This window comes from Stenotrophomonas terrae, from assembly GCF_001431465.1.
GTDB lineage: Bacteria > Pseudomonadota > Gammaproteobacteria > Xanthomonadales > Xanthomonadaceae > Stenotrophomonas > Stenotrophomonas terrae.
On sequence record NZ_LDJJ01000007.1, the window covers coordinates 53,261 to 110,931 of the forward strand.

Here is a 57,671-nt window from a genome sequence, read left to right on the forward strand (position 1 = left end):
CTTCCTGGTCATTGACGAAGTAGCGGCCATCGGCATTGACCAGCACGCTCAAGGAACTCTGCGGCGCCGTCGTCTTCTGGTCGCTGGCGGTGGGCAGTTGCACCTGCAGCGTCGAGCGCGCATCGAAGGTGGTGGTCACCACGAAGAAAATGATCAGCACAAGGATCACGTCGATCAGGGGCACCAGATCGATATGCGGTTCATCCTGCGTGCGGTTGCTACCAATACGCATGGGCTCAGGCCTTTTCAGTCGCCGTCGGGCGCGGCGCTGCAGCCTTGTTGGCAGCCATCACCGCCGGCCGCCCATCGAGCGCATCCAGCAGTGCTGCGGCTTCCTGCTCCATCTCGATCACGTAGCCATCAATCAGGCCACGGAAGTAGCGATGGAACATCAACGCCGGGATCGCGACCATCATGCCGGTCGCGGTACACACCAGCGCCTTGCCGATGCCACCGGCCAGCTGGCCCACGTCACCGACGCCGTGATCAAGGATGCCCAGGAACATCTGGATCATGCCGACCACGGTACCCAGCAGACCCAGCAAGGGGCCAGCCGAGGCAATGGTGCCCAGGGCATTGAGGAAGCGCCCCATCCGGTGCACCAGATGGCGACCGGTGTCTTCGATACGCTCGCGGATCTGGTCGCGCGGGCGATTGCGCGCCTCAAGCGCGGCAGCCAACAACGCACCCAACGGTGAGTTGGCACGCAGGGAGTCGATATGGCTGGCATCCAGCTTGCCGCGCGCGGCCCAGTTACGAACCTCCTGACCCAGACCCGGCGGCAATACCTCGTTACGCCGCAGGCTCCAGAAACGCTCCAGAACGATGGCCAACGCCAGCACGCCCAACAGCAGCAACGGCACCATCGGCCATCCGCCGGCTTTGACCAATTCCCACACGTTTCAACCCTCCGGCGCCGTGGCCGCGTTTTTGATGTCCGATAGGATAGCAGCCGCCCGCGCCCGCTCAGCGGCATCCCACAGCCTTGACCGCCAGATTCTGCGCTCCCGTACCTGCAGCCCGCCTTCACCAAGCCACACCTGCAGCGCCCCACTATCGGCTGTCGCCAGGACTTCGGCGCCATTGCGCTGCCAGCGCCTGACCACGTCCGGGCGTGGATGACCGAAGCGGTTGCCATGGCCGTTGGAGATCAGCGCCAGGCGCGCGCCGGTGGCGGCCACAAACGCCCGGCTGGATGAGCCACCGCTGCCATGGTGCGCCACCAGCACCACATCCGCGTGCAGTTTTGCCGGTACCTGTTTGAGCAGACGCTGTTCGATCACCTCACCAATATCCCCGGTCAGCAAGGCCGTCCCGTAACGCCCCTGAACCCGCAGCACGCAACTGGACTCGTTGCCCAGATAGGGAAACCCGGGCGTGGGATGTAGGAATTCAAAGCGCACCCCATCCCATTGCCAAGCCTGACCAGCCCCACAGGTCGGCCCCGCCTCCGACTGCAGCGCCAGCCCGGGCGGTGCCCAAAGACTGTGCGCAGGCAATACGGTCTGCACTGCCGCCACGCCGCCTGCATGATCGTGATCGCCGTGGCTGACCACCAGCGTTTCCAGCTGCTGCACGCCCAAGGCGCGCAGTGCCGGCACCACCACCCGCTCACCCGCATCAAAGCCGTCGGCGACCGCCGGCCCGGCATCGAACAGCAGGCTGTGCTGACCAGTGCGTACCAGCACCGCCAGGCCTTGGCCAACATCCAGCGTGATCAGCTCAAACGCACCGTCTCGGGGCCGGTCACGCCATGGCAGGCACAAGGGCAGCCACAGCAATACCGCCAGGTATTTGCCCGGCGTGCCGGCAGGCAGCAGCATCCATATTGCCGCCAACAAGGCCAGCGGCAGCGCAAACCAAGCCGGTTCCGGCAACCACCATAGCGCGTAGCGGCCGCTACCCAGCGCCTGGAACAGCGGCCAGCTCAGATCGAAACACCATGCCGATGCCCGCCAGGCCAATCCACCGGCACCGTTGCTTACGGCCTCCAGGGCAGTACCCAGCAGCGCCAATGGCACCACCACCAGGCTCCACCACGGAATCGCCAACAGGTTGGCGACCGGCCCGATCGCCGAGGCCTGGCCGAACAGCAGGACCGTCAGCGGCAGCAAGCCCAAGGTCGCCACCCGCTGCGCCGACAGAAAACTGCCCAGCCAATGCCCGCGCTCAGGCAGGCACCACAGCAGCCACGCCACACCGGCGAAGCTGAGCCAGAACCCGGCCGTCAGCACCGACAATGGCGCCAGGCAAAGCACAGCCAAAGCAGCCAACGCCAGTGACGCGGCCACATCCACCGGCCGGCGGCCAAGCCGCGCCAGCACTACCACCGCTACCATCAATACCGTCCGCACCGTCGGCAGTCCGAAGCCGGCGACGGCTGCATACACGGTGGCACCAATCAGCGCACCGATGGCGACCGCCTGCGGCCTTGGGCAGTAGCGACCACACCAGGGCAGCAGGCGCCAGATACCGGCCACCATCCATGCTGCGCACAAAGCGACCATGCCAACGTGAAAACCGGAGATGGCGATCAGATGGGTCAGGCCGGTAGCGCGCAGCACCTGCCAGTCGGCCTCGCCAAGCCCGCGCGTGTCACCCAGTGCCAATGCCTGCACATAGCGCGAGGATCCGGTCGGCACCTGCGCCGTGATCCGCGCCGCCATCTGCTCGCGCCATGCGCCAAGCCCTGCAGGCGCCGACAGTCTCTGCGGTGTCGGCACCTGCCGCACGATAGCGCTGGCGGCGATGCCCTGCGCCAAGGCGTGGCGCTCGGCGTCGAAGCCACCGGGATTGATCAGCCCGCGCGGCGCGCGCAGGCGCAGATTCAACCGCCAACGCTCGCCAGCACGTACGTGGATGCGCGGACCCGGCTCGGTTACACCGAAATCGTCGTACCAGGACACCTGTACTGTGCGCCCTTGCAGACCCGCCGATTGTGCGGTGTCCCCATCTATCTGTAGCTGAAAGCGGGTGCGGCGGATCTCGTGCTGGGGAAGACTGGTCACGACGCCGACCACGGAGACTTCCCTGCCCTCCAAGGCCAGCGGCAGCTGCTGATCCAGACCCCAACCCGCGTGCAACCACGCCCAAGCCATGCCGGTCAGCAATGCACCCAGCCAGCGCCAACGCGGGTTTGCCAGCCATAGCAAAAGGCCCGCCAATAAACCCACCCAGCGCAGGACGCTTGGCGGCAAGCCCGGCGCCAGGATCGCGGTGCAGATACCGGCCAGGAAACAGATGGCGACAGCCTTGCCGGCAATGGCAATGCCCACATGCCCCAGCCCGACACCACCCGCGCCTGAGTGAGCAGCCATCTCCGCCTCCATTTGCCCCATGGGCAATGCTGGCAGGCACCTGCCCGGATTCCATCGACAGAACCGGGTGCTGAAAGATCAGGGATGTCAGGCGTGGGGCGTCGCCGGGTTGCTGCGGTGTTTAAGGGAACCCGCTTCTTCTGGGAGCCACGTCAGCCGCGAAGCTGATGGTCGATCAGGTTGCAGGGATTTCGGGCGCGTTGGATGCTGCTGGCTTCGCGGCTTATGCCGCTCCTACAAACTGCTGCGGGTTTACCGGGACGGCTCCTGCCGAGCATGGCTCGGCACTACCGAGGTGTTGGGCTTTGCGGGGACCGCTTTTTGTGGGAGCGGCGTCAGCCGCGAGGCTGATGGTCGATGAGATTGCAGGGATACCGGGCGCTTTGATGCTGCTGGCTTCGCGGCTTACGCCGCTCCTACAAACGCGGCTGCGGGTTTGCTTGGACAGCCTCTGCCGAGCATGGCTCGGCACTACCTGTGCGCTCTGTGCGCTGCGCCTTGGTTGGCACGCCCTGCCGTTTTCCAGGCAAAAGAAAAGCGGGCACCAGGCCCGCTTTTCTTTTCAGCGATACAACACCGCAGCCTTATTCGGCCGGGGTGCCTTCGCCTTCTTCCACGGCCTTCATCGACAGGCGGATACGGCCCTGCTTATCGACTTCCAGCACCTTGACCTTGACCAAATCGCCTTCCTTCAACACGTCGCCAACCTTCTCGACGCGGTCGCTGGAGATCTGCGACACGTGGACCAGACCGTCCTTGCCCGGCAGGATGGTGACGAACGCACCGAAGTCCATGATCTTGGCGACCTTGCCTTCGTAGATGCGGCCCGGCTCGACGTCCGAGGTGATCTGCTCGATGCGGGCCTTGGCGGCCTGGGCAGCGGCGTTGTTCACCGAAGCGATGGTGATGGTGCCATCGTCCTGGATGTCGATCTGGGTGCCGGTTTCCTTGGTGATGGCCTGGATGGTTGAGCCACCCTTGCCGATCACTTCGCGGATCTTGTCCGGGTGGATCTTGATGGTCAGCAGACGCGGCGCGTAATCCGACAGCTCGGCGCGCGGCGAGGTCAGGCCATGGGCCATTTCGCCCAGGATGTGCAGACGGCCAGCCTTGGCCTGCTGCAGTGCCTGCTTCATGATCTCTTCGGTGATGCCTTCGATCTTGATATCCATCTGCAGGGCGGAGATGCCCTCGGCGGTACCAGCGACCTTGAAGTCCATGTCGCCCAGGTGATCTTCGTCACCCAGGATGTCGGACAGGACGACGAAGCGCTCGCCTTCCTTGACCAGACCCATAGCGATACCTGCGACCGGCGACTTGACCGGCACGCCGGCGTCCATCAGGGCCAGCGAGGAACCGCAGACCGAAGCCATCGACGAGGAGCCGTTGGATTCAGTGATTTCCGACACAACGCGAATCGTGTACGGGAAGGCTTCCAGCGACGGCATCACAGCCAGCACACCGCGCTTGGCCAGACGGCCGTGGCCGATTTCACGACGCTTCGGCGCACCGAAACGACCGCACTCACCGACCGAGTAGGGCGGGAAGTTGTAATGGAACAGGAAGTTTTCCTTGTACTCACCGGCAACGGCGTCAATGATCTGGCCGTCGCGTGCGGTGCCCAGCGTGATGGTCACGATGGCCTGGGTCTCGCCGCGGGTGAACAGGGCCGAGCCGTGGGTACGCGGCAGCACGCTGGTCTTGACCGCGATCGGGCGGACGGTGTCCAGGGCGCGGCCGTCGATGCGGACCTTGGTGTCCAGCACCGAGTTACGCATGGTGCTGTATTCCAGCTCGCCGAATTCCTTCGACACTTCAGCCGGGTTCCAGCCTTCAGCGGCAACGCGGCCAGCCAGGGCTTCAACCACGTCCTTCTTGATCGCCGAGATGGCGTCGCGACGCTGCAGCTTGTCGCGCACCTGGAAGGCTTCGCCGAGCTTGCCGCCGACGGCTTCCTGCAGGGCGCTGATCAGCACGTTGTTCTTGGCCGGGGCAACCCAGTCGCTCGGCTTGGTGCCGGCTTCAACGGTCAGTTCGTTGATCGCGTTGATGACCTTCTGCATTTCGCGGTGACCGAAGGTCACGGCGCCCAGCATCACGTCTTCGGACAACAGCGCGGCTTCCGATTCCACCATCAGCACGGCATTGGCGGTACCCGCAACCACCAGCTCCAGCTGCGATTCCTTCAGCTCCGACACGGTCGGGTTGAGGATGTATTCGCCATCCTTGTAACCCACCTTGGCGGCGGCGATCGGGCCCTTGAACGGGGTACCGGCCAGCGACAGCGCAGCAGAAGCACCGATCAGCGCGGCGATATCACCGTCGACGTCCGGATTCAGCGACATCACCGTGGCGATGATCTGCACTTCGTTCTTGTAGTCTTCCGGGAACAGCGGACGGATCGGGCGATCGATCAGGCGCGAAATCAGCGTCTCTTTTTCGGTCGCACGGCCTTCACGCTTGAAGAAGCCACCCGGGATACGGCCACCGGCGTAGAACTTTTCCTGGTAATCAACAGTCAGCGGGAAGAAGTCCTGCCCTTCGCGCGCGCTCTTGGCGGCGACGGCAGTGACCAGCAACACGGTGTCGTCCATCTTGACGATGACAGCGCCGCCGGCCTGACGGGCGACTTCGCCGGTTTCAAGCGTGACGGTGTGTTTGCCGTACTGGAAGGTTTTGGTGATTTTTGCCACGGGGGATCCTTGAAATGCTTTCTTCGATTGGTCCGTTGCCAACCCATGTCGGCAGCGGCTGGCCGGGCGGTTCCGGCCGGTCTACTACGATTTTGAAGCTCTTAAAACAAAGCCGCGGCGCATCGCTGCGCCGCGGCGGATATCGATTAGCGGCGCAGGCCGAGCTTTTCGATCAATGCTTTGTAGCGTGCGACATCCTTGTTCTTCAGGTAGTCGAGCAGGCTACGGCGGCGGTTGACCATCTGCAGCAGGCCACGGCGGCTGTGGTGATCCTTCTTGTGTTCCTTGAAGTGGCCGGTCAGCAGTTCAATGCGAGCGGTCAGCAGGGCGACCTGGACTTCCGGGGAACCGGTGTCGGCAGCGCCGCGCTTGTTTTCTTCAATGACTTTCTGGGTGTCGATCGACATGAGTTTTCTCTTCAGATGCGGGGCCGGCAGGAACGTCTCTGGACGCACCGCTCAGCTCGCCGATTAATAGGCTGCCCACCGGGGGCGGGCAGTTGCCCTTTATAGGGCCGCAAAATTGTAACGGTCACAACCATCCGGGACAAGGCGAACGTGACCGCGCAGGTACGGTTCGCCCCTGCCCGTTCAGAGATTGAAGCGGCGTTGCGGACCCAGTCGCCCGCCTTCTTCGACCTGGCCCAGGCCCAGCGGCTGGCCATGTTCACCATGAACAACCACCAGGCCGACCGGCCAGGCCGGGTCACGCAAGCGCTGCCCCAGGCAGAACCGCGCCGCCTGTGCCGCATCCAGGTCGACCCGGGCAAACTGGCTCAAACCCTGCTCGATCGGCAGCAGCCACGCCATCAGCGCTGCCTCGTCACCGGATTCGGCCACCACCCGCAGCGCATCCAAGCCGATCATCTTCGGCGCCATGAACGGTTCAACCCACAGCCGGCGCAACGCGGTGACATGTGCGCCGCAGCCCAGCAGCTCACCCAGATCGCGGGCAATGCTGCGGATATAGGTGCCCGAGCCACAGGTCACGCGCAGTGACAGATGCGCGTCTTCACGCCCCAGCACCTCGATCGACTGCACCAGCACCTCGCGCTCGGGCGCCTCGATGGCCTCGCCGCGGCGCGCTTTGGCGTACAGCGGCTCACCGCCCTGCTTCAAGGCCGAATAGATCGGCGCACGCTGCCGGATAGTGCCGGTCAGGCTGGCCAAGGCCGCCTGCAGCTGTTCATCACTGAACGCCGGGACCGGCCGCTCGCGCAGCACGACGCCATCGGCATCGTCGGTATCGGTGGTGTTGCCCAGCCGGATTTCGGCGTCGTAGGCCTTGGCCGAGCCCAATAGCAGGCCGGCGATCTTGGTCGCTTCACCGAAGCACAGCGGCAAAAGGCCGGTGGCCAGCGGATCCAGGCTACCGGTATGCCCGCCCTTCTCGGCGCGGAACAGACGGCGGGCAACCTGCAACGCCGTGTTGGAGCTCATGCCAGCCGGCTTGTCGAGCAGAACGATGCCGTCCAGGCGGCGGAATTGGATTCGAGGACGCATGCAACACCATGGGCAAGCCGGCGCACGCTCGGCGCGGCGGCGGAAAACGGGGAATGCCGGCTGCGCCAACATGCACAGGCCAGACATGACAACAGCCCTTACGGGCTGCTGCGATTACGCTTTGTCGGCGTCCTTGTCGTCGTCGGATTCAGGTTCCGGCGGCGGCACCAGGTCGCGCAGCAGATTGTCGATACGCTCGCCACGGTCGACCGAGTCGTCGTAGTGGAAGTGCAGTTCCGGCACGTGCCGCAGCTTCATCGCCTTGGCCAGTGACATGCGCAGCTCAACGGCCAATTCACGCAAGCCCTTCATCGCCTCGGCCGAACGTTCCGGCATCAGCGCGGTCACGTAGATCTTGGCGTGGGCCATGTCGCGGGTGACTTCCACGTCCGACACGCTGACCGAAGGCAGCCCGAATTCACGCACGGCAGCATGCACCAGCGTGCCCAGATCGCGGCGGATCTGCGCAGAAACACGGTCGGTACGATGGAAAGTCTTAGGCATCAGGCAAGTATCAACATTAAAGAGTGAATTTCAATGAAACCGGAAGGGAACCGTTCGCAGGGATCGAATGCACGATCCCGACTCCCGGTTCCCCGACCCCGCCGGTGGAAGGGGCTGCCCGGAACTCGCTTCAACGAATCCTGGCCTGCCCCGATCCCGGCAGTTACAGCGTGCGCGGCACTTCGATGCGCTCGAAGCACTCGATCTGGTCGCCCGGCTTGACGTCGTTGTAAGCCTTCACGCCGATACCGCACTCGGTACCGTTGCGAACTTCCTCGACGTTTTCCTTGAAGCGACGCAGCGATTCCAGCTCGCCTTCGAACACCACCACGCTGTCGCGCAGCACGCGGATCGGCTTGTTCCGCTTCACCACGCCTTCGATGATCATGCAGCCTGCAACCGCGCCGAACTTGGAGCTGCGGAACACGTCGCGGACCTGGGCGATACCGATGATCTCTTCGCGGATTTCCACGCCGAGCAGACCGGAGGCCACCTGCTTCACCTGATCGATCACGTCATAGATGATCGAGAAGTAACGCAGGTCAACGCCGTTGGATTCAATGATGCGACGGGCCGAAGCATCCGCACGCACGTTGAAGCCGATGACGGTGGCCTTGGAGGCCACAGCCGAGTTGGCGTCGGACTCGGTGATGCCGCCCACGCCGGAGTGGATCACGTTGATGCGGATGTCGTCGTTGGACAGGGCCACCAGCGCCTGGCTCAGTGCCTGCACCGAACCCTGCACATCGGCCTTGATCAGCAGGTTCAATACCTGCTGGCCATCGCCCTTGCCCAGCTGCGACATGATGTCTTCCATGCGGCTGCCGGCAGTCGCGACCAAGCGCGACTCGCGACGCTTGGTTTCGCGGGTCTGCGCGACGTCCTTGGCCAGACGCTCGTCTTCAACCACAACGAAGTCATCACCCGCTTCCGGCACGCCGGACAGACCCAGCACCTGCACCGGAATCGACGGGCCAGCTTCAGCCACCTGGCTGCCGGTTTCGTCGAACAATGCACGCACGCGGCCGTACTGGATACCGCACACCAGGTAGTCGCCCTTCTTCAGCAGACCCTGTTGCACCAGCACCGTCGCGACCGGGCCACGGCCCTTGTCCAGCGAGGATTCGATGACCACGCCGCTGGCGCGGCCTTCGGCCACGGCCTTCAGCTCGAGCACTTCGGCCTGCAGCGAAATCGCATCCAGCAGGTCGTCGATGCCCAGGCCGGTCTTGGCCGAGATTTCCACCATCTGCACGTCACCACCGAAATCTTCGGCCACGACCTGCTCAGCAAGCAGTTCGTTCTTGACGCGCATCGGATCGGCCGAGGCCTTGTCGATCTTGTTGATTGCCACCACGATCGGCGCATTGGCTGCGCGAGCGTGCTGGATGGCTTCCTTGGTCTGCGGCATCACGCCATCGTCGGCGGCGACAACCACCACCACGATATCGGTCAGCTGCGCACCACGGGCACGCATCGAGGTGAACGCGGCGTGGCCCGGGGTATCGAGGAAGCTGATCACGCCCTTCGGCGTGGTCACATGGTAGGCACCAATGTGCTGGGTGATGCCGCCAGCTTCGCCAGTGGCGATCTTGGTGCGACGGATGTAATCCAGCAGCGAGGTCTTGCCGTGATCGACGTGACCCATGATGGTCACCACCGGTGCACGCGGCACGGCTACGCGCTCGTCACCATCACTGATGGCCAGCAGTGCGTCTTCGGCGTCGTTGTCACTGGCGCGCACGACCTTGTGGCCGAGTTCTTCGACAACCAGTGCGGCGGTGTCGTGATCGATGGACTGGGTGATGGTGGCCATCACGCCCATCTTGAACAGCGCCTTGACCACCTCGCCGCCCTTCAGGGCAAGCTTCTGGGCCAGATCGGCCACAGTGATGGTGTCGCCGACGGCGACCTCACGCACCACCGGTGCGGTCGGACGTTCGAAGGCATGGCTGCCGCCACCGCTGCGCGATGCGTCATTGCCACGGCGGCCCTGCGGTGCGCGAGCACCCGGACGACCACGCGAATTATTGTTGTTGCTGTTGCCACGACGGGCACGGTCAGACGCCGACAGATGCAGCTGGCCACCGAAACGGTTGCCATCACCACCTTCGTTGCGCTTGCCGGGCTTGGCGTTGGCATTGGTGTTGTTGTTGCCACGGTCATCGCGGGCAGGTGCACGGGCCGGGGCAGCTGCTGCCGGAGCCTGACGTGCAGCACGTGGTGCCGGCGCTTCAGCTGCCGGCGCGGGCTTTGCTGCAGCGGCCTTGGCGGCTTCTTCAGCGGCGACCTTCTCGGCCTCCAGGCGTGCAGCCTCGGCTACCTCGGCAGCCTTCTTGGCGGCGATGCCTTCGTCGCGGGCGCGATCCTTCTCGGCCAGCATGCGCTGCTCGTCAAGATTGCGCTGACGCGATTCTTCGAGCTTGCGCAGGATATCGGCGCGCTCTTCGTCCGGCGTCATCGCAGGCTTGCCACCTTCCGGCTTGGTGTAGGTGCGCTTCTGGCGCACTTCCACATTGACGGTGGTCTTGCTACGGCCAGCACTGACAGTCACTTCCTGATGCTTGCGGCGATTCAGGGTGATCTTCTTCGATGCGGCATCAGCCTCTTCGACCGGCTGCTCTTCCTTGCCGTGCGAACGGCGGAGGAAGCCAAGCAGCTTCACTTTCTCGGTACTGGTCACAACCTGGTCGGGACCGCTGAACTTCATCCCGGCCTGGGACAGCTGTTCAAGCAGTTTCTCGACCGGCGTGTTGACCAGTTCGGCGAGCTTGCGGATGGTGGTTTGCTGCGACATTCGGATCCTATGATCTTGTTTGCGCCCCCTCGTCACGAACGAAGGCAGCGCGGAGTCTACGCCCTGAGCGGCTCAGGGCACTGTTCATCGCTGGCTCATTCGCCGCGCTCCAGGCGGGCGATCTCCTCGGCGCGGGCTGCCAGGACCAGCGCCGCGGCGCGCTCCAGATCCATGCCCTCGATGCCGAACTCCAGAACCTCGTCGGCAGCCAGGTCCGACAGATCCTCACTTGTGCGCACGCCGTGGCCAGCCAGCGCGTACGCGGTAGCCTCATCCATGCCCTTCAGTGCCAGCAGATCAGCTGCCGGCACACCGCCGTCAGCCCCCTCTTCCACCGCCAGCGCTTCATTGAGCAGCGCATCGCGGGCGCGGGCACGGAGTTCTTCAACGATATCTTCGTCGAAGCCTTCCACTGCCAGCAACTCACCAACCGGTACGTAGGCGATTTCTTCCACCGTACCAAAACCTTCGGACACCAGGATGCCGGCGATTTCTTCGTCCACTTCCAGCTTGTCCATGAACAGCTGACGGGCGACGCCCTGCTCGGCTTCCGACTTGGCGGTCACCTGGTCCTGGGTCATCACATTCAGCTGCCAACCGGTCAGGCGGCTGGCCAGGCGCACGTTCTGGCCGCCCTTGCCGATTGCCTGGGCCAGGCGGTCTTCCGCCACGGCCAGGTCCATCGAATGCTTTTCTTCGTCAACGATGATCGACTGCACTTCAGCTGGGGCCATCGCGTTGATGACGAAATTGGCCGGGTTGTCGTTCCACAACACGATGTCCACGCGCTCGCCATTGAGCTCGTTGGACACCGCCTGCACGCGCGAACCGCGCATGCCGATGCAGGCGCCGATAGGATCGGTGCGGCTGTCATGGGCCAGCACGGCGATCTTGGCGCGGTCGCCCGGGTCACGTGCACAGGCCTTGATCTCGACCAGGCCCTGGCCGACTTCCGGCACTTCCAGCTTGAACAGCTCGATCATGAATTCCGGGGCGGCGCGGCTGATGAACAGCTGCGGGCCACGCGGCTCCGAGCGCACTTCGGCCAGATAGCCGCGCACGCGGTCACCGGCACGCAGCACGTCGCGCGGAATGCCCTTGTCCTTCGGGATGAAGGCTTCGGCATTGCCGCCCAGATCGACATAGATGTTGCCGCGTTCTGCACGCTTGACCACGCCGGTGACCAGTTCGCCAACGCGGTCCTTCCATGCATCCACCACCTGCTGGCGCTCGGCTTCGCGCACACGCTGGACGATGACCTGCTTGGCAGCCTGCGCTGCAATACGGCCGAAATCCGGGTTTTCAATCTGTTCTTCGATGTAATCGCCGATCTCGACGTCGTCGGCTTCATCCACCGCGTCCATCATGCGGATCTGGCGATCCGGCGATTCCATCACCACGTCATCGGCGACCACTTCCCAACGACGGAAGGTTTCGTAGGTACCGTCCTTGTGGTTGATCGACACGCGCGCCAGGACTTCCTGGTCGGGGTAACGCTTCTTCGCTGCCGAGGCCAATGCAGCCTCGATCGCGTCGAAAATAACTTCGCGCGGCACGCCCTTCTCGTTGGCGACTGCGTCAACTACCAGCAAAAGTTCCTTGCTCATCGGCTCACTCCGCGCGCGGCTTTTTGGCCGCCGTTTCGTTATTGGAATTATTCTTGGGCTTGCCCTGCTTGGGGGCCGGACCCGTCGGTTTGGTCGGTGCCAGGCCCAATGCGGCCCAGTCCGGAATGATGCGTGCCTTGTCGATATTGTCGAACGACGCCACGAACGGCTTGTTGTCGACGATGAACGTGACCGTGCCCTGCGCCACATCGACCGCGGCAATCTCGCCCTGCAGGCGACGGCGGTTTTCCTGCGGCAGCTTCAGGCCGACCTTGGCGGATTCGCCAATGGCGAGCTCGAACTGTGCCAGCGTGAACAACGGACGATCGACACCCGGCGAAGACACTTCCAGCGTGTAATTGCCGCTGATCGGATCTTCCACGTCCAGCTGCGCGGAAACCTCGCGGCTCACCCGCTCGCAGTCTTCGACGTTGACCATGCGCGCAGGCTGTTCAACCAGCGGCACGTCGATATACAGGCGCAACGTTGCGCCGCCCGGGGCCGGCAGATATTCGACGCCAAGCAACTCGAGCCCCAACGCCTGCACGGTGGGGCTCAGCAGATTCGCGATTTCAGTAGCCTTGTCGCTCACAGCCAGCCTTGATTCGTAAGTTAGAGAACGGTTGTAACCCAACCAGGTTTTGCGTATTGCAGAAACAGCAAAGGGCCCACGTGGGCCCTTTGTCCGTTTGGATCCGTTGGCCGGATCCCGGTTGCAAGAACGGAAGCAGCCGTTCTTGCGAGCCCAACTTTTGCCTCTATCAACACTGCGTGTTGCCAAAGACCGAAGCTGGTAGCGGGGGCAGGATTTGAACCTGCGACCTTCGGGTTATGAGCCCGACGAGCTGCCAGACTGCTCCACCCCGCATCAGAAGCGGAATTATGAAGTAACCAAGTCGATAATGCAAGACTTATTTACTTCGCGTTTCTCTCTAGCTGCTAGAGAAACCCGGAAAAACCCTTCCGGTTGAACCACTTACTAGGTGGTTCCGACCTTTCCGCTAGGCGGCGAGGTCGTCAACTCAGGAGATGAATAATACACACTTCGCGCAGATTTGTATCGTTTTTTATGACAAATGTGCAAAAGAATTGCGCATCCATTCCAGGATCGGGCCCAGGCCCAGCGGAAGGACCAGCAACAGCACGGAATTCACGCCCAAAACGATACCCAGGATGCGGTCGTTGTTACGCGGCAGCGGCTCGCCTACCGGCTCATCGAAGTACATGACCTTGATGACACGCAGGTAATAGAAGCAACCGATCACCGCACACAGCACGCCGACCATGGCCAGCCACAACAGGCCGCCATTGATCGCAGCGCTCAGCACCGCCAGCTTGCTCCAGAAGCCAAGGAACGGCGGAATACCGGCCAGCGACGCCATGATGCACAGGACCAGGCCTGCCATCCACGGGCTACGGGCATTCAGACCCTTGAAGTCCTCGATGTTCTCGGCTTCAAAGCCGGCGCGCGACAGCGCGATGATCGCGCCGAACGAGGCGGTCGACATGATGGCGTAGGCAATGGCGTAGAACATCGCCGCCGAATAGCCTTCCTTGCCACCACCGGCCACCGCCATCAGCAGGAAGCCGATGTGCGAGACGGTCGAATAGGCCAGCATGCGCTTCAGATTGCTCTGGGCGATCGCCATCAGGTTACCGACGACCAGCGACAGTGCAGCCAGGCCGGCCAACACGTATTGCAGTTCGGTCGACAGCGGGCCAACGCCCATTTCCAGCAGGCGGTAAGCCATGCCGAAGGCAGCCAGCTTCGGTGCCGAGCTGATGAACAGCGCGATCGGTGCCGGGGCACCCTGGTACACGTCCGGCAGCCACATGTGGAACGGCGCAGCGCCCAGCTTGAAGGCAACACCGGCAACCATGAACACCGCACCGGTCAACAGCAGCAGACGCTCGTCCGAATGGGCGATGGATGCATGGATCACGTCCAGGTGCAGCGAACCGGTGGCGCCATAGATCAGCGACATGCCGTACAGCAGCAGGCCCGAGGCCAGCGAACCGAGCACGATGTACTTCATGCCGGCTTCGGCCGCGAGCTTGTTCTCACGGTTGCTGGCAACCAGCGCGTAGGAACATAGTGCCAGCAGTTCAAGGCCCAGGTAGACCATCAGCAGGCTGCCGGCCGAAACCAGGATCATCATGCCGGCGGTGGCGAACAGGATCAGCACCGGGATCTCGCCCTGGTACAGGTTGCGCTCGCGCAGGTAGCTCCAGCCGTAGATCAGGCTCAAACCGCTGACCAGCACGATCACCGTCTTCATGACGTCGGCGGCGTTGTCACGGACAAACATGCCGTGGAACACCTCGCCCTGGCCGCCTGCGCCGCCCAACAGCAAGGCGAAGGCGACAGCGAGGATGGCTACCGACAGAAAGTGGGTCCAAACCTTGTGCTTGGTGCTGATGAACAGATCAAGCATCAACAGGGCAAAGGCACCACCGATCACCACCAGTTCGGGCAGCAACGGCAGAAGGTCGGTCATGGTCAACGGCAGAGGCGTCGGCGTGGTCATCATCAAATCCTGGAATCAATACTCTCGACGGGCCGCTTAGAGCAGCTTGCTCGATGCGATCTGCATCGCCAGCTTGGCGATGGACGGCTCCATCAGCTCGGTCAGCGGCAGCGGGTAGAAGCCAAGCACCAAGGTGCCGACAGCAAATACGCCCATTACCAGCCATTCGCGACCGTTCATATCCTTCAGCTCGGCGACGTGGGCATTGCCCACCTCACCGAAGAACACACGCTTGTACAGCCACAGCGAATACGCAGCGCCGATGATCAAGGTGGAGGCAGCACCCAGCGCAACCAGCGGATTCCACTGGAACGCAGCCAACACGACCATGAACTCGCCGACGAAGCCACTGGTGCCCGGCAGGCCGGAGTTGGCCATGAAGAACAGCAGTGCAAATGCGGAGAACCACGGCATCACATTGACCACGCCGCCGTAATCGGCGATGCGGCGGCTGTGCATGCGGTCATACAGCACGCCCACGCAGGAGAACATCGCGCCGGACACGAAACCGTGCGAGACCATCTGCACCATCGCGCCCTGCAGGCCCAGGCGGGCTGCATCGGGGTTGCCGGCATCACGTACCAGCCACAGTGCGGTGAAGGTACCCAGGGTCACGAAGCCCATGTGTGCGATCGACGAATAAGCAATGAGCTTCTTCATGTCGTCCTGCACCAGGGCCACCAGGCCGACGTAGATCACCGCCACCAGCGACAGCGCGATCACCAGCCATGCCCACTCGTGGCTGGCATCGGGCACGATCGGCAGGTTGAAGCGCAGGAAGCCGTAGCCACCAATCTTCAGTGCGATCGCCGCCAGGATCACCGAACCGGCGGTCGGCGCTTCAACGTGCGCATCCGGCAGCCAGGTATGTACCGGGAACATCGGCACCTTGACCGCGAAGGCGACCAGGAACGCGAAGAATATCCAGGTCTGCTCCTTGGCCGACAGCTGCAACTGATACAGGTCGACCAGCTGGAAGCTGCCGCCCTTCAGGTACAGGTAGATCAGCGCCACCAGCATCAGCACCGAGCCGAGGAAGGTGTACAGGAAGAACTTCATCGCCGCGTAGATACGACGCGGACCGCCCCAGACGCCGATGATCAGGAACATCGGGATCAGCATGGCTTCGAAGAACACGTAGAACAGCATCGCGTCGGTGGCGGCGAAGATGCCGACCGTCACGCCTTCCAGTACCAGGAAAGCGGCCACGTACTGATTGACGCGCTTGTCGACCACGCCCCAGGCGCCGATCAGTGCCAGCACGCCGATCAGCGTGGTCAGCAGGATCAGGGCGATGGCGATACCGTCAACGGCCAGGTTGTAGCCGATGTTGAACGCCGGGATCCATGGATGCTGTTCGACGAACTGCATCACCTCGGCGGCGCCGCGGTCGTAACCGCTGAGCAAGCCGAGGCTGAGCAGGAAGGTGAGCAGTGCCACCGCCAGGGATGCCCAACGGGCAGCCTGGGCGTTGCGCACAGCGAGGATCAACGCACCGCCGATGATCGGCAGCCAGATGAGAATACTAAGTAGAGGCCAGTTCGACACGTCTTCTATTCCGTACAGGTCAACGCCAGAAATGCATCAGTACGCCCAACAGGGCAATCAAACCGATGATCATCGCGAACGCGTAGTGGTAGAGGAAACCGGATTGGGTGCGGCGCAACAGGTTGGCAGCCAGGTCGACCAGACGCGCCGAACCATTGACCATCACCCCATCAACGACCGTGCTATCAACGGCACGGGCGGCCTTGCCGAGCTGCACACCACCGCCGGCAAAGCCGTCGATCCAGAGCTTGTCGAAGCCGTACTTGTTTTCCAGCACCGAAACCACCGGTGCCAGGGTCTTGCGAGCTTGTCCTGCCAGTTCCGGCTTCCAGATGTAGAACACCCAGGCCAGCGCGAAACCTGCAACCGTCAGCCAGAACGCCGGCATCTGCATGCCGTGTACCGCATAGGCCACCGAACCGTGCCAGAACTCCTTGCCAACCGCAGCAATGGTATCGCGTGCCGGGTTGTAGAAATCGACGATGCCGGTGAAGAACGACATGGTCTGGCCCGGAATGCCGGCAGCGGCTTGGTGACCGTCCCAGCCGGTACCGAACAGCATCGGCCCGATGGTGAAGAAGCCGATCAGGATGGACGGGATTGCCAGCAGCACCAGCGGTACCGTCACCACCAGCGGCGACTCATGCGGCACGTGCACGCCATGACCGTGGTGGTCATCGTGGCCGTGGGCGTGATCACCGTGATGGTCATCATGCGTGTCGCGGAAGCGTTCCTTGCCGAAGAAGGTCAGGAACAGCAGGCGGAAGCTGTAGAAGCTGGTGACGATCACGCCACCGAGCACCGCCCAGTAACCGTAAAGGGCAACCCAGCCAGCCTCGGCAGCGTGCGCGTGCATCGCGGCGGCTTCAATGATGGTGTCCTTCGAGTAGAAACCCGAGAAGAACGGCGTACCCACCAGGGCCAGCGTACCGATCCACATGGTGATGTGGGTAACCGGCATGTATTTGCGCAGGCCGCCCATCTTCATCATGTTCTGCTCATGGTGCATGCCCATGATCACCGAACCGGCACCGAGGAACAGCAGCGCCTTGAAGAAGGCGTGGGTCATCAGGTGGAACACGGCGCCCGAGTAGGCCGACACGCCGAGTGCAACCGTCATGTAGCCCAGCTGTGACAAGGTGGAATAGGCAACCACGCGCTTGATGTCGGTCTGCACGATACCGATCAGGCCGGTGAAGAAGGCCGTGGTGGCACCGATGAACAGGATGAAGTCCAGCGCGGTCTGCGACAGCTCGAACAGCGGCGACATGCGGGTGACCATGAAGATACCCGCGGTGACCATGGTCGCGGCGTGGATCAGTGCCGAGATCGGGGTCGGGCCTTCCATCGAGTCCGGCAGCCACACGTGCAGCGGAACCTGCGCCGACTTGCCCATCGCACCGATGAACAGACAGATGCAGATGATGGTGGCAACGCTCCACTGGTGGTCACCGATCAGCTGCACCATCGCGTGGCCAGTGATATCGGTGCCAAGCACGGTGCCCGCATTGGCGAACACGGTTGCGTAGTCCAGCGAGCCGAAGGCCCACAGGATGCCGGCGATGCCGAGCAGGAAGCCGAAATCACCGACGCGGTTGACCAGGAACGCCTTCATGTTGGCGAAGATCGCGGTCGGGCGCTTGAAGTAGAAGCCGATCAGCAGGTACGACACCAGGCCCACCGCTTCCCAGCCGAAGAACAGCTGCAGGAAGTTGTTGCTCATCACCAGGGTGAGCATCGAGAAGGTGAACAGCGAGATGTAGCTGAAGAAACGCTGGTAACCGTCGTCTTCGGACATGTAGCCGATCGAGTAGATGTGGACCAGCAGCGACACGAAGGTCACCACCACCATCATCATCGCGGTCAGGCGATCGACCATGAAGCCGACATGCGCCGCGTACTGGCCTACTTCAAAGAAGGTGTAGATGTTCTGATTGAACGGCTGCGCCCCACCCCACAACAGCTGGGAGAAGATGTAAGCCGACAGGCCAAAGCTGACCGCCACGCCCAGGATGGTGATGTATTGGGCGCCCTTGCGCCCCACCTGACGACCGAACAGGCCGGCGATGATGCTGCCGAACAGCGGTGCCAGCACCACTGCAATCAACAGACTCTTGGAGAGAGTGATTTCCATCTTCGGATCAGCCCTTCAGCGAATCGACTTCGCCCACGTTGATGGTGTGGCGAGTACGGAACAAGGTCACCAGGATCGCGAGGCCGATTGCAGCTTCGGCTGCGGCCACGGTCAGGATGAAGAACACGAACAGCTGACCGGCGGTGTCGCCCAGCTCACGCGAGAAGGCAATGAAGTTGATGTTCACCGACAGCAGCATCAGTTCGATCGACATCAACAGCACGATGATGTTCTTCCGGTTGAGGAAGATGCCGGCAACGGAGATGCAGAACATCACCGCGCCCAACGCGAGCATATGGCCCAGAGAAATCATGGCTTGGCCTCCTCGCCACCGTCATGTTGCGTATCGACCTGCACCACCGGCTTTTCGGCGGCCATCTTGACCATGCGCAGGCGGTCTTTTGCCTTGGTCATGGTCTGCTCGGTCGGGTTCTGCGTCTTCAGGCCTTCACGGCGGCGCAGGGTCAGCATCACTGCTGCCACCACGGCCACGGTCAGGATCACAGCCGCGAACTCGAACGGGAGCAGGTATTCGGTGAACAGGCTGCGTGCCAGCCATGTGATGTTGGACGTGTCCGCGGCAACCGCAGCGGCGTTGTCCACCGGGAACGGTGCGGTGCGCGCCTTGATGCCGATCAGGGTCAGCATCTGCACCAGCATCACCACCGCGACCACCAGGCCGACCGGCAGGTAACGTACCCAGCCTTCACGCAGATTGGTGGTGTCGATGTCCAGCATCATCACCACGAACAGGAACAACACCATCACCGCGCCGACGTAGACCAGCACAAGGGTGACACCGAGGAACTCGGCGCCCACCAGCAGCCACACGCAGGCAATGGAGAAGAACGTCAGGATCAAGCACAACACGGCATACACCGGATTGCGCACGCTGATCACCGCTGCCGCGGAAATGCCGGCAATGATGGAGAAGAACCAGAAAGCAATATTTACCCAATCCATCTCAAGACCTCAGCGGAAGGCGGCGTCGGCGGCGCGGCGCTCGGCGATTTCGGCTTCAAGCCGGTCGCCAAGTGCCAGCAGCTGCGGCTTGGTGATGATGTTCTCGCCACGCTTCTCGAAGTGGTACTCGAGAATGTGGGTCTCGACGATCGAGTCCACCGGGCAGCTTTCTTCGCAGAAGCCGCAGAAGATGCACTTGAACAGATCGATTTCGTAACGCGTGGTACGGCGGGTGCCGTCTTCGCGCTTGGCCGAGTCGATGGTGATGGCCAGTGCCGGGCACACCGCTTCGCACAGCTTGCAGGCGATGCAGCGCTCTTCACCGTTGGGGTAACGGCGCAGGGCGTGCAGGCCACGGAAGCGCGGCGACTGCGGGAACTTCTCCATCGGGTACATCACGGTGTACTTGGGCTTGAACGCGTATTTCAGCGTCAGCCACAGGCCGCCGAGCAACTCGAGGAGCAGCAGGCTTTTGAAATAGTGGGTGATCTTATTCATGAATCAAACGCCCTTCTGGATCACGCCGTAGAACACCATCAGTGCCGTCACCGCGATCCAGAAAATGGTCAGCGGGATGAACACCTTCCAGCCCAGACGCATGATCTGGTCATAACGGAAGCGCGGGAAGCTGGCACGGAACCAGATGTACGCACTGGCGAAGAACAGCACCTTGAGCAGCAGCCACGGCCAACCGCCGGTCCAGATCCAGTTGATCCACGGCGAGATATCGGCCGTGATCCAGCCCTGGAGCGGGCTCAGCCAGCCACCGAGGAAGAAGATCGAGATCAGGAAGCTGACCAGGATCATGTTGGCGTACTCGGCCAGGAAGAACAGTGCGAACGCACCGCCGGAGTACTCCACCATGTGACCGGCAACGATTTCCGACTCGCCTTCAACCACGTCGAACGGCGCGCGGTTGGTTTCGGCAACGCCGGACACCCAATACACGACGAACAGCGGGAACAACGGCAGCAGGAACCAGTCGAACAGACCCGAGTTGCCCTTCTGCGCCAGCACGATGTCGGTCAGGTTCAGGCTGCCGGCGGCGATCATCACGCCGACCAGCGCGAAGCCCATCGCGATTTCGTAGCTAACCACCTGCGCGGCCGAACGCATTGCACCGAGGAAGGCGTACTTGGAGTTGGACGCCCAACCGGCCAGGATCACGCCGTACACGCCCAGCGAGGTCATCGCCAGCAGGTACAGCAGGCCAACGTTGGCGTTGGACAGCACCAGCTTGTAGTCGAACGGAACCACTGCCCACGCCGCGAACGACGGAGCCAGCACGATCAGCGGAGCGATGATGTACATCGCCTTGTGTGCGCTGGCCGGAGCGATGATTTCCTTGAACAACAGCTTGGTGACGTCAGCGAAGGCCTGCAGCAGGCCGCCCAGACCGACATACATCGGCCCGTGGCGCACGTGCATCCAGCCAATCAGCTTGCGCTCCCACAACACGTAGAAGGCAACCGAAATGATCACCGGCATGGCGATCAACAGGATCTTGATCACCGTCCACAGGACGATGCCGATGTCACCCAGGGACATGAACCACTGGAACAAGGGCTCGATCGCGTTTAACAGCAACTCGTTCATGCAGCCACCACCGTTACCCGAGCGGCACCCAGCGGCGCGGTTGCGCCGTGGCCCGATTCAATCCACACCGTGCCGGCTGCGACGCGTGCGTCGACCACCACCGACAGGGTTGCACGACCGGCGTCGGTGCCGACCTTGGCCATCTGGCCTTCGGTCAGCTGCAGACGCGCGGCGTCATCGGCATTGAGCACGATGCGCGGCTCATTGTTGAGCGGATGCGACTGCAGCGCCTGCGCACGACGCACAACGGCGTCGGTGCGGTAGATCGCCGGGGTCGAGGCCACTTCAAAGCCCTCGCCTGCGACCTGCGGCTGTGTCGAAGCGGCAACCTTGACCGACACCGGCTGCAGGCCGGCACGCAGGCCTGCCAGATCGGTGAAGCCGAAACCGGCCAGCTGCATGTCACCACCCAGCGCACGCAGCACGCGCCAGCCCTCACGAGCCTCGCCCTGCAGCTTGCCACCGGCGCGGGCGACCTGATCGCGACCATCCAGGTTGGTCAGCGTGCCGTCGATTTCCGGCAGCGCGCCAATCGGCAGGATCACATCGGCCACATCACGGGTCGAGGTGCAGGCGAACTGGCTGAACGCGACAACCTTGGCACCGGCCAGCGCCTTGCGGGCGGCGGCGGTATCGGCGAAATCCAGGCCCGGCTCGATGCCGTACAGGGCATAGGCCTTGCGCGGCTGCGCCAGCATTGCATTGACGTCCTTGCCGGCCGGCAGTACGCCGGCGCGGGCCAGGCCCAGTGCGTTGGCACCCTGCGGGATACGGCACAGCTTGGCGCCGGTAGCCGCGGCAAATGCGCTGGCAGCCGAACGGATCGCAGCAGCCTGCGGATGATTTTCAGCAATCGCACCGACGATGATGACGGTGTTGTTGCCGCCCTTCACCGCGTCGACCAGCTGCGCGTTGCCCAGGGCTTCAACGAAGCGCGACGGTGCAACGATCTGCTTGCTGGCCAGCTTGAACGCGAAGTCGAAGTCCACCGGGTTGATCGAATGGATCTTGGCACCGTTGGTGGTCTGCGCCTTGCGCAGGCGAGCGTGCAGCAGCGGCAGCTCGTGGCGGATATTGCTACCCAGCACGACGATCTGATCAGCGTGTTCAATCTCGGCCAGCGACATGCCGAAGGCTTCGGCAACCGGAGCATCGGAGAAGTCACGGTTGTTGATGCGGTGGTCGATGTTGTTCGAACCCAGGCCAGCGGCCAGGCGGGCCAGCAATGCACCCTCCTCGTTCGACGTTGCCGGGTGCACCAGCACGCCGAGCTCGTCGCCACGGTTGGCTTCGAAGATTTCGCGGGCAGCGGCCAGACCTTCGGCCCAGCTCACTTCCTTCCACTCACCATTGACCTTCTGCAGCGGCTTGACCGCGCGGTCGGCCGAATACAGGCCCTGGTGCGAATAACGATCGCGGTCGGACAGCCAGCACTCGTTGACCAGCTCGTTGTCACGCGGCACGGCGCGCAGCACTTCGCCGCGGCGCACGTGCAGGAACAGGTTCGAGCCCATCGCGTCGTGGTAACCCAGCGACTCGCGTGCGGTCAGTTCCCACGGGCGTGCCTTGAACTGGAATACCTTGTTGGTCAGCGCGCCAACCGGGCACACGTCGATGACGTTGCCGGACAGCTCGGTGGTCAGCGGCTTGCCGTCGTAGGTACCGATCTGCAGGTTTTCACCGCGCGACATGCCACCCAGTTCATAGGTGCCGGCCACTTCTGCGGTGAAGCGCACGCAACGGGTGCACTGGATGCAGCGGGTCATCTCGGTGGCGACCAGCGGCCCCATGTCCTCGTCAACCACAACGCGCTTGCGCTCGTTGAAGCGGCTGACCGAACGGCCGTAGCCCAGCGATACGTCCTGCAGCTCGCACTCGCCGCCCTGGTCGCAGATCGGGCAGTCCAGCGGGTGGTTGATGAGCAGGAACTCCATCACCGAACGCTGGTACTTGAGCGCCTTCTCGTTGCGGGTCTGGATCTTCATGCCATCCATGACCGGGGTTGCGCAGGCCGGCGACGGCTTGGGCGACTTTTCAACGTCGACCAGGCACATGCGGCAGTTTGCGGCGATCGGCAGCTTCTCGTGGTAGCAGAAGCGCGGAATCGGAATGCCAGCCTTGTCGGCGGCCTGGATGATCATCGAACCCTTGGGTACGACCAGCGTCTGACCATCGATATCGATGGTCACATGATCCGGCGGTACATTGGGATTTACCGGTTGCGCGCTCATGCGGCAGCAGTCTCCACCTTCTTGCCGTCAACCATCGAATGACCGTTGACGATGTAGTACTCGAATTCGTTCCAGAACTGGCGCAGGAAGCCTTGGATCGGCCACGCTGCCGCCTCACCGAACGCACAGATGGTGTGGCCTTCAATCTGACCGGCAACCGTCTTCAATTGGTGCAGATCTTCCATCGTGGCCTGGCCGGCGACGATGCGCTCCAGCACACGGTGCATCCAGCCGGTACCTTCGCGGCACGGGGTGCACTGGCCACAGGATTCCTTGTGGAAGAACTGGCTGATGCGGCAGGCGAACTTGACGCAGCAGACGCTGTCATCCAGCACCACGATCGCACCCGAACCCAGGCCAGAGCCCAGTGCACGGATGGTGTCGTAGTCCATCGGCAGGCCCTTGAGCTCTGCAGCGGTCAGCACCGGCATCGACACGCCGCCCGGGATCGCGCCCTTCAGGGTGCGGCCCGGACGCAGGCCACCGGCCATCTCCAGCAGATCATCAAAGGTGGTGCCCAGCGGCACTTCGAAGTTGCCGCCCTTGGCCACGCAACCGGAGACCGAGAAACACTTCGGGCCACCGTTGTTGGTCAGGCTCAGATTCTTGAACCACTCCGCGCCGTTGCGGATGATCGCCGGCACCGAGGCATAGGTCTCGGTGTTGTTGATCGTGGTCGGCTTGCCGTACAGGCCGAAATTGGCCGGGAACGGCGGCTTGAAGCGCGGCTGGCCCTTCTTGCCTTCCAGCGATTCCATCAGTGCGGTTTCTTCGCCGCAGATGTAGGCGCCGGCGCCGAGCGCACCATAGATATCGATATCGCAACCGCTGCCCAGCACGTTCTTGCCCAGCCAGCCGTGCTTGTAGGCATCGGCCAGGGCCTGCTCGAAATGCTCGAACGGCTCGTGGTGGAACTCACCGCGCAGGTAGTTGTAGGCCGCGGTCGAACCGGTGGCGTAGCAGGCGATGGCCATGCCCTCCACCACCGAGTGCGGGTTGTAACGCAGGATGTCGCGGTCCTTGCAGGTGCCCGGCTCGGATTCATCCGAGTTGCACAGGATGTACTTCTGCACATCGCCCTTGGGCATGAAGGACCACTTCAGGCCGGTCGGGAAGCCCGCGCCGCCGCGGCCGCGCAGGCCGGACTGCTTGACCATTTCGATGACGTCGGCCGGCGGGATCTTCTCTTCGAGGATCTTGCGCAGCGCGGCGTAGCCACCGGTCTTCAGATAGCTTTCGTACGACCACGGAGTGTCGTAATGCAGCGTGGTGTAAACCACGTTATGCGGAAGCGGCGCCGGTCCGACCGGGCCCTTGGATTCGTGGTGTGCCATGCCTTACTCCAGCCCGTCCAGCAGCGCATCGACCTGGTCCAGCGTCAGGCGCTCATGGTAATGACCGTTGATGACCATCATCGGCGCGCCCGCGCAGCCAGCCAGGCATTCTTCCTCTTTCTTGAGGTAGACGCGGCCGTCAGCGGTCGATTCGCCGTGCTTGATGCCCAGCTTCTTCTCGCAATGGCGGACGATGTCGTCGGCGCCGTTGAGCCAGCAGCTGACGTTGGTGCAGATGGCAACGTTGTTGCGGCCTACCTTCTCGGTCTCGAACATCGAGTAGAAGGTTGCAACCTCGTACGCCCACACAAACGGCAGATCCAGGTACTTGGCAACCGCGGCGATCAAGTCGTCGCTCAGCCAACCCTGGTTCTGTTCCTGTGCGGCATGCAGGCCCTGCAGCACCGCCGAACGCTTGCGCTCGGGCGGGAACTTGGACAGCCAGTGATCGATGTGAGCACGCGTCTTGTCGCTCAACACCACCATCGGGTCGACGTTGCGCGCCGCCTCGAAATTACCCGTCGCCTTCATTGGCCGACCTCAACGAATACCAAATGCTGAAAAACCGATGCCTGCGGCGGCAGAACCGCGCAGGCAACGGACGATGTGTGATCCGCCGGCATTACCGGTCAACCTCGCCGAACACGAGATCGTAGGTACCGATCATCGCCACCACGTCAGCCAGCATGTGGCCGCGAACGACCGAGTCGATCGAGGACAGGTGGGCAAAGCCCGGCGCGCGCAGATGGGCGCGGAACGGCTTGTTGGCACCGTCGGACACCAGATAGCAGCCGAACTCGCCCTTGGGCGCTTCAACCGCGGCGTAGGTTTCGCCGGCGGGCACGCAGTAGCCTTCACTGAACAGCTTGAAGTGATGGATCAGCGCTTCCATGTCGTCCTTCATCTCGGCACGAGCCGGCGGAGCGACCTTGAAGTTCTTGACCATCACCGGGCCCGGATTGGCCTTCAGCCACTGCACGCACTGCTTGATGATGCGGTTGGATTCGCGCATCTCGGCAATACGTACCAGGTAACGGTCGTAGCAATCGCCCTTGGTACCCAGCGGCAGATCGAAGTCGACCGCATCGTACTTGGCATACGGCTGCTTCTTGCGCAGATCCCAGGCAATGCCCGAACCACGCAGCATCACGCCAGTCATGCCCCAGGCCAGCGCGTGTTCCGGGGTGATCACGCCGATGCCGACAGTACGCTGCTTCCAGATACGGTTGTCGGTCAGCAGGGTTTCGTATTCGTCCACACGGCCCGGGAACTCATTGGTGAAGTTCTCCAGGAAGTCGAGCAGCGAACCTTCGCGCGAAGCGTTCAGACGCTTCAGCGCATTGCCCTTGTGCCAACGCGATTCCTTGTACTTGGGCATGGTGTCCGGCAGGTCGCGGTAGACGCCGCCCGGACGGTAGTACGCCGCGTGCATGCGCGCGCCGGAGACTGCTTCGTAGCAGTCCATCAGCTCTTCGCGCTCACGGAAGGCATACAACATCACCGCCATCGCACCCAGATCGAGTCCGTTGGAGCCCAGCCACATCAAATGGTTCAGGATGCGGGTGACTTCATCGAACATGGTGCGGATGTACTGGGCACGCTCCGGCACTTCGATACCCACCAGGGTTTCGATGGCACGGACATAGGCGTGCTCGTTGCACATCATCGAGCAGTAATCCAGGCGATCCATATAGCCGATCGACTGGTTGAACGGCTTGGACTCGGCCAGCTTTTCGGTCGCGCGATGCAGCAGACCGATGTGCGGGTCGGCACGCATGATGGTTTCGCCGTCCATTTCCAGGATCAGGCGCAGCACACCGTGCGCGGCCGGATGCTGCGGGCCGAAGTTCATGGTGTAGTTGCGGATCTCCTGCCGTGCTTCGGCCGGATTGCTCGCAAAGGCCTGCGAAGCCTGGTGGAATTCTTTCTTTACGTCCGCACTCACTTGCTTGCCTCCGTCTGCGCGCGCTCGCCTTCAGCGGTCTGGAAACGGGCATCGTCGCGGATAACACGCGGCACGCCTACGCGCGGCTCGACCGAAGTCACCGGCTCGTAGACCACACGCTTCTTTTCTTCGTCGTAACGCACTTCGACGTTGCCGATCAGCGGGAAATCCTTGCGGAACGGATGGCCCACGAAACCGTAGTCGGTCAGGATGCGGCGCAGGTCCGGGTGACCTTCGAAGATCACGCCGTACAGGTCGAACGCTTCACGCTCGAACCAGTTCAGGCCCGGATAGATGTCGGTCAGCGAGGCCACCACCGGCAACGATTCGCTCGGCGCATAGCAACGGATGCGCAGCAGCTGGTTGTGCTGGTAGGAGCGCAGCTGCACAACGACAGCAAAACGCTGCTTGGGCAGTGCGTCCGGCTGGGCGCCGTCGGCGGTTTCGTGGCTGGGGAATTCACCCCAGGCGAAACGACCGGCGCCCTGGCCTTCAACGCCACGGCTGAAGCCGTGCGAAGTGACGTCCGAGGTATCCCACTCGTCGCTGCCGTAACCGAGGTAATCGACACCACACAGGTCAGTGGCGTGTTCGAAGCCAAGCTCGTCACGCAACGCCAGAGCGGTTGCGTGCCAATCGGCAACAGCCACTTCCAGCGTCACTTCGCCGCGCGGTTCGACCACCACGACCTGCGCACCGGCAAAACGGGCGCGAAGTCGATCGATGAGAGAAGGTGCTTGCTGGGCCATGGGGGCTGGCGTGCTCTTGATTTGAAAGGGGGTCAGCGCGCGATGGTCTGGGTACGCCAGATCTTCTTCTGCAGCTGCAAAATGCCGTACACCAGTGCCTCGGCTGTCGGCGGGCAACCCGGGACGTAGACGTCCACCGGCACCACACGGTCACAACCGCGCACCACTGCATAGGAGTAATGGTAATAACCGCCGCCATTGGCGCAGCTGCCCATCGAGATGACCCACTTCGGGTCCGGCATCTGGTCATAGACCTTGCGCAGCGCCGGGGCCATCTTGTTGACCAGGGTACCAGCGACGATCATCACGTCGGACTGACGCGGCGACGGGCGGAACACCACACCGTAGCGATCAAGGTCCAGACGCGCCGCACCGGCGTGCATCATTTCCACTGCGCAGCAGGCCAGACCGAAAGTCATGGGCCACATCGAGCCGGTACGTGCCCAGTTCAGCAGCGCATCGACGCTGGTGGTCACATAGCCCTTCTCGAGCAGGGGGTTATCGCCTTCAGGCCGCAGAATGTCATCAACCCGCCCTTCCGGGACGGGGTTGTTCATCAGGCCGTCGAGAGTTTGGATCACTCCCATTCCAGCGCTCCCTTCTTCCACACGTAGATAAAGCCGAGGAACAGCATGCCCACGAACAGGCCCATGGTGACCAGCGAACGCGCGCCGAGCTCCATGAACACCTGGGTCCAGGGCACAATAAAGATGATTTCCAGGTCAAAGACGATGAACTGGATGGCGATCAGGTAGTAACGCACGTCGAACTTCATGCGCGCGTTTTCGAACGCCTCGAAGCCACACTCATAGGCGGAGAGCTTCTCGGTGTCCGGCGAACGCGGAGCGAGGAACCGACCGATCAACATCAGCGTAACGCCGATGCCGGTGGCGACGATCAGAAACAGCAGAGACGGCAAATATTCGGCCAGCACAGCGATTCTCTCTTGCCTCTGCCCGGGACACCTGCGGGTGCCAAGGCATGGGGGATTGACGGGACTTGCCACGACGGGCTACTGCTGCAACCCGTGTACCCGCATAAAACAATGGTGCCCAAGAGGGGACTCGAACCCCTACGACTCTCGTCGCTACCACCTCAAGGTAGTGCGTCTACCAATTCCGCCACCTGGGCTTACGTCAGCGCTACTGCTTCGCAGTGCGCCGCGTATTGTAACCGTCTTCAGTCTTTCTGTGCGGGTTCAACGGGCTTTTCTTCGCTCTTGGCGGGAATATTTTCCGCCGGAGCCGTCGCCTGCGGCACATCACCCACAGCTGCGGCAGCTGGAGCTGCCGGCAGAGGCTGCAACTCACCGGCCGGTGCTGCCGGAGCCGCGGCCGGAGCCACCGCTTCAACCGCACCCATCAGGCCCACGCCCTGGTCCGCCGGACGCGAACCGTGGCTGGCGTACCACGCCATGAACAAGCTGATGCCAAAAAACACCACGGCCAGCCACTTGGTGCTCTTGGACAGGAAGTTGGACGCACCACGTGCGCCAAACACCGTACCCGACGCACCGGCACCAAAACCCGAACCAGCGGCAGCACCTGAGCCACGCTGCATCAGGATCAGCGCGATCATCGCGAGCGCCACCAGCACATAGACCACATTGAGGATCAACATCAGCATTTGAAATCCGTCCCGGACAATTACCCGTTAGCGACTGGCAGCTGCTCTCGCGATGGCCAGAAAATCAGCCGCCACCAGCGAAGCGCCACCTACCAGCCCGCCATCGACGTCAGGCTGTGAAAACAGCTCTGCAGCGTTGTCGGGCTTGACGCTGCCACCATAAAGGATCGACAACGAATCGGCGATTCTAGCATCGCGCTCGGCCACTACGCCACGAATGAACGCATGTACGGCCTGCGCCTGCGCCGGCGTGGCGGTAAGACCGGTACCAATCGCCCACACCGGCTCATAGGCCACCACGGCTTTGGCAAAGGCCTGCACGCCAGCCAGATCCAGTACCGGACCCAGTTGCGCGGCAATCACCGCCTCGGTCTGGCCGGCTTCGCGCTGCTCCAGCGTCTCACCGACACATAAGACTGGAATCAGGCCAGCATTGATCGCGGCAACAAACTTGCGCGCCACCAGCTCACTGCTTTCCTGATGGTATTGCCGGCGCTCCGAATGCCCGACCAGACCGTGGGTAGCCCCCACATCCACCAGCATGCTGGCCGAAACCTCACCGGTGTAGGCGCCTTTTTCGTTGCTGCTGACATCCTGCGCGCCAAAGGCCAGCACCGTATCCTCGAAATCCTCGACCAGGTCACCCAGATACGGCAGCGGTGGCAGGATCACCACGCTCACGCCTGGCAGCGGCAAGCCGGCAGCCACCTGCCCCACCAGATCGGTGGCGAATTGACGGCTGCCATGCAGCTTCCAGTTACCTGCAACGATTTTTTGGCGCATTCAGGCATAACTCCCCGGTAAAAAGTATCGGCAAAGGATAGCCGATATGCGGACATCGCCAGGACAAACTGCAGACAACGGGAGACAAGATGCAAAAACGCCGCCGGGCCTGGGCCACGGCGGCGTCGTTGCGACAGCCAGCACCTGAACGGTAAAGGCGATTACTTCAGCTTGATCTCACGCAGGCGCTCTTCCAGGAAGCCGTGGGCGGTGATCGCCTCCGGATAGCGGCTGGGGTTTTCAGCACTGACACAGGAAGGCAGCACGTCGATCAGGAAATCCGGGTTCGGGTGCAGGAAGAACGGCACCGAATAACGCGGCTTGCGTGCCAGCTCCCCCGGAGGATTGACCACGCGATGGATGGTGGACGGGTACACATGGTTGGTCAGGCGCTGCAGCATGTCGCCGATATTGACCACGATGGTGTCGGCGTCGGAGGTGAACGGCACCCACTCACCCTCGTGCGACTGCACTTCCAGGCCGGCGGCACTGGCACCGACCAGCAAGGTGATGAAGTTGATGTCGCCATGGGCGCCGGCGCGCACATTGGGGATGTCATCGGTGGTGATCGGCGGGTAATGGATCGGCCGCAGGATCGAGTTGCCGTTGTTGGTCTTGTCGGCGAAATAGTCTTCCGGCAGGCCGATATGCAGCGCCAGCGCCGACAGCACGCGCGAACCCAGCTGGTCCAGCTTCTGGTAAAGGCCGTAGCCGTGTTCCTTGAAGCCCGGCACTTCGCTCGGCCACAGGTTCGGCGGCATCACTTCACGGTACTTGGAGTCGTCGCCGATCTCACGCCCGATATGCCAGAACTCCTTCAGGTCGAAATGCTTGGAGCCCTTGGCCGTTTCCACGCCGAACTGGGTATAGCCGCGTGCACCACCGCCACCGGCGATGTGGTACTGCTTCTTCACATCTTCCGGCAGCGCGAAGAACGCCTTGAACACGTCATACGCGGCGTCGATGTCCGCCTGCGGAATGCCGTGGTTGCGAATACCCGCAAAACCCCACTCGCGATAGGCGGCGCCCAGCTCGGCCACAAAGGCCTCGCGGTCGCTATCGAAACGGGTGATGTCGAGGGTGGGAATACGGGAACTCATACAAAACTCCAAGGAAGGAAACGGGACGCCGGCTATTGGAACCGACACCCCGGCAACACCACTATGATCCAGCTCAAACCTGTGCGGCAGCCGAACGGACCGCATCGGCCAGTGCCTCAAGGGTGGCCGCCATCAGCCCGGCCTCATCGGCCTCGACCGTGACCCGCACCACCGGCTCGGTACCCGAGGGCCGCAGGAACGCCCTGCCCCGCCCGGCCACCGCCGCCTGCGCGGCCGCCAACGCGGCCTGTACCGGCGCACTGGCAACCACCTCGCGCGCACCCGTTTCCAGACGCACATTGATGGTTTTCTGCGGCACCATCACCAGCCCCTGCAGCGCCTGGCGCAGGTTCATGCCGGCACCACCCAGCACCTCCAGCACCTGCAAGGCACTGACGATGGCGTCACCGGTGGTCGCCCGGTCCAGGCACAGGATGTGGCCAGAGGCTTCACCACCGAGCACGCCATTGCCCTCGACCAGTGCCTGGTGCACATAACGGTCACCGACATTGGCGCGGACGAACGGGATGCCCAGGCGCTCCAGCGCCTGTTCCATGCCGTAATTGGTCATCAGCGTACCGACCACCGGACCACGCAGGCGGCCATTGGCCTGCCACGCCTTGGCCAGCACGTACAGCAGACCATCGCCGTCCACCGCAGCGCCAGTGTGATCGACCATCAATACGCGGTCGCCATCGCCATCGAAGGCGATGCCGATATCGGCGCCAACCTCGACCACCTTGCGCGCCAGGTTATCGATATGGGTTGAACCCACACCGTCATTGATGTTGATGCCGTTGGGCTCGGCACCGATCGCCACCACGTCCGCACCCAGCTCGCGGAACAGCAGCGGCGCGACGTGATAGGTAGCCCCGTGTGCGCAATCGAGCACGACCTTGAGCCCGCGCAGATAGAAATCACGCGGCACGCTGGCCTTGCAGAACTCGATATAACGGCCCACCGCATCGCGTGCGCGCACCGCCTTGCCCAGCTGCTCGGATTCCACCGTCGAGAACGGCTCATCCATCGCCGCTTCCAGCGCCAGCTCGGTAGCGTCGTCGAGCTTTTCGCCTTCGCCGGAGAAGAACTTGATGCCGTTGTCGTAATGCGGATTGTGCGAGGCACTGATCACGATGCCGGCATCGGCACCCAGCGTATGCGCCAGGAACGCCACCGCCGGGGTCGGCATCGGCCCGATCAGCTGCACATTGGCACCGGCAGCGACCAGACCCGCCTCCAGCGCCGACTCGAACATATAGCCGGAGATGCGCGTGTCCTTGCCGATCACCACGGTCGGTTGTGCACCATTGCTGCGTGCAACCAGCACGCGGCCCAGCGCATTGCCGATGCGCAGTACGAAATCAGCGGAAATGACGCCCTTGCCGACCCGGCCACGGATGCCGTCGGTACCGAAATACTTGCGCGTACCCATCAGGCAGCCGCGTCCTCGTGCTGCGGCTGACGCCCCAGCATGGCCAGCAGGTCGGCCAGGCGATCACGCATTTCGCGGCGATCACAGATCTGGTCGATGGCGCCGTGCTCGAGCAGGAACTCCGAGCGCTGGAATCCTTCAGGCAGCTTTTCTCGCACGGTCTGCTCGATCACGCGCGGGCCGGCGAAGCCGATCAGCGCCTGCGGCTCGGCGATGTTGATGTCGCCCAGCATCGCGAACGAAGCCGATACACCGCCGGTGGTCGGATGGGTAAGCACCGAGATGTACGGCAGGCCGGCCTCACGCAGCTTGCCGAGCGCGGCCGAGGTCTTGGCCATCTGCATCAGCGAGAACAGGCCTTCCTGCATGCGCGCACCGCCGGAGGCGGAGAAGCAGACGTAGGGCGCGCCTATTTCCAGTGCGGTTTCCGCGGCCAGCGCAAAGCGCTCACCGACCACCGAACCCATCGAGCCGCCCATGAAGGCGAAATCGAACGAGGACGCCACCAGCGGACGGCCCTTCAACAGGCCACGCATGGCCACCAGCGCGTCGTACTCGCCGGTGTTCTTCTGGCTGGCCTTGATGCGCTCGACGTATTTCTTCTGGTCCTTGAACTTGAGCACGTCGGTCGGCCCAAGGCGGGCGGCGATCTCGCTGGTGCTGTCAGCATCAAACAACGAGGCCAGACGCGCGCGCGCGCGGATGGCCATGTGGTGCCCGCACTTCGGGCAGACCTCAAGGTTCTCTTCCAGCTCCGGGCGGTACAGGGCCGCGCCGCAGCTTGAGCATTTTTCCCACAGCCCCTCAGGGACGCTGCGTTTTTTGGAGGGCGTGTTGTCGGTACGGATGCCGGACGGCATCAACTTGCTGAGCCAACTCATGCGGGATGACAATTCCGTTCAGGGCGGCCTTGCGGCCACGACAGGGCTCACAGTCTAGCTCACCACTGCGACCAAGGCGCAGCACCGGATCTGGCGGAATCCCTACTGCCGCGTATGTTTGGCGCCGCAATGACGGACCCTGTAGTGCCGAGCCATGCTCGGCAGAGGCGTTACCGGTAGTGCCCCTTGCCGAGCATGGCTCGGCACTACCGCTTTAGCCCCTCTCCCGCTTGCGGGAGAGGGGCTGGGGTGAGGGCAGCTTTTGGCGCACTACCGGTAATGCCCCCTGCCGAGCATGGCTCGGCACTACCGCTTTAGCCCCTCTCCTTGCGGGAGAGGGGTTGGGGTGAGGGCAGCCTTGGCCGGTAAAGCCTCTGCCGAGCGTGGCTCGGCACTACATTGGAGTCCGTTCAGCGATCCAGGGCTTCGCGCAGCGGCTTGAGGAAGGCCGCTGCCGCAGCCGCAGGATCTGCCGTCTCAGCCATTGCCGAGACCAGCGCACTACCCACCACCACGCCGTCGGCATCTACCGCCATCGCCGCTGCGCTGGCTGCGTCCTTGATGCCGAACCCGGCCACCACCGGCGCAGTGGAACGACTGCGCAGCAGCCGTAGGCGTTCGCCGGCCGCGCTGCTGTCCAGACGCTCGGACGCGCCCGTCACACCGGCAAAGCTGACGTAATACAGATAGCCCTGCGCGGCTTGGCACAGGCTGTCCAGGCGGGCATCGCTGCTGGTCGGCGAGGCCAGCAGGATCAAGGCCAGTCCGGCCGCGGCAAACGCCGCGCGCGGCTCATCGGCCTCTTCCGGTGGCAGATCGACCAGCAGTACCCCGTCCACACCTGCCGCCACGGCCTCTTCGGCAAAGCGTGCGTAGCCACGGATCTCGACCGGATTCAGATAGCCCATCAGCACCACCGGCGTGGTGGCATCGGTCTGGCGGAAGCGCGCAACCGTATCGAGCACGTATTGCCGCCCTGCCCCGCGTGCCAGGGCCCGCTCGGAACTGCGCTGGATGGTCGGGCCATCAGCCATCGGGTCGGAAAACGGCACACCAAGCTCGATCACATCCGCGCCGGCCTGGACCAGTGCATGCATCACCGGCACGGTCGCCTCCAGCGAGGGATCGCCAGCGGTGATGAAAGGAATCAGCGCCTTGCGGCCGGTGGCGCGCAGGCGTGCAAAACATTCGTCAATTCGGGCAACAGCCATCTCAGGCACATCCTTCAATCAGTTCGACTGCATCGGGCTGGCCCCAGTAAATGGAGGTGATCAGGCCGTCGAGTGTTTCCAGACGCAAGGCCAGCTTGGCTGTCTTGTCGGTCCAGGTCAGGTACTCGCCATTGGGCGAGTTATAGGCATGCGGGCTGGTGACCACGCCGGCCGGCAGCCGTTGCTTGGCCTCGGCGACCGTCATGCCCACCCACAGGCCATACGGCAAGGCCGCAGCACCGGCCGGCGGCGCAGTGACGCGAACACCGGGATCGTCAGCGGCATCCACCTCGAAGCGGGCAATACGGTCAGCGATCACCATCATCGCCATGCCATCAGGCAGGCTGCCCTTGTCGTAATACTCGCAATCGCCCTCCATCGCCTCGCGCATGCCGGCCGAGACGAAGGCCTCGTCGCCCGGCGCCTTGCCGAATGGCGCGCCGATGCGCAGCGTGCCGACCTGGCTCAGCTCGGCGCCGGTATTGGCTGCCGCTGCAGGCGTTGCGGCGGGCGCAACAGCCGGCGATGCCGATGCCGCCGGCGAGGCGGCAACGGCGGCTGGGGCCGTAGTTTCCGGTGAGGGCGCAGCCGGCGTACATGCCGACAACGCCGCCACCAGACCCAGCAGAACAGGGGTACGCAGCCTACCGGCCATTACAGCACCAGCCCTTCGCGTGCAGCGATGGTGTGCACGTCCTTGTCACCGCGACCGGACAGATTGCATAGCACCAAGGCGTCCTTGGGCAGCTCGCGCGCAAGCTTGATTGCATGGGCAACCGCGTGGCTGGATTCCAGCGCTGGCAGGATGCCCTCGATGCGGGTCAGCCGATGGAAGGCGGCCAACGCCTCCTCATCGGTGATGCCCACGTACTGGGCGCGGCCGCTATCGGACAGGAAGGAATGCTCCGGGCCGACACCGGGGTAGTCCAGGCCGGCGGAAATCGAATGGGTTTCGGTGATCTGGCCGTCGTCATCGCACAGTACATAGGTGCGGTTTCCATGCAGCACACCCGGGCGACCGGCCGAGATCGAGGCGGCGTGACGTCCGGTGTGGATGCCCTCGCCCGCAGCTTCGGCGCCATAGATCTTGACCTGGCGGTCGTTGAGGAAGGCATGGAACAAGCCGATCGCGTTGGAACCGCCGCCGACACAGGCGGTGATCGCATCCGGCAGCCGGCCGTAGTCCTCCAGCATCTGTGCACGCGCCTCACGGCCGACGATGGCATTGAAGTCACGCACCATGCGCGGATACGGGTCCGGGCCGGCGACCGTGCCGATGATGTAGAAGGTGTCGCGCACATTGGTCACCCAGTCGCGCATCGCCTCGTTGAGCGCGTCCTTGAGCGTGGCCGAACCGCTGGTCACCGGCACCACGGTGGCGCCAAGCAACTTCATCCGGTAGACGTTGATTTTCTGCCGCTCGATGTCGGTGGCGCCCATGTACACCACGCACTCCAGGCCCAAGCGCGCCGCCACCGTGGCCGAGGCTACGCCGTGCTGGCCGGCACCGGTCTCGGCAATGATGCGGGTCTTGCCCATCCGCGCGGCCAGCAAGGCCTGGCCAATGGTGTTGTTCACCTTGTGCGCGCCGGTGTGGTTCAGGTCTTCGCGCTTGAGCAGGATCTGCGCACCGCCCACGTCCTTGCTCAGGCGCTCGGCGTGGTAGATCGGGCTGGGGCGGCCGACGTAGTGTTTCAGGTCCTTGTCATAGGCGGCGATGAAGGACGGATCGATGCGTGCCTGATCGTAGGCAGCTGCCAGTTCCTGCAAGGGCCCGACCAGGGTTTCAGCGACAAAGCTGCCACCAAAGCGTCCAAAGTGGCCCCGCGCATCGGGATAGGCATGGAAATCGGAGATCGACGGGTCAGTCATGGGGGTAACAGCCACAAGGAACAGGCCAACACTGTAGCTCAGGGCTGATGACTTAAAAATGGATAATTCAGCGCCAACATGTTAGAAAAACTCACATGAGCCCCCGTCAGCCCCTGCCCTCGCTCAATGCCCTGCGTGCGTTTGAAGCCGCTGCGCGTCTGCGCAGCGTCAGCCAGGCTGCGGCCGAACTGCATGTCACCCATGGCGCGGTAAGCCGGCAACTGCGTGCGCTGGAGGAGGAACTGGGGCTGAGCCTGTTTGAACGCGATGGGCGTGGCATCCGCCCTACCGCCGCCGGCCACCGCCTGCTGGAAGCAACTTCCGGCGCGTTCTCGCAACTGCGCGATTGCATCGCTTCCCTGCGCCGCCCACAGCGCGAGGACGCCTTCGTGCTGGGCTGCCCGGGCAGCCTGCTGGCCCGCTGGATGATCCCGCGCCTGCAGGATCTGCAGCACGACCTGCCCGGCCTGACCCTGCACCTGGCCGCCCAGGATGGCGATTTTGCCCCCCGCCTGGATGGCATGGATGCCGCGCTGATGCTGGGCCAGGCACCGTGGCCGGCCGGCTGGCAGGTACACACACTGGCTGCAGAGCGGATCGGCCCGGTATTCAGCCCCTCGATGCATGGCGCGCACGTATTGGCCCATCAACCGATCACTGCCGTGCTTGGACATGCACTGCTGCATACCCGCTCACGCCCACAGGCGTGGCCGGCCTGGGCCGCACGCAATGGCATCGATGCCGACAAGCTGAGCTATGGCACCGGCCTGGAACATCTGTATTACATGCTGGAAGCCGCAGTTGCCGGGCTGGGCATTGCGATTGCGCCGGAACCGCTGGTCGCCGATGACCTGGTCAATGGCCGCCTGATAGCGCCCTGGGGTTTTGTCGAAACCGATGGCTGCTGGGCGCTATGCACTGCGGGTGACCAGCAGGATCCGCGCGTGGCGGCATTGGCGGACTGGCTGCGCAAGCAGCTTGCGTAAGCCTTTACAGGCTTTGTTTTGTGGGAGGGGCGTGAGCCGCGAAGCTGGCACGGCTTGAAAGGGCCAAGAGCCTACCCCTCCCCAACCCTCCCCTTGCCTTCGGCAAAGGGAGGGGGCTACAGCGCTGCATCTGCAGCTTCGCGGCTTACGCCGCTCCTACAACTGCGCCGGTCCTATGCTGCGCCGCCCTGCGTCGGCTGCGCCAGACGCTGCTGCACGTCTTCGCGCAGGCGGGCCAGCTCGACCTCGGCCTGCTGGCGCTGCTGCATGCCCTCGCGATGGATGCTGCGCACTTCTTCCACGGTGGCGATCAACTGTTCGTGCACATGCCGCAGCGTGGCCACGTCGATCACCGCACGCTGGTTGGCCTTGGCGGTTTCCACCGAGGTCTGGCGCATCAGGTCGGCGTTGCGGCGCATCAGTTCATTGGTGGCGTCGTCGATGGCGTTGGACAGATCCACCGCGTTCTTCTGCTCACCCAGCGACAGCTGGATGGCGAACTGGCGCTTCCACGACGGGATGGTGATGTCGCGCACCGCATTGAATTTCTCGATCAGCTGGATCGCATTGGCCTGGATCAAGCGGATCATCGGCAGCGACTGGTCGGCTGCGTGCTGCATCACCGTCAGGTCACCCACGCGCTTGTCGAGCAGGCGTATCGCATTGTCGATCTCGCCACGGCGGATACGCGACTGCGGATCTTCCAGGCCGACCAGCGCATGCAGCTCGTTGTTGAGCTCGGCCAGGCGTTGCTTGCCGGCTGCGATGTGCAGGCCCAGGCTCTGGCGCTCGTCACGGACGATGGCATGCATGCGGTCGAACTCGCCCACGCGTTGGCCCATCTGTGCCTGCTGGGCACCGACATCGCGCAGCAACTGCTCGATCTGCTGGTTGGTGTCGCTGAACTTCTGCACCAGCTCGCCCTTGGACGCACGCATGCGATCAATGAGCCCACCGATCACCGGCACCTTGGAGCGCTCGTTCAAGCCATCGAGCTTCAGCGAGCGGGCGATGCGCACCACTTCGCCGAGCTTCTCGCCGGAGGCGTCCAGGTCGCGGTTGCGCACATGATCCAGCAGCTGGCTGGAGAACGCAGCGCTCTTGCCGGCTGCCTCGCGGCCAAACACATGCAGGTTGCCCGGGCTGATGTCGTCCAGCGTACGTACGATCTGTGCGATCTGCGGGCGGTCCGCTTCGCTCAAACCGAGCGCGACCAGGGTGGTGCCATCAACATCGGCAGAGGGGCCGGCCGGCAGCGGCAGCGTGTCCTGGATCATCAGCAGTTCTCCTTGAGCAAGAGGCGCGCCGTGGCGCGCGAGCAATCATGTGCAGGGTGGTTCTCAGCGCAGTCTAGCCTGCATGGCCGTCACCTCGTCGAGGATCCGCGCCTGTGCGTCGGCCGCCTGCGCCAGCGTAGCCGGCATCCGCGCCGCCTGGGTCGCCAGCAACTGCTGCCGCCACAGTGGCAACAGCACGTCACGGATGCGCTGGTAACGTTCGATCAGTTCCACCGCCTGGGCGTGCAACAGGTGCAACTGCGCGGCCTCGGTCTGGCGCAGCCGCGCCAGTCCGCGCAGATGCTGCAGCCGCCGCTGCAGGGCCGCCCGCGCCAACGCATCGGCGGGTGCCGGGACCGCTTCGCCAGCTGCGGCCCAGTCATCGATGGCGGCCACTGCCGCTTCCACGTGCGCAAGTTGCAGCAGGTGTTGGGCAAGCTCCTGCTGCAGCGCCTGCACGCTGCCATCGGCGCGCAGCAGGCAGATATCCAGCTGGCGTGCCAACTGCTCTGCCTGCAGCTGCGCCTCGACATCGCGGCCAAGCAGGCGGCCGAACAAGCCGGCCGAACGACGGATCTGCCGCGCATCGCGCGCCGACATCGCCAGGCGGATATTGTCCATCTCCGCCACCAGCCGCTGCGCTGCGCCTGTGGCCGCCGGCGCGGCGAGCAGGCGTTCCACCGCCAGCAGCAGCGGCGCCCCGTAGCCGGCAACGGCCAAGGCATCGTCAGCCTGCAGCGCCGGCTGCGGCGGTGCCGGCAACAACGGTGGTGTCGGATCAGGCATCGTCGGCAACGTCGTTCCCACGACTACCCTGCTGCCCTGGCACCACCACATTGCCGCCGTAGAAATGGCGCATCAAGGCTTCATCCAGCGCCTTTTCTTCGGGCGTGCGGGCGCGTCGTACGCGTGGCGCCGGCTTGCTGCTGCCACTGTCCTTGGACAGCCACTCCTGCAACTGCGCAGCCAAACCGGCCAGCGCGTCACCAATCTGCCCTTCGCGCTGATGCCCTGCGGCCAAGGCCTGCAACAACGGCGTCAGATCCTGTGCCGGCGCTGCCGCGACGGGCGCAGCGACCGGCGCCGCTGGCGGCGTCACCACCGCGGCAGGACGGTCGGCAAGGGCCTGCAGCAAGGCAAGAATCTGCTCCCACGGTGCCTCAGCCTGCTCGACCACCGGTGCAACCGCCACCGGCTCATCAACCCGCAATCCCTGCAGCCCGCTGGCGATATCGGCCAGCTGCGCCACTACCCGCGCACCGGTGTCGGCGTCGTCGCCACCCATGGCCTTGTCGCGCATGAAGTCGCGCTTGATCTGCTCCCAGCGTGCCAGCTGCTGTGCATCCAGCACCTCACGTAGTTCGCCGAGCTTGAGCAGGTTTTCCTCCGAGCCGCTGGTCAGCAGCTGTGACTCACCCAGGTAGTGGTCGGACACCAGCTGCTGCAGCTCGGCGGCATTCATCACCGGCGAAATCTTTTCCGACAGCTTGTTCATGTTGCGGTAGCTGCCCTGCAACCGGAACGGCGGTTCGACGCGGTATTTGTCGGCCTGCGCGGCACTGGCGATGTACTGCTGGTTGACCCGGTAGACCACATCGCGGACCTGCATCAAACGCTGCAGGGTGGCGACGATCTCGTTGATCTCCGCGCCGCTGTAGGCATGGCTGAGCGTGTTGGTGGACACCTCCTTGCCCGCGGCCTTGTCGACCAGCAGGTAGAGATCGGCCAGGTCGCGGGTCGCCATCGGCGCCAGCACCTGGCTGGAAGTCAGGCTGTTCTCGATGTAGCTGAGCTTGAAGGCCTCATCCATGCCACCCAGCACGTCGCCCAGGTTGTAGATGTCGGCACGGTTGGCCAGCATGTCCGGCACCTTGAACACTTCACCGGACTCGGTATACGGGTTGCCCGCCATCACCACGCAGAACTTCTTGCCGCGCAGGTCATAGGTCTTGGTGCGCCCCTTCCAGACACCTTCAATGCGGCGGGTGCCATCGCACAGCGAGATGAACTTCTGCAGGAACTCCGGATGGGTGTGCTGGATGTCATCGACATACAGCATGGTGTTGTTGCCCATCTCCAGCGCCAGGTTGAGCTTGTGCAGCTCCTGCCGCGAGGTGGCGTCCGGCGCCTGCTCCGGGTCCAGCGAGCGCACCTCATGGCCGAGCGCCGGACCGTTGATCTTCATGAAGACCAGGCCCAGGCGATTGGCCACGTATTCCATCAAGGTGGTTTTGCCGTAGCCGGGCGGGCTGATCATCATCAGCAGACCCATCAGGTCGCTGCGCTTGTTCTCGCCCACCGTGCCCATCTGCTTGGCGAGGTTGTCGCCGATGATGGGCAGGTAGACGTCGTTGATCAGCTTGTTGCGTACGAACGAGCTGAGCGGACGCGCCTGGAATTCACTCAAGCGCAGAGCATCGCGCTCACGCGCACTGATGCGATGGCGCAAGGCCTGGTAGCGCTCGAATCCGGGCTGGAACTGGCGGCGATGCGACTGCCAGCGCTGCAGGAAATCATCCACCGCCAGCTGCAGGTGGCCCTGGGCAATGCGCGGATGTTCACCGAGCAGGCCGCCGATGTCGGCAATCAAGGTCACCTCGCGCACCTGGCTGCGCAGCGCACGTTCGCCCAGCAACATTGCCGCCGCTTCGGGCACGTAGCCGCACATGGCAGCGAACTTCGGCTGTCCACACATGGCTTGCAGCCATTGCACGGCCTGCGCCCATTGCAGGGCCAGGCGCGTGTTCAAGCGCTGCATGCTGCGGTCGAAGGCATCGGCCTGGCCGGCCGCTTGCAGCTGCTCGCGCAGGCCTGTCAGCAACTGCCGGGCGTAACCACTGAAGGCGAAGGTCGGTTCGCCGGCGGCGAGCTCGGCCAACAGGTATTCGGCCGCCAATGCCGGCATGCCGGTGTCGAACGGCAGCTTCTGCTCCTGTTGGAATGCCGCCAAGGCGAGCGCGATTTCAGCGCGCAAGGCTTCAAGACCGTCGCGCACATTGAACAGCCGGGCGATGGCAAACGCGCCGGCAGCGCGTTCGATCCATTGGCTCACTTCCTCGCGCTTGCCTTCACGCGCCCAGAACAGCAGCGCTAACGCGCGCGGGCCTGCGCCATGCACCAGCGAGCCGCCGGCCTGGTACAGCGGCAACAGCGCCTGCAGGATCAGGCTGGCGTCGTGATCGTGGATGCCCTTTTCATAGCCTTCGCGATAGCGCGGCGCAGCGAAGTCGCTTACCCGCTTGCCCAATACCTCGGCCTGTGCGGCATCGCGCAGCAGCAGCTCCACGCTCAACCCGTCGCGTCCGTTGATTGCCGCGTCCAGGATCAAGCCTGCCAGGTATTCGCCGCGATACAGTGCCGGCGCTTCCGAATCCAGCGTCACCGGCCAGTAGTCGCGCAGTTCCTCCAGCTCCGGGTCGACGATGGACTCGTAGTAGTCGGTACCGGTCAAGTGCACAGCCAAGCCATCGCCGCGCGGCAGGATGGTCAGGTCCAGCGGCTGGGTGTTGACGCTGAAACGGTGGCGGCCCAGACGGATGATGTTGCCACCGCCCTCGAACAGATCACTGCGGTCGCGCAGCGCCCGCACCGCCTGGTCACGCACGCCCTTGAGCCGCGCTTCCACGTCATCGGCCTTGACGCTGTCCTTGTAGTCACGCAGACGATCGGCCAGCTCACGCAGCTTCAGGATCAGCGGGTCACCGGCGAAGAACGCATTGAGCTCGTCGACGGTGGTGAAGCGCTCGGTACGTTTGGCCAGGCCATCAAGAATGCGGTTGGCCGCATCCAGCACCGACTGCGCCTTGCGCTGACGGGCATCCAACAGAGTCTGCTTGTGCGACTCGAAGGTATCGAGCAGCTCCTCGCGCTTGTTGAGGATGTCGCCGAGAAACTGTTCGTGTTCGCCGAATTGGCTCTCCAGCTCTTCCAGCTGCACCATCAGCCGCGACAGCTGCTCGTCGGCCCGCTCCGGATCGGTAGCCAGGCCCAGGGCGCTGGTGATGGCCTGACTGAACAACGAGAACTGCGCACCGAACTGGGCCACCGCTTCGGCCGAGCCCAGCGAACGGCGACGCTGATCTGCGCGTGCACGCGCCTGGTTGAGCTTGGCATATATCGTGGAAATGGCTTCCACCACGCGCGTGCGCTGCGCGGCATCGTCGACCTTGAGGCTGGCCATCAGCTCGGACAGCATGTCCAGGTCGGCCGACATCACCTGCATCTGCGCGATCTGCTCGGACAACTGCTTTGCGGTCTGCGCAACCTGCGCGGCGGCGTCCAGCTCCTGCAGACGTTCGGCAAAGGGCTGCAGCGATTTTTCGCTGCCAAGGAATTCGCCCGCCGCCGCACCGACGCGGTCGTGCGCCTCCTGCAGCGATGCATTCATCGCATCGATGGCGGCGACGTCCACATAGCGGAAGTCGCGCACGGTCAGCAGGCGGCCACGCAGCTTGCCGATATCACCGAGCGATTCGACGAATTCGCCAATCTTTGACCAGTTCTGTGGCTGTAGGCGCCCCAGCAGCAGCTTGTGCGCGCTGGTGACCTCGGCCATTGCCTGCGCCGACTGCTTGCGGATGCTCTCCACTTTCTCGTATTCGTCGAGCATCGACTCGCCGGTCGCGCTGATCTCGCGCAGCAGCGTGGCGGCACCATCACAGTTCGCATCATCCAACCAGTGGTGTGTGTCGAACAGGCGACGCGCGTTGTGGGTCAGCAGCTCGTAACGCGGCAACGAGACCTCACGGCTGTCGATCTCGCGGCCAAGGTCCAGCAGATTGGAGATGCCACGCACCAGCTCGGCATTGCCGATACGGGCCATGAAACTGGTGCCGGTGGGCGTGTGTGCGGCGAATTCATCGCTGCTGAACGGCGTCTGCCAGACCTGCATCGGATGGACGCGGGTGGGCTCTTCGTTCTCGGCATTGAACAGCACCATGCGGCCATCGCGCATGAAGGCATAGCCCAGGCCGAACACCGGATTCTGCAGCACCCGCTGGATGCTGTTGTAGACGAACAGCGCCGACTTGCCAGCCTCACGCTCGTAGAAGATGTACAGCATGTCTTCGCCGTTGGGCGAGCGGATCGAGCGCTTGTAGCGCATGCCCTGCATCGAGGCGTCGAAGGCCTTGTGCTCGCCACTCTGCAGGTAATAGCCGCCGGGGAAGATGACGCCGTGGTCATCGGGCAGCTGCACGCAGGCCTGGACGATGGCGTCGTTGCGCACCACCTTGCCGGTCAGTGTGTTGTAGATCAGACCACGCCAGGTGCTCTCCTGATACGGGAGAATCTTCAGCAGGATCAGCGAGCCCACCTTGGCAAAATCGATGGTGGCGTCGTCAACGGACTGGGTACTGTCCTCGACCGGCTCGCTGTACACACCCTGGCCGGTCTCGGTGTTGTTCTCGACCTTGATGGTCAGGTCGCCACCGGTGGTCTCGACGAAGATCGTGTCGAGGATGTTCAGATGCGGGAAACGCCCGCTGATCATCATGTCGCGGCCGGCGCGGGTCCATTCGAAGTCGAACGGCGGTGGCAGCGCGATGTCGCGCTCACCGCGCGCATCGATATAGGTCAGCTCGCCGCTGGGCGCCATCGCCCAGCGGAACACGCGCACGTCGCTGCTGCGCTCGCCGATCTGGAACGCGGCCAGCAACTTGCCGTCGCGCACGATCAGCTGCAGCAGGCGCGCATTCTTGTAATAGGCGTACAGCTCGCCGAAATCATGGACGAAGCCGGGCTGGGCGAGGAAGCTGGTCTTCAGGTCGACCGGGTTGACGTCATAGCCCTCGGCACCTTCCACCAGCCGGTACAGCCCGAACACATCCTCCACCCGGGTCTGCGTTTTCAGGCCGATGAAGACGTTGTAGCCGAACAGCAGCAGGTCATCACCCACCTGCACCACGTCGCGGCCGACGCAGTTGTTCTCACTGCGGATACGGAAACGCCCGATCACTTCCATCCGGCTGTCGCCGAATTCCTGCAGGCGGCGCTGGTTGAGTGCGTCCACCACCTGCCGCAGGCGTGCACCCTGATCGCTCAGCCGCTTGCGCAGCACCTCATAGGCGCCACCCTGCGCGACCGCCTGGTCGGCGAGAGTGCCGGCCTGCGCGGCAGCAGCTGCGTCCTGGTTCATATCGGCCATCGCTTGTTCCCTGCTCCGACGTCGGCAGGCATCGCCCTCGGGGCGATGCCGCTGACGCCTTCATCCTCGTATGCCGCCGGCCCAGGCCATGCGGCGCGCCCACACCCTGCGCGGTGCAACCGCACAGGGCGCGTTTTCGCTCAGCCTGCGTCCGACTGCACCACCGGCGCATCGGTGCCGCGACGCGACGGCAGGCCACGCGCGGACATGTCCACGCCCAGATAGCGCTGCATCAGGTCCTGCACGATCGGGCTCTTGTCGGTCAGGCCTTCAATCGACTTGCCCAGCGACACCGCCTTGATCAGGTTCTCGAACATGCCACCGTCGCCGCCAACCATGTCGATCTTGGCGTTGCGCAGCGCGCTGGCAATGACCTCGGCGTTTTCCTTGGTCACTTCCTTGCCGGCATCGATGGTGGCCAATGCCTGGCGCAGACCGGTTTCCAGGGTCATGCGGAATTCCTCATGGCCGCGGGCAGTGTCGCCCAGCGAATCGATGGCCTGGAACTTGCGGGTCAAACCATCCGCCTCGGCAAACAGCTTCTTCTCGATGACCGTGGCTTCGGCCACGCCCAACGTTTCGGTGGCAGAAGCCTTGGCACGGCCCATCTGCTCCTCGCCCTGGGCGCGCGCAGCCAGCTGCTCGGCCAATACCTTGGCTTCGGCGGTGCCCTGCTTCAGGTTGGCATCGGCCATTGCATCGACCACACGGGCTTCGGCAATACCGACCTTTTCGATCGCCAGCGCACCGGCTTCCTTGACCTGCGCATCGGCCAGGCCGGGCGCCGCACGCTCGGCACGCAGACCTTCGGCCAGCGCCTTCTTGGCTTCGGCCTGCTTGCCGGCGGCATCGAACTCGGCCTGTGCCAGCGTGGTGATCTCCACCGCACGGTGCTTGGCCGCCGCTTCGCTGGCCTCGGCTTCCTTGACCTGCTTGAGCATGGCTTCCTGTGCCTCGGCTTCGGCTTCCAGGATGGCGACCTGCTTGAGGCGGTCGGCCTCGGACACCTGCCGCACTTCCTTGATCCGCTCTTCTTCCTGCGCCACGGTCTTGTCGATGGAAATGCGCTCGCGGGTGATGTTGGCCACATCCATCCGGCCCTGCTCGACCACCTTGTCACGCTCCACGCCCTGCAGCTGCACTTCGCGATCCGTGGTGACCTGCTCCAGCTGGCGCGCACGCGTGACCCGCTCTATTTCGATGGCAACGGCACGCTGGCGGTTCTGCTCGGCCACTTCCACTTCACGCAGGCGGTTCTGGTCGCGGATGTCGATCAGCTGCTGCGCTTCGATGCGCGCGTTCTCGGAAAGCTGACGCTGTTCTTCCTGCACCTTCAGGGTTTCAGCCTGTTCGCGGGCACGGATGGTATCCACCTCGCGGCGCTGGCGGGCTTCAGCCTCGGCCTGCTGGCGTTCCAGCGCCAGCGTGGCTTCCTTGGCTTCGACGTTCTTCTTGGTGATGGCCAGGCGCTCGTTCTGCGCCAGTTCGTTGGTGATCACGTTCTGCGCGGCGGTCAGTTCGGTGATCTTGCGGATGCCTTCGGCATCAAGAATATTGCTTGGATCCAGCAGCGACTTGGGGGTCTGCTCCAGGTAATCGATGGCCACGTCTTCCAGCGCATAGCCATTGAGGTCATTGCCGATCACCGCGATGATCTCGTCGCGGAATTCCTGGCGCTTTTCGAACAACTGGGTGAAATCGAACTTCTTGCCAACGGTCTTCAGTGCTTCGGAGAACTTGGCATTGAACAGGTCATCCACCGCGTTCTTGTCCGAGGCACGGTCGGCGCCAATGGCCTTGGCCACGCGCAGCACGTCGGCCTGGGTTTCATTGACCCGCAGATAGAAGGCCACGGCGATGTCCGCACGCATGTTGTCGCGGCAGATCAGGCCTTCCTTGCCACGGCGGTCCACCTGCAGGGTGATCAGGCTGATCTTCATATGCTCGGCGCGGTACAGCACCGGGATGATCAGCGCACCGGTGAAGTGGACCTTGGGCTGCGCACTCATGTCGTTGACGATCAGCGCAGTGCCCTGATCGACCTTTTTATAGAACGCCTTGAACAAACCGGCCAGGCCAAGGAAAAAAACCAGCAGGGCAACTACCCCGATAATAAAAGGGGCCAGCGCAGCAGTACTCATCAGTGGATCTCCTTGTCGCCTGATACATCAGAGGGAAAAACGTCCAGACCCGGCAGGTCGCTGTCGGCGACCACCAGGTAGTGATTCTTGTCGTGCAGGTATTCCACCAACCTTACTCGTTGGCCGCGCACAAGCCGGCTGCCATCACGCATGCGCACATGCAGGATCAAGCCGGCGCCGCCGTCATCAAAGCTCGCATAGCCCTGCTCGGCGGTGACTTCCGGCGAGGTGATCTGCGCCACCCGGCCGAGAATGGATTCCTGGGCCACCGGGCGCAGCTTGAGCAGCAACCGGCGAATCGGCCGCAATACCCAGGCCGAGACCACCGCACCGGGAACCAACGCCGCAACCGCCACCGCACTGCCGATGCCCCAACGCAATACGGCCGGCAAGGACTGCAGGAAAAAGAGTTGCACCAGATAGGTGATGGTCCAGCCGAAGAAGGCCAGCAGCAGCACCACCAGCATGGTCGGCGCACCGCCGAGCCCGAGCCGGGCAAACATCGCGGAGATACCGCTGGCACCGTGCTCGCCGCCATGGGAATGAAAATCGGCCCCATCGCCACTGCCGATGCCGCCGTCTTCGTCAATAATGCCAGTGGCGGCAAGCATCCAGTAGATGACCGCAAAGCAAAGCACGACGCTGTAAGGCAACGTCGGAAACGATAGCGCTACTTCCAGAAACTCCGCCATGCACACTTTCCTTGTGGCGCCCAGCTGCCTTTGCGGGATCCGCCCCAGCCCTGAGGCCGGTGCAGTTACACCCCCGACCCGCAGGCATCCGTGCTTGTCGCCGAGATCCCCATCATAAGGGAATCAGCCATGACATGACCGGCCGGCAACGTCCCAAATAGTGCCGCGCGTCGCGCTGACAGCGTCTGCAACGCGCAAATACGACGAACAGGCGTATTCAGTCCTGCTCCGGCTGGGTATCGGCGCGACGCACCTCTTCCACGAACTGGCGCATCTTGTAGCCGTCCTTGAGCCCGGGCGCCGCCTCGATGCCACTGGACACATCCACGCCCCAGGGCTGGGTGGCCAGAATAGCGTCGTGCACATTTTCCGGGCGGATACCGCCGGCCAATAGATAGGGACGGTGTACGCCGGGCGGAATCTGCGACCAGTCGAAGGCCACGCCGGTACCGCCACTGCCCCCGGCCACATGGCTGTCGAACAGAAAACCGGCGGCATGCGGGTACATCTGCTGCAAACCACGCGCGGTGACCTCGGTGCGCCCGCCCATCGCGATCGCCTTCAGATAAGGCATGTTGAAACTGCGGCAGAACGCATCGTCCTCGTCGCCATGGAACTGCAGCAGGGTCGGCCGCACCGCGCGCAACACCTCACGCACTTCCTCGCGATTGTTCTGCTGGAACAAGGCCACAACCTCGACCATGGGTGGAATTGCCTGACGCATCGCTCGCGCCTCGGAGGGCGCCACCCGGCGCGCACTGCCTTTGGCAAAGATGAAACCAATGGCATCCACGCCCAACTCGCTGGCAAGACGGATGTCACCAGCACGGGTCATGCCGCAGAACTTGATGCGGGTACGAAACAGCGTACGGCTCACAGTGTCACCTCGTCCGGCAGTTTCCAGCTGCAAGCATACAGCGGACCGACGAATACCAGACCCTGCGGCGGCGCAGTTGGACCGGCCAGATTGCGATCACGACCTGCCAGCAACTCCCCGATCCAGCTTTCAGGCTTCTCCCCCGCTCCCACCATCAGCAGCGAGCCAACGATGTTGCGCACCATGTGATGCAGGAAGGCATTGGCCTGGACCTCGACCTCGACCACCTCGCCCTGCCGATGGACGGCAATGGACTGCAGCTCGCGGCGCGCATGCAGGGCCTGGCACTGTGCACTGCGGAAGGCACCGAAGTCGTTTTCGCCCAGCAGGGCCTGCGCGGCCCGGTGCATCGCATCGGCATCCAGCGGACGCCGCTCCCAGCTCAGGATCTGCCGGTACAGCGCCGGCCGCACCTGGCGGTTGAGGATGCGATAGCGATAGCGCCGTGCCTTGGCCGAAAACCGGGCATGGAAATCGTCAACCACCGGCACACACCAGCGTACGCAGACCGAGGGAGGCAGCCGCGTGGTGGTGCCCAGCACCCAGCCGCGCGGGCTACGCTCAACATCACTGTCAAAGTGCACCACCTGGCATTCGCCGTGAACGCCAGCGTCGGTACGCCCTGCGCAGACCACGCTGATCGGGGCGTCGGCTACCGAGGACAATGCGTCCTGCAAGGTAGCCTGGACACTGGCGCAGCCGCTCTCACCGAGCTGCTGCCAGCCCTTGAACTCGCTGCCGTCGTATTCCACGCCCAGCGCGTAACGCATGTTTGAACCTCTTGGTTTGTGGGTGCCGCTGAGTCCGTCAACCACTCAGTCGTGGTCGCGCTCGGACCATACGGCCAGTTCATTGCCACCGGGCTCGATGAACTGGAAGCGGCGACCACCGGGGAAGCTGAAGATCGGCTTGATCACGTCGCCGCCATTTGCGGCAACCACGGCAAGCACAGGCTCCAGCTGTGCGGCATACAACACGATCAACGGTGCGCCAGCGCTTGCGGTCAGCGGCGTAGCACGGAAGAACCCGCCCTGCAGCTCACCATCGTCAAACGCGGTGTAGTCGGGGCCATAGTCTTCAAACTGCCAGCCAAAGACCTGCTCGAAGAACCGGCGGCTGGCCGCAGGGTCACGCGAGGCGAATTCCACATAGTCGATCCGGCGCTCACGCTTCATCTTCGCAGTCTCCATCAGGCCATGCGGCCAAGTAGTTCCAGTGCTTCGTTGCGCGCCAGCGGATCTGCGCTGGCGGCCACTTCATTGAGCAGGGTGCGCGCGGTTTCGGCATCACCCAGGTCCAGGTAGGCAATGGCCAGTTCCAGCCGCTCGCGGCCGGCGGGCGCCGGATTCAACGGGGTAACTGCGGCCATGTCACCGGCCAACCAGCTGGCCTCTTCCGCTGCGGCCGGCTCAGGCCTTGCTACGGTCGGCTCGGGCACAACAGTGTTCTGACGCGACGCTTCGAACAACAGCACCGGCTTGTGCTCGACCTTGGGCGCGACAACCGGGACGACCGGTTCGACACGTGGCGGCGGGCTGGCCTTGAGCCAGGCCGGCATCGGTTCTTCATAGGCTTGCGGCGGCGGCTCGGGCGCCATGTCTTCCGCCAGGGCATGTGGTTCGACCAGCTCGGCGACTTCCTCAGCGGCCTCGGTCTCCCACGGCGCCTGCACGGCTGGAGCGCCCATCACCGGCATCGTCGCGGCGAGATTTTCCGCCACCGAATCGCTGCGCGGTGCCGGCGGCAACGGCTTGCGGCGGCGGCTCAGCCACCAGCCAAGCGCGCCCAGCAGCACCAGCGCCAAACCCAGCCACACCCAGCCAAACGAGCCTGCGCCATCGCGCTTGGCCGCCTCGCCCAGCCGCTGCTGGGCAGCAGCCAGGTCCGAATCCTTCATCGCAATCAGCGTCTGCTGTTGCTTCTGCAGCTTTTCCAGTTCGCCAACGCGATCGCGCAGCTCCTGCAGTTCCGCATCACGCGTGGCCAGTTCTTCCTTGGCTTGCTGCAGCTGTTCGTTGGCCAACATGTCACCCTCGCCACCGGCATCGAGGCCGGTCGTCATTCCTGCGGTCTGTTGCGCACCGGCCACGGCCGGGGCGATTTCCAAGCGTGCGCCACTTGCGCCTGCCTCGATTGCGGCCGGGCGTGCGGCTGCGGCAGGCGCAGCTGCTGCCGCATCCGCCACCGCCGGCTGCGGAATCGGCGCGCGAGCCTGCCGCCACTGTGCGGTCTGGTCACGCACGATGGCGCGCGCCTCGGCGGCATCTACCCGTGCCAGTTCTTCCTGCGCCGGCGTACGCAGCACCGCGCCCTGCTTGAGCAGATTGATGTTGCCGCGGATGAAGGCGTCCGGATTGGCGCGCATCAGCGCGACCATGGTCTGGTTCAACGAGGCACCACTGTCACGCGACAACTCACGGGCAATCTGCGACAGGCTCTGCCCGCGTTGTACCGGCGCCAGCTGGCCGTCAGCCTGCATCACCGGCGCGGAGCGTGGCGCCGACGCTACCGGCGCCGGTTGTGCCGCTGCCGGCGCTGCACGCGGTACAGCCGCTGGCGGCGCTTCTGGCAGTTGTTCGGGTAGTTGTTCGGGCTGCTGTTGCGGCTCGCGCACGATCAGATTGGACTGTGCCGCGGCCGGCGCTTCGATCATCGGCTCGGCGACCACGGTTGCGGCCTCCGGCGCGGCAACCAAGGCGGAGTACTCACGCACCAGGCGGCCCTGGCCCCAATCCACTTCGATCAGGAAGCCCACCGACGCCACCTGCACCGGCTGTGCGCTGGTGACACGGATCACTGCGCGCCCATCGCGGTCCTGCGCAAACTGGAATTGCAGTTCTCCGACCAGCCCAGTCGGTGCCGCCAAGCCAACACGTTCGAAGGTAGCCGCCGAGGCCAGACCGGCCTTGGCATTGTCCAATTCGCCCGGATCACTGGTGATGACCGGAATCTCAGCCAACAACGGCTGGCCCGGCTTGGACAGGACGCGGATATTGCCCAGCCCCAATGCCATCGCTGCGCTACTGAACAGCGCCAGGCCGAGGACCAGCACGCCTTGTATTGAGCGCATCGCGCCCCTGCCCCATAGATTCATGGCGGCCAATATAACGGCTGGCCCGGCTTTCGAATACCGCTGTACCGCCCAGATGCGACGACGCCGGCATCAAGCCGGCGTCGTGGGGAGCATCAGCCGCCGTTGGCGACCAGTTCGGCGACCTGCACCGCGTTCAATGCGGCGCCCTTGCGGATGTTGTCAGCCACCACCCACATGTTCAGGCCACGCGGGTGCGAGATGTCCTCGCGGATGCGGCCGACGTAGACCGGATCGGTGCCCGAGGCATGGGTGACCGGGGTCGGATAGCCACCGGCCTTGCGCTCGTCCACCACCTTCACACCCGGCGCTGCGGCCAGCAGTTCGCGGGCCTGCTCGGTGCTGATCTTCTTCTTCGTCTCGATGTTAACCGCCTCGGAATGGCCGTAGAACACCGGCACGCGCACCGCGGTGGGGTTCACCAGGATGCTGTCGTCGCCGAGGATCTTGCGGGTTTCCCAGACCAGCTTCATTTCTTCCTTGGTGAAGCCGTTGTCGAGGAACTCATCGATATGCGGGATCAGGTTGAACGCGATCTGCACCGGGAACTTGCTCGGCTCGATCTCCTGGAAGCCCAGCAGCTGCGCGGTCTGCTTGCCCAGCTCTTCCATGCCGGTCTGGCCCGCGCCGGACACCGACTGGTAGGTGGCGATGTTGATGCGCTCGATACCGTACTCGCGGTGGATCGGCGCCAGCACCGGCATCAGCTGCATGGTCGAGCAGTTCGGGTTGGCGATGATGCCGCGCGGGCGGTTCTTGGCCGCCTCCGGGTTGACCTCGGACACCACCAGCGGCACGTCGTCGTCATAACGGAAGGTGGACGAGTTATCGATCACCACCGCGCCGGCAGCAGCGAACTTGGGTGCGAACTCCTTCGAAATACCGCCGCCAGCCGAGAACAGCGCAATCTCGACACCGGCCGGTTCAAACGTGGCCAGGTCCTGGATGGTGATCTTCTGGCCTTCAAAGTCGACCTGCTGGCCGGCTGAGCGCTCGGAGGCAAGCAGGGTCAGCTTGCTGATCGGGAACTTGCGCTCAGCCAGGATGGACAGCATGGTCTGGCCGACAGCGCCGGTGGCGCCAACAACGGCTACATGGAAACGACGGGCTTCATTGCTCATGGAGATACTCGAAAGAATAAGAGGGGGGAGACACACATCGAGCCAGGTTCGGGGAACCTCCAGCACACGGCCTGGGAGGCTCCCTATCGTTTTTTGTCACCAATTTTCTTGCCGGCCGCGGCAATGCGCGCGGTGCCATTGCCGAGCAGCTCGGCATTGATGGCGTTGGCCGGCTTGCCGGCATCCGGGCCAATGCCCAGGCCGGCCAGCAGGTTGTCCACCGCCACCTGCACCATCGCCCGGCGCGTGGCCAGCGAGGCACTGCCGATATGCGGGGTCAGCACGATATTGCACAGGGCCAGCAGCTCCGGGCGCACGTTCGGCTCGTTCTCGTACACGTCCAGTGCGGCCGATGCCAGCCGGCCATGGGCCAACGCGTCGGCCAGCGCCAGCTCATCGACGATGCCGCCACGGGCGATATTCACCAGCGTCGCGCTCGGCTTCATCTGTGCCAGCGCGGCGGCGTTGATGATGTGGTGATTCTGCGCGGTATACGGCAATACCAGCACCAGGTGATCGACGTTGGCCAGCAGTTCGTCGAAGCCGACGTAACGGGCACCAACCGCCTGCTCCTGCTCGGCGGGCAGCTGCGAACGGTTGTGGTACAGCACCTTCATGCCGAAGCCATGGTGGCCACGGCGGGCGATTGCCTGGCCGATGCGGCCCATGCCCAGGATGCCCAGGGTGCTGCCATGCAGATCGGCACCGAGCATGGTGGTGAACGACCACTGCCCCCAGTTGCCATCGCGCAGCCAACGATCGGATTCGACGATGCGGCGTGCGGCCGCCATCAACAACGAGAAGCCGAGGTCAGCGGTGGTTTCGGTCAGTACATCGGGGGTGTTGCTGGCAAGAATGCCGGCCGCGCTCAGCGCACCGATATCCAGATTGTTATAGCCGACGCCGACATTGGCGATCATCTTCAAGGCCGGCGCATTGGCGATTTCCGCAGCGCCGATACGGTCGTTGAGGGTGACCAGCGCGCCATCGACATCGGCCAGCTGCGCGGCAAGCTCGGCCGCGCTGTGGGCGCTGACCTGTTCGGTGGCAACCACGTCGCAGTACGCCGCCAACTGCGCGACGGTATCGTCGAACAGGGGCTGCGATACCCAGACGCGGGGCCGCCGATCAGCCATCGAGCTGACCGGGAATACGCGGGCTCATTTCGCCAACATCGCCGCACTGGGCGCGGTGGCGCATGGCCTGGTCCATCAGCACCAGGGCCAGCATCGCCTCGGCGATGGGGGTGGCGCGGATGCCGACACAGGGATCGTGTCGACCGGTGGTGATCACATCGACCGCGTTGCCGGCGGTATCCACCGTGGCACCGGGCAGGCGCAGGCTGGAGGTGGGCTTCAGCACCATGGCCGCGACGATCTGCTGACCGGTGGAAATACCACCGAGGATGCCGCCGGCATGGTTGGACTGGAAACCCTGCAGGGTGATCAGGTCACGGTGCTCGGTGCCCTTCTGCGCGGCGCTGGCAAAACCGTCACCAATCTCCACACCCTTGACCGCATTGATGCTCATCAGCGCGGCGGCAATATCGCCATCGAGCTTGCCGTAGATCGGCTCGCCCCAACCCGGCGGCACACCATCGGCAACCACGGTCACGCGCGCACCGACCGAATCACCGGACTTGCGCAGCGCATCCATATACGTTTCCAACGCCGGCACCTGGCTGGCATCGGGCCAGAAGAAAGGATTCTCTTCGACCGCGCTCCAGTCAAAACCGGCCGGGGTGATTTCGCCCAGCTGCGACAGGTAACCGCGCACGGTCACGCCGTAACGCTGCTGCAGCCACTTCTTGGCGACGACGCCGGCAGCCACGCGCATGGTGGTTTCGCGCGCCGAGGAACGGCCACCGCCGCGCGGATCGCGGATGCCGTACTTCTGCCAGTAGCTGTAGTCGGCATGGCCCGGGCGGAACTGCTGGGCGATGTTGCTGTAGTCCTTGCTGCGCTGATCGGTGTTGCGGATCAGCAGCGCGATCGGCGTGCCGGTGGTGCGGCCTTCGTACACACCGGACAGGATCTCGACCTCGTCGGCCTCGCGGCGGGCCGAAGTGTGACGGCTCTTGCCGGTGGCGCGGCGCTGCAGGTCGTGGGCGAATTCTTCGGGCGAGATTTCCAGGCCGGGCGGACACCCATCGATCACGCAGCCGATAGCCGGCCCGTGGGATTCACCGAAGGTGGTGACGCGAAGGAGTTGTCCGAATGTATTCAATGCCGTTGTGCTCTTGCGGTTGCGCTGGCCGTTGCCGTCACCCTGCCCGGGCGGAGTGACGGCACAAGCGTGAGTCAGGGACGTGCGGCAGCCAACTCGGCGATGCGCGCATGGTGTGCACGCAGCTCGGCCGCTTCGACAGCGAAGATACCCATCTGCCCGACCTTGAACTCGATCCAGGACATATAGACCTCCGGCAGCAGCTTGATCAGGTGCTGTTCGGAATCGCCCACTTCGCAGATCAGCAGGCCGTCTTCGGTCAAGTGGTCCGGCGCATCACGCAGGATCTTCAACACCAGGTCCAGGCCGTCGTCGCCGGCACGCAGCGCCAGGTCCGGCTCGTGCTGGTATTCCTTCGGCAGCGCGTCGGTCTCGTCATTGGTGACGTACGGCGGGTTGGTGACGATCAGGTCGTAGACCCGGCCCTGCAGCCCGGCGAACAGGTCGCTCTTGACCAGCTCGACGTTGTGGGCGAGCAGGCGCTCCTTGTTCTCCACCGCCAGCGACAGCGCGGCGTCATTGACGTCGCTGCCGTCCACCTGCCAGTTCGGGTAGTAGTGGCCCATGGCGATGGCGATGCAGCCAGAGCCGGTGCACAGGTCCAGCGCGCGGGTGACATCGCGGCCGGCCAGCCACGGCTCGAAGCCATTGAGGATCAGCTCGGCGATCGGCGAACGCGGCACCAGCGCGCGGGCGTCGCTCTTGAAGCTCAAGCCCGCGAACCAGGCCTCACCGGTCAGGTAGGCCGCCGGCTGACGCTCATCGATGCGGCGCTGGAACAAGGCCAGCACCTGCTGCCGTTCTTCCAGCAGCACGCGCGCCGTGCCATAGGCTGGGCCGAGGTCCGGTGGCAGGTGCAGGCTGTGCAGGGTCAGCTGGGTCGCCTCGTCCAGGGCATTGTCATAGCTGTGGCCAAAGCTCAGGCCAGCAGCATTGAAACGGCTTGCGCCGTAGCGGATCAAATCGACGATCGTATGGAGTTCAGCGGCCGCTTCGGCAGTCATGGCAATACGGAAATACTTGAAAGGTCTGCGATTATAGGCACCTGACCGGTATATTGATTGTCCAGTTGCAGCCGAAACTTCGGCAATGGCCCGCAAACGGCGGCCAAACACCGGTCAAATTGGCGGGGTGTACGCCTGCAATCCCCTACACTCCGTATCCCGCCCACGGCTGACGCCCCGTCCAGCCGCAGTACCCGAACGGAAGCCAGCGCTCATGTTCAATCGAAATACCGGCATCATCCTGGCCATTGCCCTGGCCGCCGGCCTGGGCCTGTTGTTGGCGCAGAAGGTCTTCGGGCCGTCCGCCAAGGGCAGCCAGGAGGCGAGCAGCATCCTGTTCTACGGCACCCCGCGCACCCTGCCGGAGTTCGATCTGGCCCAATCCGACGGCACCCGCCTGATTCCCGGCGAGCTGCGCGGCCATTGGACCCTGGTATTCCTGGGTTTCACCTCCTGCCCGGACGTCTGCCCCACCACCCTGACCGAGCTGGCCCAGGCCCAGAAGCAGTGGGAGGCCATCCCCGACAGCCTGCGCCCGCGCGTGGTGCTGGTGTCGGTGGACCCGGAGCGTGACACCCCGGCGCGGCTGGGCGAGTACGCCCATGCCTTCCACAAGGACACCATCGCCGCCACCGCCGATGTGCCGTCGCTGGAGCGTTTTGCCACCTCGCTGGGCATGGTGTTCCAGAAAGCCCCGGGCAAGCACTTCGAGCAGAACCCCGACGACTACAGCATGGACCACTCCGCCAGCATCGCCGTGCTCGACCCGCAGGGGCGCCTGGCCGGCCTGATGCGCCCCCCGTTCAACCCGCAGGCAATTGCCAGCGACCTGATCAAGCTCACCGAGAAATCCGCACCATGAGTCTGGTTACACGCCTCACCTACGTATTGCCGCACCGCCTGCTGTCGTCAATGGCCCGCTCGCTGGCCTATTCGCAGAACCCGCGCATCTCGCGCTGGCTGATCGACACCGTGTCGCGCAAGTTCAACGTCAATCTTGGCGAAGCGGCCAACCCGGACCCGCGCAGCTACCCCAGCTTCAACGCCTTCTTCACCCGCGCCTTGAAGCCGGGCGCACGCGTGCCGGCCGCCGATCCGCGCACCCTGACCATGCCGGCCGACGGCCGCATCAGCCAGCTGGGGCCGATCGAAGATGGCCGCATCTTCCAGGCCAAGGGCCAGTCCTTCACCGCCGCCGAGCTGCTCGGCGATGCCGCCGATGCGCTGCCGTTCAACAATGGTCTGTTCGCGACCGTATATCTGTCGCCGCGCGACTACCACCGCGTGCACATGGCCTGGACCGGCACCCTGCGCGAGACCGTACATGTGCCCGGCCGCCTGTTCAGCGTAGGCACCGACGCGGTGGCCAATGTGCCACGGTTATTTGCCCGCAATGAACGCCTGGTCTGCCATTTCGACACCGATTTCGGGCCGATGGTGCAGGTGATGGTCGGCGCCCTACTGGTCAGCGGCGTGGAGACAGTGTGGAGTGGCGAGGAAATCCCCGCTTACGGCGACCGCATCACCCGCAAGGACTGGCGCGGCAAGGGCATCACCCTGGAACGCTTTGCCGAGATGGCGCGTTTCAACTACGGCTCCACCGTGATCGTGCTGCTGCCGCCGGGCGTTGCCGATTTTGATCCGTCATTGAAGGCCGAAAGCCCGGTGCAGCTGGGCCAGCCGCTGGCGAAGCTGCGCTGACAGCCCCGGCCCAGTAATTGTGGGAGCGGCGTAAGCCGCGAAGCTGGGATAGCGTCG

The 57,671-nt window shown here is 63.8% G+C and carries 46 protein-coding genes, 2 tRNA genes and 2 pseudogenes (1 of these 50 cut by a window edge); 3 read left to right on the top strand and 47 right to left on the bottom strand.

All coding sequences use genetic code 11. From position 1 onward, the window contains the following. The 34 genes and pseudogenes from ABB27_RS02700 to trpB all read right to left on the bottom strand — a co-directional run. Positions 1 to 232: the 5' portion of an ExbD/TolR family protein gene (locus tag ABB27_RS02700; protein WP_057626685.1), read on the bottom strand. It extends 191 nt beyond the left edge of the window; 232 of the gene's 423 nt are visible here — the first part of the coding sequence; its start codon is at positions 230 to 232; the stop codon falls past the left edge of the window. A 4-nt stretch (positions 233 to 236) separates the two neighbouring features. After that, positions 237 to 899, bottom strand: a complete 663-nt coding sequence (locus ABB27_RS02705; RefSeq protein ID WP_057626686.1) for a MotA/TolQ/ExbB proton channel family protein — start codon at positions 897 to 899, stop codon at positions 237 to 239. Continuing rightward, positions 793 to 3,338 (bottom strand): annotated as a pseudogene (locus ABB27_RS02710) (DNA internalization-related competence protein ComEC/Rec2). Before ABB27_RS02710 ends, ABB27_RS02705 begins: the two are co-directional and overlap by 107 nt. Positions 3,339 to 3,901: 563 nt before the next feature. After that, a complete protein-coding gene (gene pnp, locus ABB27_RS02715; protein ID WP_057626687.1) occupies positions 3,902 to 6,010 on the bottom strand; it encodes a polyribonucleotide nucleotidyltransferase in 2,109 nt (702 codons plus the stop codon). 146 nt (positions 6,011 to 6,156) lie between these two features. Further along, positions 6,157 to 6,417, bottom strand: a complete 261-nt coding sequence (gene rpsO, locus ABB27_RS02720; protein ID WP_057626688.1) for a 30S ribosomal protein S15 — start codon at positions 6,415 to 6,417, stop codon at positions 6,157 to 6,159. Positions 6,418 to 6,600: 183 nt separating this feature from the next. Next, complete coding sequence (gene truB / locus ABB27_RS02725; protein WP_057626689.1) at positions 6,601 to 7,512, bottom strand: tRNA pseudouridine(55) synthase TruB; 912 nt, start codon at positions 7,510 to 7,512, stop codon at positions 6,601 to 6,603. 114 nt (positions 7,513 to 7,626) lie between these two features. Continuing rightward, positions 7,627 to 8,016, bottom strand: a complete 390-nt coding sequence (rbfA, locus tag ABB27_RS02730; RefSeq protein WP_057626690.1) for a 30S ribosome-binding factor RbfA — start codon at positions 8,014 to 8,016, stop codon at positions 7,627 to 7,629. Positions 8,017 to 8,179: 163 nt separating this feature from the next. After that, complete coding sequence (gene infB / locus ABB27_RS02735; RefSeq protein WP_057626691.1) at positions 8,180 to 10,813, bottom strand: translation initiation factor IF-2; 2,634 nt, start codon at positions 10,811 to 10,813, stop codon at positions 8,180 to 8,182. 95 nt (positions 10,814 to 10,908) lie between these two features. Continuing rightward, complete coding sequence (gene nusA / locus ABB27_RS02740) at positions 10,909 to 12,420, bottom strand: transcription termination factor NusA (protein ID WP_057626692.1); 1,512 nt, start codon at positions 12,418 to 12,420, stop codon at positions 10,909 to 10,911. Between the two features lie 4 nt (positions 12,421 to 12,424). Then, the gene (rimP, locus tag ABB27_RS02745) at positions 12,425 to 13,012 is read right to left on the bottom strand and encodes a ribosome maturation factor RimP (protein WP_057626693.1); all 588 of its coding nucleotides are present in this window, start codon (positions 13,010 to 13,012) and stop codon (positions 12,425 to 12,427) included. Positions 13,013 to 13,211: 199 nt separating this feature from the next. After that, positions 13,212 to 13,288, bottom strand: a tRNA-Met gene (locus ABB27_RS02750). 199 nt (positions 13,289 to 13,487) lie between these two features. Beyond that, entirely contained in the window at positions 13,488 to 14,948 is a 1,461-nt protein-coding gene (nuoN, locus tag ABB27_RS02755; protein WP_057626736.1) for an NADH-quinone oxidoreductase subunit NuoN, read from the bottom strand. 36 nt (positions 14,949 to 14,984) lie between these two features. Then, positions 14,985 to 16,496, bottom strand: a complete 1,512-nt coding sequence (locus ABB27_RS02760) for an NADH-quinone oxidoreductase subunit M (protein WP_057626694.1) — start codon at positions 16,494 to 16,496, stop codon at positions 14,985 to 14,987. Between the two features lie 19 nt (positions 16,497 to 16,515). Continuing rightward, positions 16,516 to 18,630 (bottom strand): NADH-quinone oxidoreductase subunit L, encoded by a 2,115-nt coding sequence (nuoL, locus tag ABB27_RS02765; RefSeq protein ID WP_057626695.1) that lies wholly within the window; start codon positions 18,628 to 18,630, stop codon positions 16,516 to 16,518. Positions 18,631 to 18,637: 7 nt separating this feature from the next. Further along, positions 18,638 to 18,943, bottom strand: coding sequence for an NADH-quinone oxidoreductase subunit NuoK (nuoK, locus tag ABB27_RS02770; RefSeq protein ID WP_054656949.1), 306 nt, complete (start codon positions 18,941 to 18,943; stop codon positions 18,638 to 18,640). Then, positions 18,940 to 19,593: an NADH-quinone oxidoreductase subunit J gene (locus tag ABB27_RS02775; protein WP_057626696.1), complete on the bottom strand. Its 654-nt coding sequence runs from the start codon at positions 19,591 to 19,593 to the stop codon at positions 18,940 to 18,942. Before ABB27_RS02775 ends, nuoK begins: the two co-directional genes overlap by 4 nt. Before the next feature lie 9 nt (positions 19,594 to 19,602). Then, positions 19,603 to 20,091, bottom strand: coding sequence for an NADH-quinone oxidoreductase subunit NuoI (nuoI, locus tag ABB27_RS02780; protein WP_057626697.1), 489 nt, complete (start codon positions 20,089 to 20,091; stop codon positions 19,603 to 19,605). A 3-nt stretch (positions 20,092 to 20,094) separates the two neighbouring features. Beyond that, on the bottom strand, positions 20,095 to 21,189 hold the full coding sequence (nuoH, locus tag ABB27_RS02785; RefSeq protein WP_057626698.1) for an NADH-quinone oxidoreductase subunit NuoH: 1,095 nt from the start codon (positions 21,187 to 21,189) through the stop codon (positions 20,095 to 20,097). Next, positions 21,186 to 23,420, bottom strand: coding sequence for an NADH-quinone oxidoreductase subunit NuoG (gene nuoG / locus ABB27_RS02790; RefSeq protein WP_057626699.1), 2,235 nt, complete (start codon positions 23,418 to 23,420; stop codon positions 21,186 to 21,188). Before nuoG ends, nuoH begins: the two co-directional genes overlap by 4 nt. Beyond that, positions 23,417 to 24,754, bottom strand: coding sequence for an NADH-quinone oxidoreductase subunit NuoF (gene nuoF, locus ABB27_RS02795; protein ID WP_057626700.1), 1,338 nt, complete (start codon positions 24,752 to 24,754; stop codon positions 23,417 to 23,419). The genes nuoG and nuoF overlap by 4 nt, the downstream gene beginning before the upstream one ends. Positions 24,755 to 24,757: 3 nt before the next feature. Next, positions 24,758 to 25,285 carry an NADH-quinone oxidoreductase subunit NuoE gene (nuoE, locus tag ABB27_RS02800; RefSeq protein WP_057626701.1) on the bottom strand — a complete coding sequence of 176 codons (528 nt, stop codon included), beginning with the start codon at positions 25,283 to 25,285 and terminating at the stop codon, positions 24,758 to 24,760. 91 nt (positions 25,286 to 25,376) lie between these two features. Next, the gene (locus ABB27_RS02805; RefSeq protein ID WP_244479112.1) at positions 25,377 to 26,606 is read right to left on the bottom strand and encodes an NADH-quinone oxidoreductase subunit D; all 1,230 of its coding nucleotides are present in this window, start codon (positions 26,604 to 26,606) and stop codon (positions 25,377 to 25,379) included. An 89-nt stretch (positions 26,607 to 26,695) separates the two neighbouring features. After that, on the bottom strand, positions 26,696 to 27,448 hold the full coding sequence (locus tag ABB27_RS02810) for an NADH-quinone oxidoreductase subunit C (RefSeq protein WP_057626703.1): 753 nt from the start codon (positions 27,446 to 27,448) through the stop codon (positions 26,696 to 26,698). A gap of 32 nt (positions 27,449 to 27,480) precedes the next feature. Continuing rightward, positions 27,481 to 28,035, bottom strand: coding sequence for a NuoB/complex I 20 kDa subunit family protein (locus tag ABB27_RS02815; RefSeq protein ID WP_017354657.1), 555 nt, complete (start codon positions 28,033 to 28,035; stop codon positions 27,481 to 27,483). Beyond that, positions 28,026 to 28,382: an NADH-quinone oxidoreductase subunit A gene (locus tag ABB27_RS02820; RefSeq protein ID WP_057626704.1), complete on the bottom strand. Its 357-nt coding sequence runs from the start codon at positions 28,380 to 28,382 to the stop codon at positions 28,026 to 28,028. Before ABB27_RS02820 ends, ABB27_RS02815 begins: the two co-directional genes overlap by 10 nt. A gap of 112 nt (positions 28,383 to 28,494) precedes the next feature. Continuing rightward, positions 28,495 to 28,579, bottom strand: a tRNA-Leu gene (locus ABB27_RS02825). A 48-nt stretch (positions 28,580 to 28,627) separates the two neighbouring features. Continuing rightward, entirely contained in the window at positions 28,628 to 29,074 is a 447-nt protein-coding gene (gene secG, locus ABB27_RS02830) for a preprotein translocase subunit SecG (RefSeq protein WP_057626705.1), read from the bottom strand. A 27-nt stretch (positions 29,075 to 29,101) separates the two neighbouring features. Next, on the bottom strand, positions 29,102 to 29,857 hold the full coding sequence (tpiA, locus tag ABB27_RS02835) for a triose-phosphate isomerase (protein WP_057626706.1): 756 nt from the start codon (positions 29,855 to 29,857) through the stop codon (positions 29,102 to 29,104). Between the two features lie 161 nt (positions 29,858 to 30,018). Then, entirely contained in the window at positions 30,019 to 30,957 is a 939-nt protein-coding gene (locus ABB27_RS02840; RefSeq protein ID WP_057626707.1) for an isopenicillin N synthase family dioxygenase, read from the bottom strand. Positions 30,958 to 31,030: 73 nt separating this feature from the next. Then, the gene (gene glmM, locus ABB27_RS02845; protein WP_057626708.1) at positions 31,031 to 32,389 is read right to left on the bottom strand and encodes a phosphoglucosamine mutase; all 1,359 of its coding nucleotides are present in this window, start codon (positions 32,387 to 32,389) and stop codon (positions 31,031 to 31,033) included. Beyond that, positions 32,389 to 33,270, bottom strand: a complete 882-nt coding sequence (accD, locus tag ABB27_RS02850) for an acetyl-CoA carboxylase, carboxyltransferase subunit beta (protein WP_057626709.1) — start codon at positions 33,268 to 33,270, stop codon at positions 32,389 to 32,391. Before accD ends, glmM begins: the two co-directional genes overlap by 1 nt. 410 nt (positions 33,271 to 33,680) lie before the next feature. Beyond that, positions 33,681 to 34,481, bottom strand: a complete 801-nt coding sequence (gene trpA / locus ABB27_RS02855) for a tryptophan synthase subunit alpha (RefSeq protein WP_057626710.1) — start codon at positions 34,479 to 34,481, stop codon at positions 33,681 to 33,683. A 1-nt stretch (position 34,482) separates the two neighbouring features. Then, a complete protein-coding gene (locus ABB27_RS02860; RefSeq protein WP_057626711.1) occupies positions 34,483 to 35,136 on the bottom strand; it encodes a hypothetical protein in 654 nt (217 codons plus the stop codon). Further along, entirely contained in the window at positions 35,136 to 36,353 is a 1,218-nt protein-coding gene (trpB, locus tag ABB27_RS02865; RefSeq protein WP_057626712.1) for a tryptophan synthase subunit beta, read from the bottom strand. The genes ABB27_RS02860 and trpB overlap by 1 nt, the downstream gene beginning before the upstream one ends. A 95-nt stretch (positions 36,354 to 36,448) precedes the next feature. Here trpB and ABB27_RS02870 point away from each other — a divergent pair, with 95 nt between their 5' ends. Next, positions 36,449 to 37,339 (top strand): LysR family transcriptional regulator, encoded by an 891-nt coding sequence (locus ABB27_RS02870; protein WP_057626713.1) that lies wholly within the window; start codon positions 36,449 to 36,451, stop codon positions 37,337 to 37,339. A gap of 173 nt (positions 37,340 to 37,512) precedes the next feature. Here ABB27_RS02870 and ABB27_RS02875 read toward each other — a convergent pair whose 3' ends face one another. The 13 genes and pseudogenes from ABB27_RS02875 to prmB all read right to left on the bottom strand — a co-directional run bounded on the left by ABB27_RS02875 (position 37,513) and on the right by prmB (position 55,913). After that, complete coding sequence (locus tag ABB27_RS02875) at positions 37,513 to 38,616, bottom strand: toxic anion resistance protein (RefSeq protein WP_057626714.1); 1,104 nt, start codon at positions 38,614 to 38,616, stop codon at positions 37,513 to 37,515. A 63-nt stretch (positions 38,617 to 38,679) separates the two neighbouring features. Further along, positions 38,680 to 39,402, bottom strand: a complete 723-nt coding sequence (locus ABB27_RS02880; RefSeq protein ID WP_057626715.1) for a hypothetical protein — start codon at positions 39,400 to 39,402, stop codon at positions 38,680 to 38,682. Beyond that, a complete protein-coding gene (locus tag ABB27_RS02885) occupies positions 39,395 to 44,761 on the bottom strand; it encodes a DNA repair ATPase (RefSeq protein WP_057626716.1) in 5,367 nt (1,788 codons plus the stop codon). The genes ABB27_RS02880 and ABB27_RS02885 overlap by 8 nt, the downstream gene beginning before the upstream one ends. A 140-nt stretch (positions 44,762 to 44,901) precedes the next feature. Beyond that, positions 44,902 to 46,902, bottom strand: coding sequence for a flotillin family protein (locus tag ABB27_RS02890; protein ID WP_057626717.1), 2,001 nt, complete (start codon positions 46,900 to 46,902; stop codon positions 44,902 to 44,904). Continuing rightward, a complete protein-coding gene (locus tag ABB27_RS02895; protein WP_057626718.1) occupies positions 46,902 to 47,594 on the bottom strand; it encodes a hypothetical protein in 693 nt (230 codons plus the stop codon). The genes ABB27_RS02890 and ABB27_RS02895 overlap by 1 nt, the downstream gene beginning before the upstream one ends. 217 nt (positions 47,595 to 47,811) lie before the next feature. Further along, a complete protein-coding gene (locus ABB27_RS02900; protein WP_057626719.1) occupies positions 47,812 to 48,471 on the bottom strand; it encodes a phosphoribosylanthranilate isomerase in 660 nt (219 codons plus the stop codon). Continuing rightward, complete coding sequence (truA, locus tag ABB27_RS02905; RefSeq protein ID WP_057626720.1) at positions 48,468 to 49,241, bottom strand: tRNA pseudouridine(38-40) synthase TruA; 774 nt, start codon at positions 49,239 to 49,241, stop codon at positions 48,468 to 48,470. Before truA ends, ABB27_RS02900 begins: the two co-directional genes overlap by 4 nt. Positions 49,242 to 49,286: 45 nt before the next feature. Next, positions 49,287 to 49,646, bottom strand: a complete 360-nt coding sequence (locus tag ABB27_RS02910) for a VOC family protein (protein WP_057626737.1) — start codon at positions 49,644 to 49,646, stop codon at positions 49,287 to 49,289. 14 nt (positions 49,647 to 49,660) lie between these two features. Beyond that, positions 49,661 to 51,541, bottom strand: coding sequence for a FimV/HubP family polar landmark protein (locus tag ABB27_RS02915; RefSeq protein WP_152984408.1), 1,881 nt, complete (start codon positions 51,539 to 51,541; stop codon positions 49,661 to 49,663). A gap of 116 nt (positions 51,542 to 51,657) precedes the next feature. Next, a complete protein-coding gene (locus ABB27_RS02920) occupies positions 51,658 to 52,683 on the bottom strand; it encodes an aspartate-semialdehyde dehydrogenase (RefSeq protein ID WP_057626722.1) in 1,026 nt (341 codons plus the stop codon). 151 nt (positions 52,684 to 52,834) lie between these two features. Beyond that, a pseudogene (locus ABB27_RS02925) lies at positions 52,835 to 53,819 on the bottom strand (2-hydroxyacid dehydrogenase); the annotation flags it as partial. Beyond that, positions 53,812 to 54,909, bottom strand: coding sequence for a chorismate synthase (gene aroC, locus ABB27_RS02930; RefSeq protein WP_057626724.1), 1,098 nt, complete (start codon positions 54,907 to 54,909; stop codon positions 53,812 to 53,814). The pseudogene ABB27_RS02925 and the gene aroC, both read right to left, overlap by 8 nt. Positions 54,910 to 54,983: 74 nt before the next feature. Continuing rightward, the gene (gene prmB / locus ABB27_RS02935; RefSeq protein ID WP_057626725.1) at positions 54,984 to 55,913 is read right to left on the bottom strand and encodes a 50S ribosomal protein L3 N(5)-glutamine methyltransferase; all 930 of its coding nucleotides are present in this window, start codon (positions 55,911 to 55,913) and stop codon (positions 54,984 to 54,986) included. 214 nt (positions 55,914 to 56,127) lie between these two features. Here prmB and ABB27_RS02940 point away from each other — a divergent pair, with 214 nt between their 5' ends. Beyond that, positions 56,128 to 56,775 (top strand): SCO family protein, encoded by a 648-nt coding sequence (locus ABB27_RS02940; protein WP_057626726.1) that lies wholly within the window; start codon positions 56,128 to 56,130, stop codon positions 56,773 to 56,775. Then, positions 56,772 to 57,614 (top strand): archaetidylserine decarboxylase, encoded by an 843-nt coding sequence (gene asd / locus ABB27_RS02945; RefSeq protein WP_057626727.1) that lies wholly within the window; start codon positions 56,772 to 56,774, stop codon positions 57,612 to 57,614. The genes ABB27_RS02940 and asd overlap by 4 nt, the downstream gene beginning before the upstream one ends. Positions 57,615 to 57,671 lie beyond the last annotated feature (57 nt).

Excerpts from the sequence above, each read along its gene's own strand:
- ABB27_RS02840 (WP_057626707.1), bottom strand. The coding sequence starts at position 30,957 with ATGAGTTCCCGTATTCCCACCCTCGACATCACCCGTTTCGATAGCGAC.
- glmM (WP_057626708.1), bottom strand. The coding sequence starts at position 32,389 with ATGGGTACGCGCAAGTATTTCGGTACCGACGGCATCCGTGGCCGGGTC.
- ABB27_RS02895 (WP_057626718.1), bottom strand. The coding sequence starts at position 47,594 with ATGGCGGAGTTTCTGGAAGTAGCGCTATCGTTTCCGACGTTGCCTTAC.
- ABB27_RS02885 (WP_057626716.1), bottom strand. The coding sequence starts at position 44,761 with ATGGCCGATATGAACCAGGACGCAGCTGCTGCCGCGCAGGCCGGCACT.
- trpB (WP_057626712.1), bottom strand. The coding sequence starts at position 36,353 with ATGACTGACCCGTCGATCTCCGATTTCCATGCCTATCCCGATGCGCGG.
- prmB (WP_057626725.1), bottom strand. The coding sequence starts at position 55,913 with ATGACTGCCGAAGCGGCCGCTGAACTCCATACGATCGTCGATTTGATC.
- ABB27_RS02860 (WP_057626711.1), bottom strand. The coding sequence starts at position 35,136 with ATGGCCGGTAGGCTGCGTACCCCTGTTCTGCTGGGTCTGGTGGCGGCG.
- nuoH (WP_057626698.1), bottom strand. The coding sequence starts at position 21,189 with ATGAACGAGTTGCTGTTAAACGCGATCGAGCCCTTGTTCCAGTGGTTC.
- nuoI (WP_057626697.1), bottom strand. The coding sequence starts at position 20,091 with ATGAATAAGATCACCCACTATTTCAAAAGCCTGCTGCTCCTCGAGTTG.
- accD (WP_057626709.1), bottom strand. The coding sequence starts at position 33,270 with ATGAGTTGGCTCAGCAAGTTGATGCCGTCCGGCATCCGTACCGACAAC.
- ABB27_RS02940 (WP_057626726.1), top strand. The coding sequence starts at position 56,128 with ATGTTCAATCGAAATACCGGCATCATCCTGGCCATTGCCCTGGCCGCC.
- ABB27_RS02810 (WP_057626703.1), bottom strand. The coding sequence starts at position 27,448 with ATGGCCCAGCAAGCACCTTCTCTCATCGATCGACTTCGCGCCCGTTTT.
- ABB27_RS02870 (WP_057626713.1), top strand. The coding sequence starts at position 36,449 with ATGAGCCCCCGTCAGCCCCTGCCCTCGCTCAATGCCCTGCGTGCGTTT.
- nuoL (WP_057626695.1), bottom strand. The coding sequence starts at position 18,630 with ATGGAAATCACTCTCTCCAAGAGTCTGTTGATTGCAGTGGTGCTGGCA.
- nusA (WP_057626692.1), bottom strand. The coding sequence starts at position 12,420 with ATGAGCAAGGAACTTTTGCTGGTAGTTGACGCAGTCGCCAACGAGAAG.
- nuoG (WP_057626699.1), bottom strand. The coding sequence starts at position 23,420 with ATGAGCGCGCAACCGGTAAATCCCAATGTACCGCCGGATCATGTGACC.
- nuoE (WP_057626701.1), bottom strand. The coding sequence starts at position 25,285 with ATGAAGGCGACGGGTAATTTCGAGGCGGCGCGCAACGTCGACCCGATG.
- ABB27_RS02910 (WP_057626737.1), bottom strand. The coding sequence starts at position 49,646 with ATGAAGCGTGAGCGCCGGATCGACTATGTGGAATTCGCCTCGCGTGAC.
- ABB27_RS02880 (WP_057626715.1), bottom strand. The coding sequence starts at position 39,402 with ATGCCTGATCCGACACCACCGTTGTTGCCGGCACCGCCGCAGCCGGCG.
- ABB27_RS02875 (WP_057626714.1), bottom strand. The coding sequence starts at position 38,616 with ATGATCCAGGACACGCTGCCGCTGCCGGCCGGCCCCTCTGCCGATGTT.
- ABB27_RS02920 (WP_057626722.1), bottom strand. The coding sequence starts at position 52,683 with ATGAGCAATGAAGCCCGTCGTTTCCATGTAGCCGTTGTTGGCGCCACC.
- nuoN (WP_057626736.1), bottom strand. The coding sequence starts at position 14,948 with ATGACCACGCCGACGCCTCTGCCGTTGACCATGACCGACCTTCTGCCG.
- truB (WP_057626689.1), bottom strand. The coding sequence starts at position 7,512 with ATGCGTCCTCGAATCCAATTCCGCCGCCTGGACGGCATCGTTCTGCTC.
- truA (WP_057626720.1), bottom strand. The coding sequence starts at position 49,241 with ATGCGTTACGCGCTGGGCGTGGAATACGACGGCAGCGAGTTCAAGGGC.
- ABB27_RS02815 (WP_017354657.1), bottom strand. The coding sequence starts at position 28,035 with ATGGGAGTGATCCAAACTCTCGACGGCCTGATGAACAACCCCGTCCCG.
- rpsO (WP_057626688.1), bottom strand. The coding sequence starts at position 6,417 with ATGTCGATCGACACCCAGAAAGTCATTGAAGAAAACAAGCGCGGCGCT.
- nuoF (WP_057626700.1), bottom strand. The coding sequence starts at position 24,754 with ATGGCACACCACGAATCCAAGGGCCCGGTCGGACCGGCGCCGCTTCCG.
- trpA (WP_057626710.1), bottom strand. The coding sequence starts at position 34,481 with ATGGCTGTTGCCCGAATTGACGAATGTTTTGCACGCCTGCGCGCCACC.
- secG (WP_057626705.1), bottom strand. The coding sequence starts at position 29,074 with ATGCTGATGTTGATCCTCAATGTGGTCTATGTGCTGGTGGCGCTCGCG.
- ABB27_RS02890 (WP_057626717.1), bottom strand. The coding sequence starts at position 46,902 with ATGAGTACTGCTGCGCTGGCCCCTTTTATTATCGGGGTAGTTGCCCTG.
- infB (WP_057626691.1), bottom strand. The coding sequence starts at position 10,813 with ATGTCGCAGCAAACCACCATCCGCAAGCTCGCCGAACTGGTCAACACG.
- nuoK (WP_054656949.1), bottom strand. The coding sequence starts at position 18,943 with ATGATTTCTCTGGGCCATATGCTCGCGTTGGGCGCGGTGATGTTCTGC.
- asd (WP_057626727.1), top strand. The coding sequence starts at position 56,772 with ATGAGTCTGGTTACACGCCTCACCTACGTATTGCCGCACCGCCTGCTG.
- rbfA (WP_057626690.1), bottom strand. The coding sequence starts at position 8,016 with ATGCCTAAGACTTTCCATCGTACCGACCGTGTTTCTGCGCAGATCCGC.
- ABB27_RS02805 (WP_244479112.1), bottom strand. The coding sequence starts at position 26,606 with ATGAACTTCGGCCCGCAGCATCCGGCCGCGCACGGTGTGCTGCGCCTG.
- ABB27_RS02775 (WP_057626696.1), bottom strand. The coding sequence starts at position 19,593 with ATGGATTGGGTAAATATTGCTTTCTGGTTCTTCTCCATCATTGCCGGC.
- tpiA (WP_057626706.1), bottom strand. The coding sequence starts at position 29,857 with ATGCGCCAAAAAATCGTTGCAGGTAACTGGAAGCTGCATGGCAGCCGT.
- ABB27_RS02915 (WP_152984408.1), bottom strand. The coding sequence starts at position 51,541 with ATGCGCTCAATACAAGGCGTGCTGGTCCTCGGCCTGGCGCTGTTCAGT.